Here is a 53,343-nt window from a genome sequence, read left to right as displayed (position 1 = left end):
TCGCCGGTGCTACGGGCGGCTATCTGCTGGGCAGGGCGTTCGGCGGCCGGGTGCGGCGTGGCGGGGCCGGTGTCTGGGTGGGGGAGCAGAGGTGGCGGCGAGCGGAGGAGTTCGTCGCGGGCACCGGCGGTGGCCTGTCCCTGGCGCTGGCCTACTTCATCCCCGGCGTGCACGCCCTGACGCCGGTGCTGGCCGGGATGCTGGGGATCCCGTACCGGCGGTTCATACGTTGCGCCATGGCCGGCGCAAGCGCGTGGGTGACGGCGTATGTGGTGGTCGGGTCGGTCACGGGTGAGGCAGCTCGCGAGCACCAGGGGTTGCTCATTCCGATGATGGCCGCGGTCGCGCTCCTGGTCGCGGCCGTGGCCGTGGGCGTGGAGCGCCTGGTCACGGGGCGGCGGAGGGGGGTCGTTCATGGGCGGGGGCCGCGGCTGCGTCGTGCCGATGCCGCCCTGCGTGAGGAGAACGGGCCGCGATCTTCACGAGGCCGTCACGAGTCGGCGGGCCGTCTCTGAGGCGGTCGTCTCGCCTTGCGCGCAACGCTTCCCGGCTGATGGCGGACAGCTTGCCGGCCAGGTCGGCGAGCGCGCGTGACACGGCCAGTTCGTCGCCGATCTCGGGGACGGACGGGGCGGCCGGATGGCGGCGTGCGCGTCCCAGGCCGTCCACTCGCCCTCCGCCTCTGGTGACCAGCACCGTTCGGGCGGACGTGTCGTCTCCGATCTCGGTGACGAAGATCTGCACGGTCCACTGCTTACCGTCCATCGCTGTCAACCTCCGGCAGGACCGATCCCCACATGACTGTCAGCGCCGTTCGTCCTCGGCGGGGCCTAGTTTGAAGACGGGGTGGCCAGGGGCCTCGGCGACGAAGTCCGCCACGGGCGCGTCCTTGTCCGCCTGGAAGTACGGCCGGGTCGCGGTCGCGACGGTGATGTAGCGCTTGAGGACCGGTCCTGCCTCGTCGGGCTGCAGCTCTCGAACGGTGTAGTCGCAGCGGGCACGCCCGCGGCGCAGCGTCACCCGCCCGGCGGCGCGCGCGTTGAGCACCCAGGGGACGGCACCGTAGGGGGCGACCAGCCATTGCCGCCCCTCGTGCCGTACCACGACGACCGGGTTGCTGCGCGGCAGACCGGTCTTGCGGCCCCGGGTGATCAGCAGGTCGGCCGGCCCCACACCGAGCCGGGCCAGCATCCTGAACATCGCGTCGCCGATGCTGTCGGCGCTGCTTCTGCGGTACTCCCGCACCGGCCTGGACATGGGACGTTCACCAGGAACGGCGTGAGGCCGGTGGGCCGGCGAGTTCGGTGATGTCGCGTTGCGTGACGGCGGCGAGTTCGCCGGCGAGGTCGGCCAGCGCGCGTGAGGCCGCCAGTTCGTCGCCGATCTCCGGCACCGCCAGGTCGGACGGGTTCCGCCGGGCGTGCCCGGTGCCCGCCAGCCGGTCCAGGCCGTCCCGGGTGGTCAGCACCGCGCGTGCGTGCGTGTCGTCGCCGTCCTCGGCCAGGTAGATCTGTACCGTCCAGTGCTTGGCGTCCATCGTCAACCCCTCCATCGCGATGAGTTCACGTGCTTCGAGCACACTTCTCGGATCTGTCCTGCGGCAGAGGCGAACGTCCCGACATGGTGTGACGAGAGCGGTGCTGCGGGAGGGGACATCAGCCGATCGGCGCCACGGGATCGGCGGGGGCGCTGGAGGTGAGGTAGTGGCTGTGCACGATGTCGGTGAGACGAGCTCTGGCGAGGTCGGCGTCGCCGTCCGCGGCGAGGACCTCCTCGATGGAGCGGACCTCGGCGGCAAGGTCGTGGGCGGCGTGCACGTCCCGGATCCAGCGGGAGAAGTCGCCCCCTGCGGCGTGGTGACGCAGCACGGCGGGCGGGCAGCGGCCGAGTTCTGCGGTGAACTGGCGCAGGTTGAGGGCGATCACGCCGGTCCTGCCGGCGTCGGTGCGGAAGTGGAAGCCGCGCTCGGCCGACAGGGTCGTCTCGGTGTACTTGCGCAGGTGCCGCTGGTGGAAGGTGCGGCGCGCGGCGGGGACGATCACGGGGACGTCGGTGTCCGGGCCGTGCACGGCGCAGCGGCCACCGGCGATGAGCCTGATCCGCCATTCCATGCGGGCGTGGGACTCGCGGGTGAGCAGGTGCGGCTGGTAGGTGGCCAGGCAGTATCCGTACTCGCCGTCGGCCGGGTGGATCGGGTTGGCCGGTGCGGCGGCGCTCTGGTGGGCTTCGTCGATGAGCACCCAGTGCGGCAGGCCGCGGGCCGCGCGCAGGGCGCGCAGCGGCGCGGCGAGTGCGCCGAGGTAGCGGTCACGCGCGGGCGGCGGCATGCGGGACAGGTCGAGGACGACGGCGCCGCGTGGCCGGACGGCCAGGTCGAGCAGCGTGGCCGGGTCGGGCAGGGCGTGGCCGTCCCCGGCGATCAGGGTGTCGGGCAGGTCGCCCAGCCCGGCGTGGTCGCCTTCGGGGTCGATGACCAGGACGGAATAGCCGTGCACCGTCAGTTGCTCGGCGAGCAGGCCGATCAGGTAGGACTTGCCCAGCCCGGAGCCACCGCTGATCAGGAGGTTGGTCTGGGCGGCGGGCAGGTGGACGGGCGTTCCGGCGGGCGTGGTGCCCAGCAGCAGGCGGCGGCGCGGGACTGGCAGGCGCAGCCCGCCGCTGAGGAGGGGGCCCTTCAGCAGGGCGGCGATCCCGGTGCCGTTGAACTCCTCGAGCACGAGATCGGCCCGCCGGGCGAGTCCGGGGACCGCGTTGGCCACGGCCACCCCGTACTCGCAGCATTCCAGCAGGCTGTGGTCGTTCTCCGCGTCGCCGGCACCGACGGCGTTGTGGGGTGACAGTCCGAACTCGTCCAGAACGTGGGTGAGGCCGGTGGCTTTGGTGACGCCGGGCGGAAGCAGCATGAGGTGGCCACGGTTGTGCACGATCTGCACGTCCAGGCCGAGCCGGGCGATCGCGTCGTAGGCGAGGCCGCCGGCCCAGTCGTCGCAGGCCAGCAGCACGCGGCCGCGCCGCAGCGGCACTTGCGAGCGGCGCAGCTCGTGTTCCAGCGCGGTGTCCACGGGGTCGGCGAGCTCACGGGTGACCGGACCGGCGTGCAGCACGCAGCCGTTCTCGGTCACCACGGCGTCGAAGCGGCCGGGCAGGCCGGGGAAGTCGGCTTCCAGTTCGGCCATGATCCGGCCGGTGACCAGGACGGCGCGCAGGCCGCGCCGCCGCTGCTCGTCGATGGCCCGCATGGCGGTCTCGCTGAGCACGCCGCCGGTGGTGAGCGTGCCGTCCAGGTCGACGGCCAGCGCCCGGATCAGGTTCATGCCCGTTCCCCTGCGGCGGTGATCAGGCCGTAGTCGCCGTCGTAGCGGTGGTAGAGCACCTGTCCGCGGCCGGTGCCGGCGTCGGCGAAGAACACGAACGGCAGCCCGGTGGCCTCCAGCCGGGCGGTCGCCTGCGCGACGGTGAGCCGGGGCGCGGAGGCCGGGCTGAAGGTGAGTGGCACCGACACCGGCCCCAGCCGGGCCGGCTGCGGAGTGACCTGCGCCAGGCGGCAGCCGCCGTCGGTCCGGTACAGCACGCTGTCCTGACCGGTGGCCGTCTCGGTGAACAGGTGGAAGTCGTAGTCCAGCCGTTCCAGGTCGAGCGCCGCCTCATCGCAGGTGAGCCGGTCCAGGTCGTACGTCTTGCGGCGCACGACCTGGCGCCGGCCGATAGGCCGGGGGAAGTACGGAAGTGGTTTACGCGGCGGGCCGGCGTGCCGCCACTCGTGGTCGGCATCGTCAGGCCGACGGCCCCGCAGGTTCTCCCAGTCCCGGGCGGTGCGGCGCAGCCGGGTGCGCAGCCGGTCGTGCAGCAGGTGGATCGCCGCGTGCGTGGACCGGGCGGCGGCCTGGGCGCGGACGAGCCGTCCGTTGACGTCGAGGTTGGCCTGCGCCGTGTACGGCTGCTCGACGGTGGGGCCGGGCGCGGCGGCCAGCTTTACTCGGACGTCCAGGACTGGCTCGTGGGCCAGCCTGGTCAGCGCGGCGACCGTCAGCCGGGCGTGTTCCACGTCGCCGGGACGGATCGGGCCGCGGGTCTGGATGCGCACATCGGCGGGGTCGACGGCGACGGGTGCGTGCCGGTGCGTCATGTGCTGCGCCTCCTTCGGGCATACCGCGCTCGGAGAGGGCGCGGGGGCCGGTTGGGCTGCGTCTCCAGTGCACGTCTGGCACCGACGCGCGGCCAGAGGCGAAAGTCCATACGAATGCCTCTCTTTTCCCGAAAGGGGACTTTCAGCCCTACCGCCTCCTGCAGTGCCGAGTCGATCGTGGGAGACGGCCTGATCATGCGAATCCGCCTCAGGGAGGCGAGATGGCAGACAACGACGCGGCGGCGGGATGCCGGGCGCGGTACATGGATGGCCGGGTCGTACTGGACGCGTGGGCACCCGGACGGGCGGAATGCGTGGCCCAGGCGGTGCGCGGGCTGGTGCACGACGCCGTCTGGCCGGCCGATGCGGTGCTGGGCGCGCAGGACGTCGAACGAATCCGGCCGCTGCCCGACCGGGACCTGCTCGCCCACGTGCTGCGGCGGACGATCGCCCATCTGGCCCGAGACGGTCTGGTGCCCGCCGATGTGACGGTGGCGGAGGATGATGACGGCAGGGTCACCCTGGCGCTGACCCTGGTCCCGAACACGCAGCTGCGCCGCATGCCCGATCTGGGCACCGGGCTGGGCGACGTGGTACTCGAACGGACGGACATGGGCTGGCGCTGTCACGCCATCATCGCGGCCCGGCCGCTCGCACCGCCTGACGAGGGATTCGTGACCGGCGGTAGTACCGGCCATGATCACGGTCTTCCGCCCGAGGCGCCTGCCCGCCCATGACCGGGCAGGGACGTTGTGCCCTGCCGGGTGAGGACCAGCGTCCCTGTCCGGAACGGGCGTGCGGGAAGCACGCTGGTGTCACGCGAACGCGATGTGGGTGAGGAGATGAGGGCCATGCGACGAGTCCAGGCGATCCTGCGGCCCCGGCCGGCGAAGAAGCCCTCTCCGCTCGACCTGCGAACGCCGGCGGGACGGAACCTGCCCTACTGACATTGCCCGCCTGCCCTGTCACGCATGGGTTCGGATGAGGAGGAAGCCGATGGCGGCAAGACGGACGATGGCCGCGTTCGGGGCGGGCGCGGCGGTCTACCTGCTACTCATTCGTCCCTGGCAGCTGCGCTGGGGCGCCACCCGGAAGGAGGCGCGCGCGCCGATGCTCGGTGATGACATCGTGCCGTCCGCCCACCTCCAGGCCACCCGGGCCGTCACCATCGACGCGCCGCCCAAGGAAGTCTGGCCGTGGCTGGTGCAGATGGGTGGCTACACCCGCGCCGGCTGGTACAGCTACGACCGCATCGACAACGCCGGACGGCCCAGCGCCGGCCGGATCGTCCCGGAGCTGCAGCACCTGCAGGTCGGTGACGTCATGCCGACCGCGCCGGACGGTACGGGGTTCACCGTGGAGCGGATCGATCCGCCGTCCACGCTGGTGCTGTCCATCCACGCCTACGAGGGCACGGTGAGCTGTTGCATCACGTTGCGGGAGAGCGGCGACGGCAGCCGGCTGATCGTCCGGCTGCGGGTGCGTGCCCGGCCCACGCTGCGCGCGCTGGCCTTCCTCGCGCTGATGGAGGTGGGCGACTTTGTGATGATGCGCAAGCAGTTGCTCACTATCAGGGCGCGGGCCGAGGGGCGGCGTCATGACGGTCAACCGGCGCATCGTCATCACGGAGTACGGCGGGCCGGAGGCGCTGCGGCTGGTCGAGGAGCCGATGCCGCGGCCGGGCTTCGGGCGGGGCCCGGGTCAGAGTGATCGAGACCGAGGTGAGCTTCACCGATGCCCTGCTGCGCGAAGGTGTCTACCCGGGCGGCCCGAAGCCGCCGTTCACTCCCGGCTCCGATCTGATCGGAACGGTTGAGGAGCTGGGCCCGGGTGCGCGGGGCGTGCAGGTGGGGGAGCGGGTGCTGGTCCAGGGCGCGGCGGGGCGCGGTCGGGCGGGCCGCGCTGCAACTGGGACGGCCGGCCGGCACATGTACGGAACGGGGCGCGGCCGGGCGCAAGCCCCGCCAGGTAGCTGAACACGTCGGGCTCCCACCGCGGGAGGTACGAGTGGTGGAACAGCAGGCGCTGACCCGGCTACGGCAGGACGGCGCCCGGCGCGGGCTGCGCGCCTGGACCCGCTGACGCCACTCGCTGCCGGCCGGTGTCCCGAAGTTAGCGACGTCGAATCCGCACCGAGCTTGCGGCCGTCGGTCAAGGGCACCCGGACCGGCGCGGAGGTGCCGCTCCGGGCCGAGGGGACGCACCGTGGCGTTGTATAGGGCCGGCGGGCGGCTCGTCGGCCGGCAACCGGACAGATCGACGGCGAGGCAGGCATGCTCGTCCACGACGTGGCCGAGCCGGGTACGGAGCGCCGGCATGTGACCGTCGTCGGCCGGGCCGGTGACGCGAATGATCATCCACCGGCCTCGTGATCGGATCGCGGCTGAACGAGCCATGGCACACCTCGTTCGGAACAGGTGATCGCTCGTGGCCGCACTTCGCCACCACCAAGGCAGTTCTGGCGCATCCTCCGGACCGTCCTGCTGCGACGGTACCCCGTTCGGCCTCATGTCAGTGACCGGCGAGCGTGTCCGCTGTCGAGGAGCCGGATCATGATCACGGCTGGCGTTCGACGGCGCCGGACCGAGTGCCGCGGGCGACACACCTGGAGCCCGCACGGATGCCTTCCCCCTCGTGGTTTCCGGGTGGTGGCGCCCATGCGGGCTCTGCTGAGGGTGCGGATCTATCTTTGAGCAGACGGCGAGCCGGCCCCTTCGACCCCTTGGGCCGAGACCCTCTCGTCCGTCTCGCGGACGAGAACATCCTTTCACCCGGCTCAGCGCCTCCCCCAGGGTCCAAGGACCCTTCTCACGATGCGCGCCAGAACAGGACGAAAGACGCCTCCATGAGGACCTTTTCCGCGGATCGCGTGGCAGGCGCCGCCCACACTTGTAAGAGAAGGAGGTGAAGGTCATGGCGCATCCCGTAGTGCACTGGGAGGTCGCAGGCCCGGACCGTGAGGCGCTGCGCACCTTCTACGAGGACCTGTTCGGCTGGAAGAGCGAGCCGGTCGACGAGAACTACGCTCTCCTCCAGCCGGGCGAGGGCCCGGGCGGCGGCGTCATGCGCACCCGCGCGGGCATGCCCCCGTACATCACCGTCTACGTGCAGGTCGAGGACCTGGAGCGGACGCTGGAGCGGGTTCGCATGCTGGGCGGGGAGCTGCGCGTGCCGCCCGCGAAGATCGGGGACGGCATGGCGTTCGCGCTGTTCACCGACCCGGCGGGCAACATGGTCGGCCTGCTGACCACGGCGGACGCCTGATCTCCCGTGCTCCGACGCTCGGAAGGAGGCCGGCGTGAACGGCGCATCGTCATCGGCGCAACGTGAGTGGGCCAGGCGTCAGCTGGAGAAGAAACGCAGGCTGCGCGCCGACATCACCGGGTACGTCGTGGTCAACGCGTTCCTGGTCGGCGTCTGGGCCCTCACCGGGTTCGGCTACTTCTGGCCGGGCTGGGTGATCGGTGGATGGGGAGTGCTTCTTGTGCTCGCCGCCTGGAACACCTACGCCGATCGGCCCATCAGCGAGGCGGACATCGACCGGGAACTGCAGCGGCACGGGTAGCCGGCAGATGCCCCGCCGCCGTCCGTCACCGGCGGCGGGGCACGCCCTGTTCAGATGATCGAGCGAAGGCCGGGGATCCGGGTGAGCCGTCATCGTGTTCATGATCATTCCTCCTCTCGTCCTGGTGCCGTGGTCCGGTGGGCCGTTCGTTGCGCACAGGGGATAAGGTCCCGCGCCCGCGAGGCCGAAGGACCAAAGCCCGTTCATCGATGACTCTCGCCTCCGGCGGCTGAGCGAGCGGGGAGCGAGGCTGGAGGGAGAGCGGAAAACGCGGGTGACGGCCGGAGGGGACGCTCCGCCACGATGCCCGTCGGGAAGGTGGCCCGATGAAATCACAGGTTCGGCGCGCGACGCGGTCGCTGCTCCGCGGTGAACTCGGAGACCGGCGCGCCGCCTCGGTACTGCATCGTTTCGCCCGCGAACGCGCGATGATCGACGTGCCGAGATTGCGTGCGCCGATGAGCCGTATGACGCTCGGGATCGCGGTCGACTCGCTCGCCCTGTTCCGGGCGCTGCCGGACGATCTGCCCCGGGACGCCCGGCTGGACCTGATCGAGCGGTTCGTCGCCTGCTGGATGCGCGGCCAGTTCGCCTCGCCCGTGGTGCGCTGGATCTACCGGCACCGGTGGGCGCATCTGCTGCTGCGCCGATGGTGGTTCTGGACCGCCAATCTGCTGGACGAGCCCGCCGGCTGGCGCTTCCGGTTCTTGCGCGGGGATGAGGACCTGTTCTACGGGGTCGATGTGACCCGCTGTGGCATCGTCCGGTTCCTGTCCCAGCAGGGCGCCCCCGAACTGGACCCGCTGATGTGCCGCGGCGACTTCCAGATCACCGCCTTCCTGCCGGCGGGCGTGACCTTCGCCCGCAGCCAGACCCTCGCCGAGCGAGCACCGCACTGCGACTTCCGTTACCTGACCGTGCCGACGCTCGTGGACAAGCGCACCGTCGACCTCGAGGTTCGGGACGATTCGGCCCGGAAGGCACCGTCATGAGAGGAGCCGGCGACGATGACAGTGATCTTACTGGCGTACGCCACCAGGAACGGTTCGACGCGGGAGGTGGTCGACGCGATCGCCGCCATGCTGCGTGAGACCGGGGTTGAGGTCAGAGTGCGCGCGGCGCGTACCGTACGGGCCCCGATCGAAGAGGCGGACCTGATCGTGCTGGGCGCGCCGCTGTACAACGGGCGCTGGCACCGCGACGCCCACCGGCTGCTCAAACGCCACCGGGACACCCTGCGCCGGCTGCCCGTCGCCGTCTTCGGCATGGGGCCGAGGAGGGACACGCCGGAGGCCTGGGCCCAGGCCCGTTCGCAACTGAACCGGGCACTGACCAGGCATTCCTGGCTCACCCCGCTCACGGTGGCGGTGTTCGGCGGCGCCGACTCACCGAAGCATCGGCTGCACCGAGATCTTCGCGACTGGAACGCGATCGAGGCGTGGGCGCTCGGCATCTGCCGCCTGAGCGAGCGGACGGCCGCCCACGGCGCGACCTGAGACGGCGGGCACCGCGTCCTGCGGAAGGAGGGCTGAGATGGGCGGTGACAGGCAGGCGGCGATCGAGGTGATCGGCCTGTCGAAGCGGTTCGGGGAGCGGGTGGCCGTGGAGGACCTGACGTTCGAGATCGGCCAGGGGGAGGTGTTCGGCCTGCTCGGGCCGAACGGAGCAGGCAAGACGACCACGGTCAGGATGCTCGCCACGTTGCTGCGGCCGACGGCGGGCCGGGCTCGGGTGGCGGGCGTCGAGGTCACTCCAGAGAACGGCGCGCGGGTCCGCGAGCGCGTCAGCGTCATGCCGGAGACGCCCGGCCTGTACGCGCGGCTGTCGGTGGAGGAGAACCTGCGCCTTTTTGCCTGCCTGTACGGCCGTGGGAGCCGCGAGGCCGACCGGCGCATCGGCGAGGTGCTGGACGAGGTACGGATGGCCGAGCGGCGGCGGGACCTGGTGAGCACGCTGTCGAAGGGGTTGCGGCAGCGGGTCGCGCTGGCGCGGGCGTTGCTGCCCGGCGCGCCGGTGCTGTTCCTGGACGAGCCCACCCAGGGCCTGGATCCCGCGGCGACCCACGAGGTGCGTGAGCTGATCGCGGGCCTGCGCACGCACGGGACGACGATCCTGCTCACCACGCACCGGCTGGAGGAGGCCGAGCGGCTGTGCGACCGGGTGGCGTTCCTGCGGTCCCGGCTCATCGCCGCAGGCCGGCCCGACGAGCTGCGCCGCAGGTTGTTCACCCCGTCGATCGACGTGGAGCTGGCGGGTCCGGTACAGGAGCCGGACAAGCTGTTCGGTCGCGTCGACGGGATCACCGGCTGGGTCGGCGACAGAGACCGTTACCAGGTGTCGGTGACCGACCCGCGGCGGGTGGCGCCGCTGCTGGCCGACGCCCTGGTCAGCGCGCACGCCGGCATCGTCCACCTGGCCGAGTCCGAGCACAGCCTGGAGGACGTCTACCTGGAGCTGGTGCGGGAGGAGGAACCGGGATGAACCTGCTGAACGCCCGGGTGCGGGCGGTGGCCGGCAAGGAGTTCGCCGAGTACCGGCGCAACCCGCTGGTCGTGGCGAGCATGAGCCTGCTGCCGGCGTTCCTGCTCGCGGTGGCGCTGGCCGGCCTGATCCCGCTGCCGGACGGGGCGGCCGATCAGGAACTCCGGATGGCCGGGGGAGCGGCGCTGGAGCTGTTCCTGATGGTACCGATGATCATCCCGACGGTCGTGGCGGTGTACTCGGTGCTGGGCGAGCGCGAGCAGGGCACGCTGGAGCCGCTGCTGACCACCCCGGCGACCGACGGCGAACTGCTGCGCGGCAAGGCGATCGCCGCCGGCCTGCCTGCCGTGCTGCTGTCCTGGCTGCTGTTCGGGCTCTTCGCCGCGGCCGGCGCGCTATGGATGCGGCCGTCCGTGCTGCGATGGGTGCTCACCGGGGAGTCGATCTTCGCCGCCCTGGTGTTCACGCCGTTCATGGCGGCGTTCGCGGTGATGTCCACGATGATCATCTCAGCGCGGTCGCGCGACCTGCGAGTGGCCCAGCAGCTGTCCGGCCTGGCCATCGTGCCGATGTTCCTGGTCGCCGTCGTGATCAGCTTCCGTTTCGTGCCGATGAGTTACCCGCTGTACGCACTGATCGCCGCCGGTCTCGGGCTCCTGGACGGGCTCGGCTGGCTGCTGCTGCGCCGGGTCTTCGACCGTGAGCGCCTCCTCGCCGGCTCCCACGTACCTGAAAAGCGCGCCGTACGTTGAAGCACGAAGGGGGACCAATGCGTCGGTGCGGGGACCTTCGGTCCCTACCGGCCACGTGAACGGCGCCGGACGCTGGAGGACCAAGGGCATATGTCGGGCCGGTGCGGTGTGCCGGCGTTTCGCTCGTGAGGGGGCGGTCGTGGTGCGAGATCAGGCGGGAGCCGGCGGGCCCATCATCGAGGTGGCCGGGCTGGTCAAACGTTTCGGTGAGCTGGTCGCGGTCGACGGATTGTCGTTCGATGTCGACGAGGGTGAGGTGTTCGGCTTCGTGGGGCCGAACGGGGCGGGCAAGACCACCACCGTCGAATGCGTGGCTGGGCTGCGCGCGCCGGACGAGGGCCTCGTACGCGTGTGCGGTCTCGACCCCCAGGCCGACCGCGACCGGATCAGACACCTGGTCGGCATGCAGTTGCAGAGCTCCACCCTGCCGGACCGGCTCAAGGTCCGGGAGGCGCTATGGCTGTACGCCTCCTTCTACCCCAACCCCGCCGATGAGCGGGCGCTGCTGACGGAGGTCGGCCTGGACGGCAGGCACGACCGCCGGTTCGGCAAGCTGTCCGGCGGCGAGAAGCAGCGCCTGTCGCTCGCGCTCGCCCTGATCGGAAACCCGCGGATCGCCATCCTGGACGAGCTGACCACCGGCCTGGACCCGCAGGCCCGCCGCGACACCTGGGCCCTGATCGAACGCATCCGCGACCGGGGCACCACGATCGTCCTGGTCACCCACTACATGGAGGAGGCCGAACGGCTGTGCGACCGGGTCGCGGTCGTCGCCGCCGGGCGCCTGGTCGCCCTCGACACTCCGGAGGGCCTCATCAAGCGCGCGGAAGACACCGAGCGCATCACGTTCCGGCCTTCGGCGGAGGTGGACGAGAGCCTGCTGACCGCCCTGCCCGGCGTGACCGGTGTCGCCCGCGAAGGCAGGCGGCTGATCGTGACCGGCACCGGCGACGTGGCCGCCCAGGTGATCGGTGCCCTGACCGCCCGCCAGGTCCAGGCCCTGGACCTGCGGATCGACCGCCCTACCCTGGACGACGCCTTCCTCGCCCTGACCGGTCACCCATCGGACCAACCCTGAAGGGGAGAAACGCGATGACGACCACTTCCTCCGCCGTGCCACCCCGCCACCGGTCCCCGCTGGCGGTCATGGCGGCGACGGAGACCAAGCTGCTGCTGCGCGATCCCGCCGCGGTCATCTTCCCGCTGCTACTGCCGCTGGCCCTGGTGCTCGTCCTCGGCCTGGGCATCCCCGGACTGCGGCAGCCGATGCCCGAACTGGGCGGGCAGCGCTGGCTGGACACCCAGCTGCCGGCCACGATGACGTTGCTGTCGGCGGCGCTCACCGCGCTGACCATCCTGCCGGTCGTGCTGACCACCTACCGCGACAGCGGGGTGCTGCGCCGCATGTCCACCACCCCCGCGCCGCCCGCGCGGCTGCTCGCCGTGCAACTCGTCCTCTACCTCGTGCTGGTCCTGGCCGCCACCGCGCTCATGATCGTCCTGGGCCGGGTGGTGGTCGGCATCGCCGTCCCCATGAGCTTCGCCTGGTTCGTCCTGGTCCTGCTGCTGGGCACGGCCGCACTCCTCGCCCTGGGCCTGCTGCTCGCGGTGCTGACGCCCAGTGCCAAGGCCGCTCCCGGGATGGGCACGCTGGTGATGTTCCCGCTGCTGTTCTTCGGCGGCATGTGGGTCCCGTACGAGACCATGCCCGCCGGGCTGCAGCGGTTCAGCGATCTCACCCCCACGGGCGCCTTCAGCCAGGCGCTGCGCGCCACCTGGTCCGGAACCGCGCCGCAGCCTCTGCAGCTGGCGGTCCTGGCCGGGTGGCTGCTGGTGGCCGGGATACTCGCGAACCGGCTGTTCCGCTGGGAATGACCGAATTGACCGTTGTCGGCTACCGGCAGTTTCGGGAGGAACTGCGGGCCGCGCGGGAGAGCCTTGAGGCGCGCAGCCGCGTGCCGGCGACCGCGTGCGGGCGGATCGAGATGGCGGAGGAGGGAGCGGGGCCTCCCGTGCTCGTCGTGCACGGCATCGGCGGCGGCTTCGACCAAGGGCTGTCGGTCGCGCGCGCTTTCGCCGGGGGAGGGACTCCGCCTGATTGCGATCTCCCGCTTCGGCTACCTGCGTACGCCACTGCCCGCGGACGCGTCACCGGCCGCGCAGGCTGACGCGCTCGCCGCTGCCCTCGACGCGCTGGAGATCTCCAGCGCGGCCGTCATGGGCGTCTCGGCAGGCGCGCCGTCGGCCGTGCAACTCGCCCTGCGTCATTCGCGCAAGGTGTCGGCGCTGGCGCTCGTGGTGCCGGGCCAGTACGCGCCGCCAGAGCCCGGCACTCCACCTCCCACACCGCCATCGCCATGGGCCACGTCAACCCCGTCTCGATCCGAGGTGACCCGGACCAGTTCGGCACGGCTGCGTCGACGAATCGTGCGATGTCGCGCTCGCCGTCGACGGCAAGATCGCGAGCCAGATCGTCCAGCGCGCGTGAGAGCGGTCAGGCATACGGCGCCGATCATCGATTGCACGTGAACCTCTGGCGCGGTCGCGGGGACGCGGTCGTTCAGCAGCAGGAACAACCCGATCAGGGTGAAGATCGCCACGGTCACCCGTTCGCACGACCTCCGGGACGAGTTCTGGGGCTGGACGGGGCGATCATGCCGGGCGAGAATCGCCGTTGTCGGGCAGCGCCGGGCGGCCCTGGTCCGCTTGATCGGGCCCGTTGAGTGAAGGAACCAGTGGATGGATTCCCTCTCCGAGCCACGAGCACCGCACCCCATGCCGTACGTCCTGGCCGAGGCGTCCCAGTCGCCCTTCGACCGTTCCGGGCTCGGGGCCAGAGCGGCTCCGTTCGCGCTGGTTGCGGTCGTGGCCGTGGCGACGGTCGTGTTCCCGCAGGGCGGTGTACAGTCCTGGCCGCAGGTGTGGGCGAGCTTGGCATTGCTGGCGGTGACAGCGGGGGCGTTCGGGTTGCCGTGGGCCCGGCTGCCCTCGTGGCTGCCGGTGATGGTGCCGCTCGCCTGCACCGGGTCGATCACGATGCTGATCCTGGCGGCTGGGCCTAGCTCAGGGGTCGGCATCGTGCTGCTGATGCCGCTGGTGTGGTCGATGCTGTTCCACCGCCGGTGGGAGTCGGCCTGCGTGGTGGCCGCGATCGTCGTGGCCGAACTCGTCATCTCGCTCTATCAGCTGGCGCCGGCATCGGTGACCGTACGCCGGGAGGTGCTGTGGGGAGCGCTGAGTGCGCTGCTCGCCGTGGCGGCCCACGGCCTGCGCGAGCGCATCCGCCGCTCGCAGGAACAAGCTCTGCGCCTGCAGGATCAGCTTCACCAGGTCACGATCGCGGCAGACCGGGAACGGATCGCCACCGGCTTGGCCGACGACGTCATTCAACGTGTCTTCGCCGCCGGCCTGTCCCTGCAGAGCGCGGCGTCCGTGCTGCCCGAAGGCCCTTCACGCCACCGCCTCCTGGAGGGCCTGGACGAACTTGACGAGGCGGTACGTCTGCTGGGCCGGACCGTTTTCGATCTGCGCGCAGCCGCCGGCCCGACACTGGCCGAGCAGATCCAGAGCCTGGGCCGGCACCTGTCACCTCCACCGCGATTCACTTGCACCGGCCCGATCGATGCCGCCGTGCCCGCCGGTGGAAGCGCCGCGCTCGTCACCATGCTGAGCCGGGCATTGGAGATCATCAGCCGATCCGCCGCCCCCACCGCCATTAGCCTGTCCGCCGACCAGGACCTGGCCATCACCGTGACAGCACCCCGGACGGACGCGGGAGCGACCGACGCCGACTGGCCCAGCCGGGACCTGACCCAGCTACGCACCGACGCGGAACGAGCCACCGCCACGTTCGACATCACCACAAGGCCAGACAACACCACCTTCACCTGGCACCTGTCTCTGGCCCGGAACGGAGACCCTCCTGCCGGCTCTTGACCGGAGCCGGACCAAGCCCCTCGTTGTGAACCTCGCGCCAGACCACGTGCCGCTCCCGGCAGGGGCGTCAGCCTGACAGCCAGTAGAGACGGCGGGGGTATCGGCGGCGCAGGACTTGTGCCGGTCGTCCCTGCTCAGCGCGGTGATGACGAAGGCCATGTCGTGATGACGCCGGTATCGGCGGTTCATTCGTTCAGAGGCATCCCGTACGCCGAGCCGCCCGTCGGTGAACTGCGCTGGAGGGCGCCGCGACCGGCCAGGCCGTGGCAGGGCGTGCGCGACGCCACGGCGTTCGCCGGCCAGTGCGCGCAAACCCTTGTTCGGCGGCGGCGAGACCGCCTACGGCGAGGACTGCCTCTATCTCACCGTCACCGCTCCACGACGCGGCGAACGCCTGCCGGTCATGGTGTGGGTGCACGGCGGCGAACCTCAACGGCGACAGCGCGCAGTATGACGGCGCCAGGCCGGCGGTGAAGGGCGGCGTCGTGGTCGTCACGGTCAACTATCGGCTGGGTGTGCTGGGCTGGCCGGCCCATCCCGCGCCGGAGGCCGGCGAGCGCTGTCAGAGCGGTAATTACGAGCTGCTCGACCAGCAGGCGGCGCCGCGCTGGGTACGCCGTAACATCGCGGCGTTCGGCGGCGACCCGGCAACGTGACCCTGTTCGGCGAATCCGCCGGTGCCGCAGATACCGTGCGCCGATCTGGCCTCACCCACGGCGGTAGGGCTGTTCCACCGCGCCATCGCGCAGAGCTACAGTTGCACCTGGCCCACCAGGACCGAGACCGAGGCCGGGACGAACGGCGCCGCCTTCGGGCAGGCGGTGGGCTGCGCCGACGCCGCCCGCCTGCGGGCACTGCCGGTCGGGACGCTGCTGGGGGCCTACCAGGAGCACAACCCCTACGCCGGCTGACCTGCGGATCGCGATCGTGACCCTGCCGACCGACTTCGCCACGCCGCTGGCCGCGTGCGGCCATCTGGACCGGCCAAGGCGAGCAGCTGCGCGTTCTGGGCGTCACTGGGCACCACGCCGCACCGACCCCGTGGCCGGGTGATCGCGCGGAGGCGGGCCGGGCGGCCGTCCGTAGCAGCTTGGTGATCGCGGCACCGGGCTCGCGGTCGACGGCGTCGCGATGGGGAGCCGGAGGAGGGCGAGAGGCACCCCGTACGGCCGGGTGTCCGCGATCGGCCTTCAGAGGATGAGGAGGACGAGGAGGATCATCACGGCCACGAGCGCGGTAGCCGCGATATGCCGGTCGAACCAGGTCAGCAGGCGGTCGATGGGCGGGGGCACCATGGTGGCGGGCGGTTCGGGCGCGAGCGTGCTGAGCGTCCTGACCCGGGCGACGAAAGCCGGGTCGTCGCGGGTGAGCCGTCCCTCGATCCGAAGCAGCCTGAGATGTTCCTGCCAGCTGAGCCGCATCTTCCTCATCGCCTTCGTCAGTCGTGTTCCGCCAGGTGCCGGGTGTGCGCCTTCTTGCCAGCATCGGTGGCCGACCGGCTGCTGAACGGGGGCCAAGGTCCCGTGGGTGAGGGCCGATGGTCCCCGTTACGCCGAAGACCGGCGACCAGAGGACGGGATCTGCGCGCTGCACGGGCTCGCGCCGGCCGGCGGGCTTGAGGAGAGTGGGCCGGTGCTGCCCGACGGCCCTGCTCATGGTCGCGGTGCAGGGTCCTCGCGACCTTTCGCGTGTGTGGGGTGTGCCGTGTGGTGCCATCGGATGCCCAGCACGGAGGCGGCCACGAGGACGCCACCGGCGATCATCACGATGGCCGAGCCACCGACCGCGCCGCCGGTCCAGTGCCAGATCGCCTCGAGTATGGCGAGCGTGCACCCGCCGACGCCGGCCGCGAGCAGCACCCAGATCCGTTCCCGCCGGTACAGCAGCAGGCAGGCCACGGCCACGGCGGCCGTCATCATGTACGCCCAGACCATTGTGGGCTCGTAGCCGACGCCCTGCTGGCCGCCGAACAGGGCGATGGCCGCGCCGAGCCCCAGGCCGAGCGCCCGTTGCTCGATCACGCCGGTCAGCACCAGCGCCGTCCACGCCACCCCCAGCCCGACGAGCGACAGCCCTGCGGACAGGACGAAGCCGCCGGTGAGCTCGCTAGCGAGCGAGCCGGTGGTCAACGCGGCGAAGAACGCGCACGCCGGTACGAGGGGTGCGGCGCGGGTCAGGGCGTAGCAGAGAGCGGTCACCAGCAGGCCCACGGCGCCCGCGACCGCCGGGGTGTGGCCGGCGGCGATCTCCGCGGTGGCAAGCGCGGCCGTGGCCGAGGCCAGTGTCATCGACACCGAGCCTGAGCGGCTCCGCGCGGTGGTCCCGCGCTCCCGCGGCCGGGCGCCGACGAGGGCCATCCCGGCGGCGAGCAGCGCGGCCGTGACCGCCAGCAGGATCACCACGTGCGCGATCCTCGACAGCTGCGCCCATGACGTGGCCGCCAGGGAGAGTGCGCCACCCAGGAGCAGGCCGCCGCCGACGTATCCGGCCACTTCCGCCCACCGCGCCCGGGCGGGTGGCGGGCCGTGCTGGAGCGCCTCGCTCACGGCCATCGCCTGCTTGGCGGAGATCACCCCTTGGCGGACGAGCCGAGCGAGCGCTTCGTCGCGTGACCCGGTCATCGGGCACTCCTCTCGCCTGCGGTACCTCGTGGGCTCTGCCCGGGCGGACAGGCCCGCCCGGCAAGGCGTGATCAGGCCGGGTTCTGCACGAGGGCGCCGAAGGCGACGATGTTGTCGCGGTAGGAGCCCGCGGTGCGGTCGAACGAGCCGCCGCAGGTGATCAGCCTGATTTCCGGCTGGTCGGTGTCGCCGTAGACGTGATCGGTGGGAAAGTCACTCTTGGGGAAACGCTTGACGGTGTAGACACGGAACGTGGCTGTCCAGCCGTCCTCGCGCGGCACCTGCACGAGCGCGCCCGGCCGGAGTTGGGCGACCCGGTAAAAGACGGCGGGGCCGCTGGCCTGGGAGTCGACGTGCCCGTAGAAGGCGGCGACGCCGATCTCGCCCGGGGCGGCGCCGTCGGCGTACCAGCTGACCAGGTACGGTTTGCTGAGCGGCGGCTCGCCTGCGGTGCCGTCGGCGTTCAGCCCCATGCCCGTGACCGGCGCGTCCACGCCGATGGAGGGGATGAGCAGCCGGGTGGGCGCCGAGCGGGGCAGTGGCGAAGCCGCGCCGGTGTCCGCGGGTGCGCTGGTGGTGGCCGAGGTCTGCTGTGCTCCCGGCGGCGGTCCCGGCTCCTGCCGGATCGACAGGAGCAGGAACGCCCCGGCGGCGATGAGTACGAGGCGCACGGCGGCCCAGGCCGCCGCCGCCGCGCGGCGGCGGGCGGGGCGGCGCGCCGCCGCCGGGGCCGGCGCTCAGACATCGTCCCGGCGGCGCAGGACCGCGGCGGTGGCGGCGAGGCCGCCCGCCGCGATCAGGCCGAGGCCGAGGGCGTAGGGCGCGGGGTCGGGCTGGGTGGCGCCGTCGCCGGTCTTGGCGGGGCCGATCGGCTTGGGGTAGCCGACCCGCAGCCAGGTCCGGGCGTCGAGGTCGGTGCCGTTGCCGAACAGCGACACCTGGTAGGCGCCTGCGGGCAGACCGGCGTAGGTGCGTACGGTCAGCGTGGTCTTGCCTTCCAGCGGGTGGCGGCCGAAGGCGCGCGAGTGAACGACGGCGGCGTCGGTGCCGCCCGGCAGGGTGACGGTGATCTTGACCCAGTCGCCCCGGGCGGAGATGACCTTCGGTGACACCGTGATCGCCGCCGTGGGCGCGGGCGTCGTGGGCTCGTCGGTCGGTTCGTCCGTGGGTGGCTCGGTGGTCGGCTCGTCCGTCGGCGGTTCGGTGGTGGGCTGGCTGGTGGTGGGTGTGGGACTGGCGGGTGACGTCGGGCTCGGCGTCGGGGTTGCGGCGAGGGCCGTGCTCGTGGCCAGTAGGCAGGCCGCGGCACCGGACATCAACGCCGTGACGATCCGGTACATGATTGCCTCCGAGGGCACCGTCAGGGGTGCCGGTGAACATGTCCTTTCTTCTCACTCAACCGCCGGGTGGAGGCCGGGGTCAGGGGCGAAGGTCGCGGCTTGCCCGCCGATCGGCCCGGCCTCGGCCTGAGGTGGGACGTTCGCCTCTGGTCCGTGACCGGAAAACGGGGGCGACGGTGAGAGGGAGTCGAACGAAGGAGGCGATGGTCGTGCCCAATCTCGGTATCGCCATCGTGCGACAGTACGAGCGCGGCGTGGTGTTCCGGCCCGGCAAGGTACGCGACACGCGCAGCGGCTACGCCGTGTCCCTCGTGCGGAGGCCCGCCAGTGCTGGTGAGCCTGCCATGCAGGATTCCTTTGTCCCCTGATGGGCGTCATCGGGCATGGACGCCCTGCCGGACAGGTCGAAAAGCATCAGAACCGAGGACCAATGGGTTGCCGATGAGGACCTCATGCCCGGGCGCGCGGGCTGAGCCGGCGCGAGGCTGGAGGGAAGAGCAGAAGAAGCGCGTGACCACCTGGCCCGCCCGGTCGCCATGGTACGGCCACGCGAGGTGACCGGCTGGAAGGGAGCCGGAACATGAGCGCCGATACGATCCCCGTTGCCGCGGTCATCCCGCTGATCGTCGTGGCTGGCTTGTTCGTCGGGTACTGCCTGGTGGACCTGGCCCGATCGAAGGTGCGTTTCCTGCCGAAATGGGCGTGGGTTCTCGTCTGCGTGGCGTCGGTGCCGTTCGGCGGCATCGTCTACCTGCTGATCGGCAGGCAGCCGCGATGATCGCCGAGACGCAGGGGCTGGAGAAACACTACGGCGCCCATCCGGCGCTGGCCGGCGTGGACCTCGCCGTTCCCGAGGGAACGGTCTACGGGCTGGTCGGTCCCAATGGCGCGGGCAAGACCACATTGCTGGCCATCCTGGCCGGGCTGCGCCGGCCGACCAGCGGCGAGGTACGCCTCGCACCACCCCGCGGCCGGATTGCGCTGCTGCCCGACACACCGCAGTTCGAGCCATGGCTGACCGGACGCGAGGTGGTCGCCCTGGCGCGGCGGCTGGTCGCTCCCGGCCTGCCGGCCGCACGCGTGGATCGGGTGCTCGCCGACGCGGAGCTGACCGGTGCGGCCGACCGGCGGGTCGGCGGCTACTCGCGCGGCATGCTGCAGCGGCTCGGCCTGGCCGCTACTGTCGTGGGCGAGCCGGAGCTGCTGCTGCTCGACGAGCCCGCCTCCGCGCTGGATCCTGCGGGGCGGCGGGAGGTGCTCGACCTGATCGCGAGCTTGCGCGGCAAGGCCACGGTGGTGCTGTCCAGCCACATCCTGGCGGACGTGCAGGAGGTGTGCGACACGGTGGGCATCCTGCGCGAGGGCCGGTTGCTGTTCCAGGGCGGGCTGCACGACCTGCTGGTCGGCCGGGCCGTGCCCGCCTATCTGGTGCGGTTGCGCTCGCCGGTCGGCCGCGTGGCCGACCGGCTGCGTGCCGAGGAGTGGGTGGCCGGCGTGGACGTCCTGGACGACCAGCGGCTGCGCGTGTCCGTGCACTCCCTGGCGGCGGCCGAAGGGCTGCTGCCCGGTGCCCTCGCGGCCTGCGAGGCCCGCGTGATCAGCCTGTATCCGCAGGCCGCCGACCTCGAAGACGTGTTCCTGGAGCTGACGTCATGAGCCTGTGGCAACTGGAATGGCTGCGCCTGGTCCGCACCCGGCGGCTGATCGCGATCCTGGGCGCGTACCTGTTCTTCGGCCTCACCGGGCCGCTCACCGCCCGCTACCTCGACCAGATCCTCGGCAGCATCGGCACCGAGGGCGTTCAGGTGCGATTCCCCCCGCCCACGCCCGCCGACGGGATCGCCCAGTTCACGGGCAACGCCGCCCAGATCGGGCTGCTCGTCGTGGTGCTGGCCGCGGCCTCCGCGCTGGCCTTCGACGCCCGCCGCGAGATGGCCGTCTTCCTGCGCACCCGCGTGCGCGGGATGGCCGCCATCATCCTGCCCGCCTACGCCGTCACCACCGGGGCCGCCGTGACTGGCCTGATCACCGGCACGGCCGCCGCCTGGTACGAGACCGCGGTGCTGCTCGGCGGCCCGCCGCCCGCCGGCATGCTGATCGGCCTGGCCTGCGGCGCGCTGTTCCTGGCCTTCGCCGTCGCGCTGACCGCCCTGGCCGCCGCTCTGACCCGGAGTGTGGCCGGCACGGCGGGGGCCGCGCTCGCAGCGCTTCTCACCCTGGCGGTCGCGGACGGGCTGACCGGAGCGCTCTGGCTGCCCACCCGGCTCGCCGGTGCCATGGAGGAACTCGTGCGCGGAGAGCCGGCCACCGGCCTGCCCCTCGCCGTGGCCGTCACGGCAACGCTCACCATGGTGGCCCTGGCCGCCGCGGTCGCCCTGACAGGCCGCAGAGAGCTCTGAAGCACACCGGAAAGTGAAAGCTGGTGATCTGCGGTGAACACGTGGGCGACCTTACTGATCGCGGCGGCCGCCGCCTTCGCCCTCGGCCGCTTCGGGCAGGCGGCGAGAGAAGCGCACGGCAAGTTCGTTACCTATCGGGCCGTATGGTCGCCGGTTCACGACCTGGATCAAGAACCTCGTCCTGTTCACGGGTCTGTGCGCGAGCGTGGTCCTGGCGATCGTGCTCCTGGTCCGCTGGTCATGATCCGGATCGAGCGGAGCTTCAGCCAGGACCCAGCGGTCTACGGGCAAGGAGAAGGGCTCGACGATGCGTCACATCTGTACCCGTATTGACATCGACGTTCCACCTCAACGGGTCTGGGAGGTCCTGACAGACTTCACTGCCTACGCCGAGTGGAATCCTTTCATCCGGGAGGCAGCGGGCAGGGCAGAGGCAGGAAGCAAGCTCACGCTTCGTGTTCATCCGCGTTCTGGCAGGCCGATCACCTTCCGCCCGACGGTCCTCGCCGCGGAGCCGTACCGGTTGCTGCGCTGGCTCGGTCATCTGGCGGTGCGGGGACTCTTCGACGGAGCCCACCAGCTCGAGCTGACCGCGACAGCGGCCGGTACCCACCTGGCGCACAGCGAGACGTTCACCGGCATTCTGGTGCCCGTGCTGAGGAGACAGATCGCCGACGCGGAGGAGGACTTCAGGGCCTTCGACCGCGCGCTGAAGGCACGCGCGGAAGAAGCCGTGGACACACCTGGATAGTTCTTCGCCCTTCACCATCGCGCCGACGGACCTCATGGCCGGTGCCGGTGGCGCCACTGCTCGTCAGTCCGTTCCCAGGCGAGCTCCCATTCCCTGTACCGGACCCGATCCATCCAGCGCCGCCAGACCACGAACGAGACGAGCGCCAGGAAGGCGGCGGCCAGCATGATCAGCAGGCCCGCGGCCATCCCTCTCATCCGCGGGACCGCGGGGTCGGTGGGCGGTGGGGCGGGTGCACCAGAGGCGTCGAGCCACACCGTGACAGGTGAGCCCGCCTTGGCCGCAGGAGGCACCGGCACCTGGGCGATCCGTTCCGTGCCCGTCGATGTCGCCCAGCGCGCCGCCGTCACCGGCCGCTCGGAGGGAATCTCGGTGAAGGAGACGCGAGAAGGAGGAGCGTCCTGCAGAAGTGTGGCGGTGACCTGGTAGCGCGTGCCGGAACGGGCGTGCTCGTCCTGCCAGGCGGTCTCGAAGACCAGCCGTCCGCCCAGTACCGCCGGCCAGACGCTGAGCAGTACCAGGGTCAGGGTGGCCAGCACGAGGACGGACTCCAGCCGGTCGGAGGGCCGCCGCAGGGGATTGCCGTCAGGGCGGTACAAGCGCAGTCGCAACATCACCGGATTGGTCGACTTGTTCATCGGGACCTCCTCGGTCTTCATCGTGCGGGGCGCCCGCGCGAGCAGGCAGGGCCGTACGGTTCCTGCGGAGCGGGACTTTCGTCCCGGCACATGAGAACTCCGCCGTGCGCCCGGTGATGGCGGGACGTTCGGCCCTGGCGTCGCCGCCCGTGGGCGAGCAGCGTTGTCGGTGGACGCCGGGCGCGGCCCTCGTGCCGGGTATGGGGGAGCCGGTCGGCGTCACGGTGGAAGGAGCCGGAGATGGATCTGAAAGCGCTGCTGGGAGACGAGGCCGGATACCTGCTGGAGCACCGGGCGACGGGTGTGGCGCGCAACCGGCTGCACCTGCCCGGCCCCGACTTCGTCGATCGGGTGGTGGCCTGCACCGACCGGAGTCCGGCGGTGCTGCGCAACTTGCAGCAGGTCTTCGGCACCGGCCGTCTGGCGGGGACGGGCTACCTGTCGATCCTGCCGGTCGACCAGGGTGTCGAGCACTCGGCCGCCGCGTCGTTCGCGCCGAACCCGGCCTACTTCGACCCCGCGCAGCTGTGCGAGCTGGCGGTGGAGGGTGGCTGTAACGCGATCGCCTCGACGCTCGGGGTGCTCGGAGCGGTGTCGCGCCGCTACGCGCACCGGATCCCGTTCATCGTCAAGATCAACCACAACGAGCTGCTCACCTACCCCAGCCGCTACGACCAGACGATGTTCGCCTCGGTCAAGCAGGCGTTCGACCTGGGCGCGGTCGCGGTGGGGGCCACCGTCTACTTCGGTTCCGGGCAGAGCATGCGGCAGCTGCGGGAGGTGCGGGAAGCCTTCCAGCAGGCGCACGAGCTGGGCCTGTTCACCGTGCTGTGGGCGTACCTGCGCAACGAGGCATTCTTCAAGGACGGGATGGACTACCAGCTCAGCGCTGATCTGACGGGTCAGGCCAACCATCTGGCCGCCACCGTAGAGGCCGACATCGTCAAGCAGAAGCAGCCCCAGTGCAACGGCGGCTTCCGGGCGCTGAAGTTCGGCAAGACCTCCGACAAGGTCTACAGCGCGCTGGCCGGCGATCACCCGATCGAGCTAACCCGCTGGCAGGTGGCCAACTGCTACATGGGGCGAGTCGGGCTGATCAACTCCGGCGGGACCTCGCGCGGGCAGGGCGACCTGGCGCAGGCGGTGCGGACCGCGGTGATCAACAAGCGGGCAGGCGGGATGGGGCTGATCGTGGGCCGCAAGTCCTTCCAGCGGCCGATGGCCGACGGGGTCGCGCTGCTGCATGCCGTACAGGATGTCTACCTCGATCCGGACGTCACGGTCGCGTGACGGCCACGAGCGCTCACGGCAGGACGTGCTCGTCCTGCCGCGGAACGATCGCGGGCCAGCCGAGCTCGGCGCCGATCCGGTCGCGCAATGCGGCGGCGGCGCCGGGTTCGCCGTGCACGACGTAGGTGGCCTCTGGCGCCCGGCCGGCCGTGCGCAGCCAGGCTTCCAGCTGAGCTTGTCGATGACGTCGACCACGCCGTCCACGCGGCCGGCCATCCGGGCGGCGATCCTGGCGTCGCTGCGGCGGTCCATCCAGCCGGTGAGCGTCACGATGCCGTGCTCGGTCCTCACCTTGATGCCGAGGGTCTCGGCCCAGAGCGCGCGTTCCAGCACGTCCTCGCGGATGGTTCGGGCGATGTCGGCGTCGGGGCGGACGAAGACCTTCAGCAGGTCGCGCCGGCTGACGATGCCGCGCAGGATGCCGTCGCCGGTGGTGACGATGAGGCGTTTGACACCGTGCTCGTCCATCGCGCGGGCGGCCTTCACGATTGCGGCGGTGGCGGTGGCGGTGGCGGTGGCGGTGGCGGGGACGGTGACGGTGACGGCGGGGGCGGTCATCAGGTCGGCGGCGGTGTCGCCGGCGGCCTTGCGGCGCCTGCCCGCGCTCTCCGGGGACAGGCGGTGGCGCAGCCGGGTCTTCAGCGGCGGCTTGTAGCCCTCCTGGTAGTAGAGCTCCTGGAACTCCTCCTTGCACAGCAGGTCGGCCTCGGAGACGACGCCGAGGACCCGGCCGGCGTCGTCGACCACCGGGACGGCGCTTACGCCGTGTTCGACGAGCGTTTCCGCGATGTCCTTGAACGGGGTGTCCGCGTGCACCGAGAGCACCTCGCGGGCCATGACCTCGTTGACAGTGACGTGCATCGTGCTCCTCCTTCCGGGGCCTGCCTTCATCGCAGCGCGTGCCCGCCGACGGTGGCAGAAGCGGAGGTCACCTGCTCGCATGCCGTTGGTCAGGCCGGCGGTCCGGCCAAGGAGGCACCATCCGGGCCCGGCGGCGCGTACGGGGCCAAGGTCCTCCAAGAGCGGACCTTCTGCCCTGGGCGGGTGCGGTAGCGGGTGGGAGCCTGCGGGTGACGGAGGTGATGACCATGGCACTCCAGGTCAAGGACGTGATGAGCAGGGAGGCGGTGGCGGTCCGGGAGGACACGCCGGTCTCCCGCGTCATCTGGACGTTGCGTTACTTCGGCGCCGGTGCCGTGCCGGTGCTGGATGCCGGCCGGCGGGTGGCTGGCGTGGTGTCGGAGGACGATGTGCTGATGCGCGAGTGGGCACCAGGGAGCCCTTCCGGATCCACGGCGGCTGCGATCATGACCCGTCCCGCGCTGACCGTGCACATGGACACCCCGCTGCGTGAGGCCGCCGGGCTGATGCATGACCACCGCATCAGGGAACTCCCCGTGGTGGACGCGGAGTCCGGTCAGATGCTCGGTACGCTGCGGCGCTCCGACCTGCTGAAGGTGTTCGCCCGGTCCAGGACGGCGATCACCACCGAGATCCGCGAGCAGGTGCTCCCGGCTCAGCTGGGTCCTGACGCCGCGCAGGTCGTCGCCACCGTGCGGCCCAGCAGGGTCGTCGCCCTGCACGGCAGGGTGCCGCCGCACGCCAGCATGGACGCGCTGGTACGTGCGGTGCGTGCGGTCGAAGGCGTCGTGGACGTCATGGTGGACGTCAAGCCCGGCCTCACCCAGGACCCGCAGCCCGCGCAGCCGTGACACCGGCCGGTACGGCATCGCGGTGCCCGGCCGGCGAGCCCGGACACCGCTGCCGGCCGGCTCAGGCCGTCGGCGCGATCAGGGGTCGGTGCTCATCGGGGTCCAGCGGCTGGCGAGTCGTTTGGTGAGGGCGGCCATGGTGGCGTATTCGAGGTCGTCCAGGGGCAGCCGGCGCGGCTCGGACGGGCCGTGCCGGCGATCAGCGACAGGCGCTGGGTGCTGGTTGGCCGCGACCTGCTCACCGAGCTTCTTGGAGGTGACGGCGTGCACGACGTAGCGCGCTCCTCGAACTCGACCTCGGCGCGGCCGGGCCCCATGCCCCGCAGGTTGCCGGAGAAGGCGTCCGACAGCAGGTCCTGCCCGGCGCCGTACAGGCCCAGATCCTCGGCGATGCGGGTGGTGGCCTGGAAGATGCCCCACGCGAAGGAGCGGACCAACCGCGCGTCCGGGCCGTAGGCGTGGGTCATGATGAGCGAGATGTCGTCACCGCAGGCGGCGACGTGACCGCCGATCAGGAGCCCCGGCTCGGCGGCCTTGCCGATCTCGCGGCGGGCTCCGACCACTGCGTGACGGGGCCTGGGCCTTCGGCTTCGTTCAGCCTGCCCACTCAGCGAGTACTGTGTGCCGTCGTGGGTCGCGCAGCCGGGCCAGTGCCTGCCTTTCCAGCAGGTGGATCCGCCGGGACGGCAGGCCAAGCCGATCGGCGATCTTCTGGATGCCGTGCGGGTGCCCGTCGTGCAGCCCGTACCGGAGGGTGATGACCATCGCCTCGTCCGGGGGCAGCGCGTCCACCAGGGAGCGCAGCTGCTCGGCCAGCCGGCGGTTCTCCGCCACGTCCGCCACGCTCATCCCGTTCGGATCCTCGATCAGATCCGCCAGCATCGTGTCCTGCTTCTCGCCCACCGGGGTGTCCAGGCTCACCACGCGCCTCGTTATTCTGCGCAGGTGGGCGGCCTTGAGCGGCGGCCAGCCCGCCTCGGCGGCCACCTCGTCGAGGGTGGGGTCACGGCCCAGGCGCGCGGCCAGCTCGTGTTCGACGCGCCCGTAGCGGGCAACCTGTTCCAGCACGTGTATGGGCAGGCGGACCGTTCTGCCGCGGTGCGCGATGCCGCGCTGGATGGCCTGGTGGATCCACCAGCTCGCGTAGGTGGAGAACTTGAAGCCCTTGGTGTAGTCGAACTTCTCCACCGCCCGGATCAGCCCCAGGTTGCCCTCCTGGATCAGGTCGAGCAGCGACAGGTCCCGCTGCGGGAACTGCCGGGCGAGCGAGACGACCAGGCGCAGGTTGGCGCGGATCATGTGGTCCTTGGCGAGCGCCCCTTCGCGGGCCATCGCCTCCAGCTCCGCGCGCCGCGCCGCCGCCGTCCCGTCCTGCTCCAGCAGGCGGGCCGCGTACACACCTGCTTCGATGCGCTTGGCGAGCTCGACCTCCTGCTCGGCGGTGAGCAGCGCGGTGGCGCCGATCTGTGTCAGGTACCGCCCGAGCAGGTCCCGGTCGTCCTCGGGCTCTCCCGGCTCGTACCGCATCAGATTGTCCTCGCGCACGATGCCACCCCCTGTCGGGTATGCGCCGTCTCCCGTCAGGGAAGCGGCCCTGCCCTGCTTTCTCAGCTCACCAGCGCGCCACTTCCCGCGCACAGAGGCGAAAGACCTCCGGCCTCCCGGCGAAATCCGGTAGCTGCCGATCAGCCGAACCGTCCGGTGATGTAGTCCTCGGTGCGCGGGTCGGCGGGGTTGGCGAAGACCTTGGTGGTCAGGTCGTACTCGATCAGGCGGCCGTGCCGTTCGCCGTGCTCGTCCGCCTCCACGGTGAAGAACGCCGTTCGGTCGGAGACCCGAGGGGCCTGCTGCATGTTGTGGGTGACGATGACGGTGGTGTAGTCCGCGGCCAGGTTTTGCATGAGGTCTTCGATGCGGGTGGTGGCGATCAGGTCGAGGGCCGAGCAGGGCTCGTCCATGAGGAGGGCCTCGGGCCGGACGGCGATGGCGCGGGCGATGCACAGGCGTTGCCGCCGGCCGCCGGACAGGGACAGCGCGTTCTGCTTGAGCTTGTCCTCGACCTCCTCCCACAGTGCGGCCCTTCGCAGGGCCTGCTCCACCACGTCAGGGAGGTCTTGCCGGCGGTGGCCGGTGATGCGGGGCCCGTAGGCGACGTTGTCGTAGACGGACTTGGGGAACGGGTTCGGCCGCCGGAACACCATGCCGATCCGGCGCCGCACCTCGATCGCGTCCACCTGCGGCGTGTACAGGTCCTCGCCGTGGTACAGGACGGTGCCCCCGACGCGGGCACCGGGGATGAGGTCGTTCATGCGGTTGAGGCAGCGCAGCACGGTGCTCTTGCCGCAGCCGGAGGGGCCGATCAGCGCGGTGATCCGGCGCGGTGGGACGCGCAGGCCGACCTGCCGCACGGCCTCGAAGCCGCCGTAGGACACCGGCAGGCCGGCCAGGGTGAAGGCGGGTCACGGAGGTCGCCGAGGTCCTGCCGCGGCAGATTCAGGGTTGTCGCGCCGGAGGTCAAGGGTACGGGTCACCACCGCTTCTGTGATCGGTTGCGGATGAGGACGGCGACGGAGTTCATCGCGATGATGAGGATCAGGAGCAGCACGATGACCAGCACCGCGAGGGTCTGCCGGATGGCCTGGACCACGGTGCTGCAGGCGGTCGCCGTCACCGACAGCAACTGCAGCCAGTTGCCTTCTCCATGCCTTTCACCGCGACCGGGCGCGTGGATGTTTTCGACTCCGACCCGGAGGGCGGGGCTCAGCGGGCGCCGCCCGTTCGTGTTCACCGACTCGGAGGCAGGGGTTCCGGACGTGCTGTCAGCCGACGACGAAGGCGGGTGTGGGTGGCGCGCAACCGGAGGCGGGCACCCTCTTCGGCCCGCTGGACCCGGCGTGCCGGGGCACGGCCTGCGCCCGGACAAGCGGCCGAGCCAGGTACGGAGAGAGAAGGGCTGACGAGGATCGATCAGCTCTCATGCGGAAGCGCTGGAGTCGCCGCACCCGGCGGCGGACGGGGTGGGCCGCCGGTGCGACCATCGCGCCAGCGCCAGCGCCGCGACCAGTATGAAGGCGCTCCCCGCATAGATGGCGAGCTCCGTGAGCTGCTGGCGGCTCTCTGCCGGATTCACCGAAATCGTCAGCCGGACGACCACCGACAGGAGGTGCCGAATGATCGCGATGATGCCGACGATGATGAACGGCTCCAACTGCAGGCGACCGCCCGCGAGGTGGGTCTGCACCGTCACGAAGATCTCCAGCACGATCAGCACGAGGAGCAGCTCTTCCAGGATGACGATGATCTTTTCAGCGCCAGAGGCCCCTCCTTGGACGATCGTGAGGGCCAACAGCGCGAGAATACCGACGCCCAAAGCCAGCAGCGCGAACGACACCAGGTAGAGGATTCCGTGCTCGGCAGCGACCAGGATGGCCAGCAGCCTGCTGTTCCCTGGCTTGTGCGCGACCTCGTGCGCCACGGCGTCGGCCGGAGACGAAGGTCCGGGCCCACCTGATCTGTCCGCTGAGTTGTTCATGAGCCGTATCTGCCCAGCTCAGCGCAGCTGATCGCCGACCGCCCCGCTGGCCGGCATCCCGCCTGGGGCTGGCAGATCGCCCTGACCAGGGGCTACTTGCCCAGGTCGACGACAAGGTTGATGGCCACGGCGAGGATGCCGGTGCTGAAGAAGTAGGACAGCAGGGCGTGAGCGAGGGCGACCTTGCGGATATGCGTGCTGACCACACTGTTGTCGGTGACACCGAAGGTCACGCCGATCGTGAACGCGAGGTAGGCGAAGTCGCTGTACGCCGGAGGATCCTCCTGCCTGAACTCGATGCCGCCGTCCTCGTCCACGTAGTAGAGCCTGGCGTACTTGAAGGCGAACACCGTGTTCACCAGGCCCCACGACACGATGACCGTCACCATGCTCAGGATGACCAGCGCCGTCGTCAGCGGGGTGTTACTGGCGGTGCGGACCAGCGCGAGCGCGACCGCCCCCAGGCTGGCCACCGCGCCGATCAGAACGCCGGTGTCGGTGGACCGGGCGTCACCCTCGTCCTTGGCCAGCCGCTTGGTGTCGTGGTGGTCCTTGGGCCAGCTGATCAGCCACACCCAGACCAGGCCCACCGTCGCGGCCACACCCCAGCCGACCAGTGGCGACAACTCCGGGACCCCCAGCCGCCAGGCAACCGCCGCCATGACGACCCCGGCCCCCAGTGACGTCAGCACCCGGCGCACCGACATGACGCGCTTCCCAGCGCGTGCCCTGTACCCAGACCTCACCGCTCCAGCATCCCAATGAGCCTCGGCGCCCACGGGACCCCCGGCCGGTGTGTCGTCAATCGGCGTTCGGGTGGGCGATCAGGGCAGGATAGGGGTCAGATCCTTCGGCATGGTGGACTTCACGTCCTCCCACTCGCCATCGGTGATGTGCTTCCTGAGCGCCTGCAAAACCTTCTTGACCAGTTCTTCCTCGCTTTCCTGGAGCTCGAAGGCCAGCTCGCAGGAGATACGGTCGAGGAACTCCTTGCGATGGGCCTTGACCGGCACGGTGCTCGGACGCCAGCCGTCGTAGTAGACCCCGCGGATCAGCAACGGCAACTGGGCGGCGAGCTGGGCGCTCTCGTCCACGGTCAGCCGGTCGCGCAGCGCGTGCAGCACGACGCGCAGAGCGGCGTAGGATTGGTTGCGGCGCTCAGGCGTCCAGCCGTGCGCCTCCTCGATCTCCCGCAGCACGCGGTTCGTCTTGTCCACCGTACGGTTGAACGGCGCATAACCGGTTTCCGCCATCTCCTTGACCCCTTCCTCGCCTCGGCGGGCAGGCCTTGCGTCAAGTTTCGGTTCGGCGGACATGGGTCACATCCCCCAGCCGGGTAGTCGTCCCGCCAGGAACGAAAGATCTTGTTGGGCATGGGATTCCCCGGTTCCTGTCGTGGCAGGCGCTCCGTGGGAGGAGTAATGCGGGGACGTGATCGGGAATGGCGTCACGTAGAAAGCCTGCTGCAGAGGTTGCGGCGAGGTGGGAGCGGGACGCTGCTGGTGGATGGAGAGCCGGGGTCGGGGAAGAGCCGGCTGCTGTCCGAAGCCGTCGCCGAGGCGTCCGAACGCGGGATCGGAGTCGTGCACGGCAGGGTGGAGGAGCTGGGCGAACTCGTTCCGTGCGGCATGTTGCTGGCTGCCCTCGACCTGCGGTCCGAGCCGGGTGGCGATGACGGTTCGGCCCGCTCCGGCTCGCTGGTCCTGGAGCGGCTGCGGGCGGGTTTTGAGCGGCTGGCCACGGGGCCGGTGCTGGCCGTGTTCGACGATCTGCAACGGGCGGACCCGGCGACGCTGAGGATGCTGCACACCCTGCACGACATGCTCGCCAACCTGCCCATCGGCTGGCTGATGTCCCGCTCGACCTCGCCGGACGCGTGCCAGGCCGTGGCGCTGTTCGACATCCTGGAGCGGGCGGGCACCGACAGGGTGACGCTCGCACCGCTGTCGTCAGAGGCGGTCGCGGCACTGACGGCGGACGCGGTCGGAGGGTTCCCCAATCCGGCGACGCGGGCGCTGGCGGCCTCGGCAGGGGGGAATCCGCTGCTGATCACCGAGCTGTTCGCGGGGCTGCGCGAGGAAGGGCTGCTCTCCGACGGGGAAGTGGCGGGGGCCCGCATGCCTGACCGGCTGCGGATGGTGGTGCGAAGCTGGATGGACACCCTGAGCGCGGAGGCCAGGAGCCTGGTGGAGATGATCGCCGTGCTCCGTCGCTCGTCGTCTCTGGAGCATGCCGCGTCGCTGCTCGACACCACACCGGCGGCACTGCTCACGGTCACGGAGGAGGCGACGGCCGCGGGCATCCTGCTCGTGACCGAGCACGGCCTGACCTTTCGTCATGATCTGGTCGGGGACATCGTCGCCGCGGGCATCCCCCCATCGGTGCGACGGACCCTGCTCGACCAATCCGGTGTTCTCATGGGCGCCGAGCGGGTAGGGCCGGCCCGGCTGCTCACCGGTCCAGCCTCCACCGAGATAGAGGCGGCGGTCGCCAGCGGCCGGTTGGACGAGGCCGAGCAGATGGCCCGGGACCGCCTCGCCGAGCACGGGTCCGTGTACGGCTCGGCCGAGCTGCGCTGCCTGCTCGCGGACACCATGTACTTGACGGGCCGGGGTAACGAGGCGATCTACGAGGCCGAGACTGTGCTGGCGGTGCCGGGCCTACCCCGCCATGTACGCGACCGGGCGACCCTCGTGCATCTGTACGCCACGGCGCGTCTGCGGGGCGCCGGCTGCTCGCGGTCGTTCGCGCAGGAGGTCATCGACGGGGAGGACCGATACGGTCCCGCGGCCAGGACCGCCGCGCTGGTCGCCCTGGCCATCGCCGAGCGTCGCGAGGGCCGGCTCTCCAGCGCGCTGGCTCTGGCGGAAAGTGCCGGACGGCTGGCCGGCGCCGACGCGACGAAGGAACGCCGCTTCGAAGCCTGTCTGACGGCCGCCGCCGTGCTCGTCGACGTCCACCGGCTGGACGAGGCGCAGGCTCTGCTGCGCCAGGCGCGCAAGGACATGTTCGGTCACGGTCAGATGGCCTGGGCGGCGGACGCCTCGGCGCTGGCAGCCCGGCTGGAGCTGCTCGCGGGACGTTTCGACGGCGCGGTCACCGAGGCGAGGAGGGCCCTGGACCTGGCCGGCGCGCTCCACACGCCGTTGTCGGCTGCGGCGGCCGGCGCAGTGCTGGCCGCTGTCGCGCTGCGGCGCGGCGAGCTGCAGGAGGCGGTTCATCACCTCGCGGAGCGGCCTGGGGGAACGGCCGAGGCACGCTTTCGGCACGCTCTGCTGTGCGCACAGGTCGCGGAGGCACGAGATGGGCCGCGCAGCGCGATGACCCTGCTCGCGGGGCTGCCCCATCCGCTGCCGCTCGGCATGGAGGCCGCGGCGGGCCCCTGGATGGTCCGTGTCGCCCTGGCCGCGGACGAGCGGGCGATGGCCGGGTCCGTGGTCGCCGCCGCAGAGGCCCTCGGCCGGGCCAACCATGCGTTTCCCACGCTGGCCGCCGCCGCGGCGCATGCCCGGGGCCTGCTCGACGGGGATCGCGACGCGCTGGCCCTGGCCGCCGGGTCGGCCGAGGACGTGTGGGCGCGGGCCTCTACCGAGGAGGACCTCGGCACGATGCTCGCCGCCGCCGGGCAGCGCGTGGCGGCGGCTCAGAGCCTGGACCGCGCCCTGTGCCTGTATCACGACATCGGTTCCGTGCGGGACTCCGCGCGTATCCGGCAGAGATTGCGCGGCGTGGGAGTACGCCATCGGCACTGGAGCTACGCCGAGCGCCCGGTCTCCGGATGGGAGAGCCTGACCGAAACCGAGCACGGCATCTCGTTGCTGGCGGCGGACGGATGGACCAACCGGCAGATCGCCGAACAGATGTCCATCAGCGTGCACACGGTCGCGTTCCATCTGAGGCACGTCTTCCGCAAGCTGAGCATCAGATCCCGGGTCGAGCTCGCGCGGCTGGCGGCGGAGCGGTCGGGGCCCGTCCCGGTCAGCCGCCCGGGCGCAGGGCGCTGCTGATCCCCCGCTGGCGCGGGGTTACGGCGAATGACTACATACCTGGGGGATGTGGCCGCGAGAAGCCTGGGTGACAGTGGAAAGCGTGGTCATTCAGATTTTCGCCTGAGGCGGGAGAGGAGGGGCCGTGTCCCTCGCGCCATCGGATCCCATCGCAACCAACCTGGAACCGATCGCAAGCTCGCACAGCTACAAGGAGGCGCAGAAGATCGTCGACTACCTGTCCGACCACGGATTCCCCGTGCGCGGAACGCTGATCGTCGGCGTGGGCCTGCGTTCAGTGGAGCAGGTCGTCGCACGCATGACCAATCTGCGAGCCGCCGCCTGGGGTGCGGCGGGCGGAGCCTGGTTCGGACTGCTCATCGGCCTGTTCCTGGCGATCTTCACGACTACGGTCGCAGCAGTGTTTCCCCTGGTGTTGTGGGGGCTGCTGTGGGGTGCGGTCGCGGGAGCGATCTTCGGCCTGATCTCACACATGACGCTGGGCGGTAAGCGGGACTTCGTCTCCGAGAGCGCCCTCGTCGCTGACAGATATGAGGTCCTCGTCGAGTCGGAGCACGCGACCAGAGCTCGTGAACTGCTGCGAGGAATGACCGAATAGAGCCCGAACGGGAGCACAAGGGGGAAGCGAGAAATGGCGAAAGCAGTTGGCATCGATCTCGGCACGACGAACTCGGTGATCGCCGCCACAGAGGACGGCCATCCCACTGTGCTGCCCAACGCGGAAGGCTCGCGGACGACTCCGTCCGTGGTCGCGTTCACTGACCAGGGCGAACGGTTGGTGGGCCAACTGGCCCGCCGCCAGGCCATACTCAACCCGAAAGGAACGATCTACTCCGCCAAACGATTCATCGGCCGTCGCTATGACGAGGTCGCGAGCGAAACCCACGCGGTGTCCTTCGACGTCGTCGAGGGCCCGGAGGGAGCCGTCCGCTTCCAGGTGGGCGACCGGCAGTACGCGCCGGAGGAGGTCTCGGCCCTCGTCCTGAGGAAGCTCGCCGCAGACGCGGCGAAGTACCTCGGTGAGAAGGTGACCGAAGCGGTTATCACCGTTCCGGCATACTTCAACGACGCCCAGCGCCAGGCGACCAAGGACGCGGGACGCATCGCGGGGCTCGAGGTCCTGCGGATCATCAACGAGCCGACGGCAGCGGCGCTCGCGTACGGGCTGGACAAGAAGTCCAACGAGACCGTGCTGGTCTTCGACCTGGGCGGCGGCACCTTCGACGTGAGCATCCTGGACATCGGTGAAGGAGTGGTCGAGGTCCGCGCCACCTCCGGGGACGGGCATCTCGGCGGCGACGACTTCGACCGCCGGATCGTCGACCACCTGGCCGACGAGTTCCACCGGGACCAGGGCATCGACCTGCGCAACGACCCTCAGGCTCTGCAACGCCTGTTCGAGGCGGCCGAGAAGGCCAAGGTCGAGCTGTCCGAGGTGACCCAGACCACGATCAGCCTGCCGTTCGTCACGGCGGACGCCTCGGGACCGAAGCATCTCAACACCACGCTCATGCGGTCCACCTTCGAGCAGATCACGGCCGACCTGGTCGAGCGGTGCGTCACTCCCGTCAAGCAGGCGATGGAGGACGCCAAGCTCAGGCCCGCGGACATCGACGAGGTGATTCTGGTCGGCGGGTCGACCCGGATGCCTGCCGTGCAGAATCTCGTGCGCCGACTGACTGACGGCAAGGAGCCCAACATGACGGTGAACCCGGACGAGGTCGTCGCCATCGGCGCGGCGGTCCAGGCCGGGATCATCAAGGGCGAGGTGCAGGACGTCGTCCTGCTCGACGTCACGCCTCTGTCACTCGGCGTCGAGACCCTCGGCGGGCTCATGACCAAGGTCATCGAGCGCAACACGACGATCCCGGCGCGACGGACCGAGGTCTTCAGCACGGCCGAGGATAATCAGAACGCCGTCGACATCGTCATCCTGCAGGGGGAACGGGAGCGCGCCGCCGACAACCGGGTACTCGGGCGCTTCCGGCTGGAGAACATCCGGCCCGCGCCACGGGGAGTGCCGCAGATCGAGGTCACCTTCGACATCGACGCCAACGGCATACTCAACGTCTCCGCCCGGGACAAGGACACCGGTGCCGAGCAGCGGATCACCATCAGTGAAAGCTCCAACCTGGACAAGCAGGAGATCGAGCGGATGGTCGCCGACGCCGAGCAGCACCGTACTGATGACCTCCGGCTCCGGGAGACCATCGACGCGCGCAACGAGCTGGACTCGGTCGCCTATCAGGTGGAGCGCCGGCTACAGGAGCTGGGTGACGCGGTGCCCGTGCACGAGAAGGCGCGGGGGGAGCAGCTCGTCCAAGACGCCAGGCAGGCGATCAAGGAAGAGGCGCCGGTGGACCGGCTGCGCGTGCTCAGCGGAGAGCTGCAACAGCTCTATCACGGACTCGGGGCCGCCGCGGGCGGCGGGCCGAGCGTGCCGCCGCAGGGCAGGACGGAACAAGCCCCGGCCAGTGACGAGGACGTGATCGACGCCGAATTCACGACCTCGGAGCCCGAGTGACATGAACGAGGACAGATCCGAGACCCAGGACCAGGCCGGCATGGCCACCCCGCGGGGCGAGCAGACGCCCGCGGAGGCAGCCGCGCCCGCGGATACCGAGGCGAAGCTGGCGGAGCTGGAGGACCGCTGGCTGCGGGCGGTCGCGGAGCTGGACAACCTGCGCAAGCGCATCGCACGCGACGCCGAGCGGATCAGGGCTGAAGAGCGGTCCAAGGTGACGGCCGAGTGGCTGCCCGTTCTGGACAACCTGGAGCTCGCGCTGAACCATGCGGTCCGTGACGACGGCGGCGCGGACGCCGTCCTTGAAGGGGTTCGAGCGGTACGGGACCAGGCGGTCACCCTGCTCAACAAGCTCGGCTACCCCCGTCACGACGAAACCGGTGTGCCCTTCGACCCCGCCCGCCATGAGGCGGTGACGACAGTCGAACGAGCGGACGCCGATCCGGGCACCGTGGTGGAGGTGCTCAGGCCCGGCTACGGCGACGACGAGCGGCAGCTCAGGCCGGCGATCGTGGCCGTCGCGAAGAAGGAGGAGTGATGGCCGAACGCCGGGACTTCTACGAGGTGCTCGGCGTCGACCGGAATGCCGACGCCGACGAGATCCAGCGGGCCTACCGCAAGCTCGTGCGCGCCTACCATCCCGACGTCAACAAGGATCCCGGTGCCGAGGACAGGTTCAAGGAGACCTCAGAGGCCTACAGCGTGCTCTCCGATCCCGAGACTCGTCGCCGCTACGACGCGTTCGGACACGATTTCCGCCAGGTGCCGCCCGACGTCGATCCCGCGGACTGGGCCCGCGCACGCAGCCGAGCGGGTGCGCGGGCCGGAGCGGGGGCCGGGGGTGGCCGATGGCGCTCGACCGGCGCCGAGGGCTTCGGCGCGGACGAGGGCATCGACCTGGAAGACCTCCTCGGCGGTATGTTCGGTGGCCGGGGCAGGCGGCAGTGGGGGCCGGTGCCCGGCGCCGACCAGGAGGCGGAGCTGACGCTGACCGTGGAGGAGGCGTATCACGGCGGGCGCCGCAGCATCACGCTTCCCGGAGGCAAGCGGCTGGATGTCACCATCCCGCCCGGGGTCACGAACGGGCAGCGGATCAGGCTCGCCGGCCAGGGCGGGCACGGCAGCGAGGGAGCCCAGCCAGGCGACCTCCACCTGATCGTGCGGATCGCCGACCATCCCCGCTACCGCCTGGAGGGCCGCGACATCTACGCCCCGCTGCCGCTGACTCCCTGGGAGGCGGCCCTCGGCGCCACGGTCACCGTCGACACGCCGGGCGGCGAAGCGAAGGTGAAGGTGCCGGCGGGCACATCCACGGGCCGCCGCCTGCGTCTGAAAGGACGCGGCATGCCTCGTCCGCGCGGAGCCGCAGGCGATTTCTACGCCGAGTCCCGGATCATGGTGCCGCCCAGGCTCACCGGCGAGGAGCGACGCCTGTTCGAACAGCTCGCCGCCGTCTCGCACTTCGACCCCAGGAGGCGCTCATGAGCTACGCGCTCGTCCGCACGGTCCGCCTCGACCTGGACGCCTACGCGCGGGCCACCGGCCTGCACCCCCAGGTGGTGCGCCGGCTGGTGACACTCGGCCTGCTGGAGCCGGTCAAGAACGCCAGGGGGGAGCTGTGCTTCACGCCCGCCCAGGTGACGGCGGCGGCACGCATCCAGCGGTTGCACGAAGGACTGTCCATCAACTACGCCGCGATCGGCGTGGTGATCGACCTCCTCGACCGGATCGGGGAGCTGGAGGCCGCCCTGCGCGACCTCCCACGACCACGCTAGGGGGCTGGAGTGGACCCGAACAGGATGACGCAGAAGTCACAGGAAGCCCTGCACGACGCCCAGACCAAGGCCTTGCGCTTCGGCCACACCGAGGTCGACGGCGAACACCTCCTGCTGGCCCTGCTCGACCAGCCCGAAGGGCTGACGCCCAGGCTGCTGGAGCAGGCCGGCGCCGATCCCGAGCGCCTGCACGCCGACCTGGAGGACGAGCTGTCGCGACGGCCCAAGGTCAGCGGCCCGGGCGCCGCACCCGGCCAGGTGTTCGTCACCCAGCGCCTGTCGCGGCTGCTCGACGCCGCGGACCGGGAGGCACGCCGGCTCAAGGACGAGTACGTCTCCGTCGAGCACCTGCTGCTGGCCCTCATCGAGGAGGGATCCACGACCGCGTCCGGACGTCTCATGCACGGTCAGGGCCTGAGCAGGGACCGGTTCCTGGAGGCGCTGACCGCCGTGCGGGGCAATCAGCGCGTCACCTCGGCCATGCCGGAGGTGGCCTACGAGGCGCTGGAGAAGTACGGGCGCGACCTGGTCGCCGACGCCCGGGCGGACAAGCTCGACCCGGTGATCGGCCGCGACACGGAGATCCGGCGGGTGATCCAGATCCTCTCTCGCAAGACCAAGAACAACCCGGTCCTGATCGGCGATCCCGGAGTCGGCAAGACGGCCGTCGTCGAAGGGCTCGCCCAGCGCATCGTCCGCGGCGATGTCCCCGAGGGACTGCGCGACAAGACGATCTTCAGCCTGGACATGGGTTCCCTCGTGGCCGGCGCCAAGTACCGCGGGGAGTTCGAGGAACGCCTCAAGGCCGTGCTGAACGAGGTGAAGGCGGCCGAGGGGCAGATCCTGCTGTTCGTGGACGAGCTCCACACGGTGGTCGGCGCCGGGGCGACCGAGGGCGCCATGGACGCCGGCAACATGCTCAAGCCCATGCTGGCCCGCGGCGAGCTGCACATGATCGGCGCGACCACGGTAGACGAGTACCGCAAGCACATCGAGAAGGACGCCGCCCTGGAGCGCAGGTTCCAGCCGGTGCTGATCGACGAGCCCACGATCGAGGACACCATCTCGATCCTGCGCGGCCTGCGTGAACGCCTGGAGGTCTTCCACGGCGTGAAAATCCAGGACAGCGCGCTCGTCGCCGCCGTGACGCTGAGCCACCGCTACATCTCCGACCGGTTCCTGCCGGACAAGGCGATCGACCTGGTGGACGAGGCGTGCGCGATGATCCGGACCGAGATCGACTCCATGCCTGCCGAGCTGGACGCGCTGACCAGGCGGGTGATGCGGCTGGAGATCGAGGAAGCCGCGCTGTCCAAGGAGAACGACCCGGCGAGCCGGCAGCGTCTGGACGAGCTGCGCAAGGAACTGGCCGCCACGCGGACCGAGGGCGAGGCGATGCGGGCACAGTGGGAGGCCGAGCGCTCGGCGCTGCGCAAGGTTCAGAGCCTGCGGCAGGAGATCGAGAGCGTACGCAGGGAGGCCGAGCAGGCCGAACGTGATTACAACCTCAACCGCGCCGCCGAGCTGCGCCACGGCAGGCTGCCCGAGCTGGAGCGCCGCCTGAACGCCGAGGAGGAACGGCTGGGTACCCGGCAGAACGGCCACCGGCTGCTGCGCGAGGTGGTGACCGAAGAGGAGATCGCGGACATCGTCTCCCGCTGGACCGGCATCCCGATGGCACGGCTGCAGGAAGCCGAGCGGGACAAGCTGCTCAAACTCGACCAGATCCTGCACGAGCGCGTCGTCGGCCAGGAGGAGGCCGTGCGGCTCGTGGCCGACGCCATCATCCGTGCCCGCTCGGGCATCAAGGACCCCAAGCGTCCCATTGGATCGTTCCTCTTCCTCGGGCCGACCGGCGTCGGCAAGACCGAGCTGGCGAGGTCTCTCGCGGAGGCTTTGTTCGACACCGAGGACAACATGGTCCGTATCGACATGAGCGAGTACCAGGAGCGCCACACGGTCAGCCGCCTGGTCGGGGCGCCTCCCGGCTACGTCGGCTACGAAGAGGGCGGACAGCTCACGGAGGCGGTGCGGCGCAAGCCGTACTCGGTGGTGCTGTTCGACGAGATCGAGAAGGCGCACGCGGACGTCTTCAACACGCTGTTGCAGGTCCTGGACGACGGCCGGCTGACGGACGCGCAGGGCCGCACGGTCGACTTCCGCAACACCGTGATCATCATGACCTCGAACATCGGCTCCCAGCATCTTCTCGACGGGATCACCTCCGACGGTGAGATCAAGCCCGAGGCCCGCGACGGCGTGATGGCAGAGCTGCGCCGGCACTTCCGGCCCGAGTTCCTCAACAGGATCGACGACATCGTGCTGTTCAAGCCGCTGACCGAGGCGGAGATCGAGCAGATCGTCGACCTGATGTTCACCGACATCAGGCAGCGGCTGGCCGACCGGCGGCTCACCTTGGAGGTCTCCGAGGAGGCCCGCAAGCTCATCGCCAATCAGGGGTACGACCCCGTCTACGGCGCCCGGCCGCTGCGCCGGTTCATCGCCCGCGAGGTCGAGACCAGAATCGGACGGGCTCTGCTCGCGGGAGACGTCCCCGACGGCTCGACCATCGTGGTCGGCGCTGACAAGGGCGAGCTGAACGTCACTTTCTACGCCCCGGAGGGCTGACATGTACACTGCGCGCTGCGCGAACTGCGGGAGGCCGAACCGGGTTCCAGACGCCGCCTCGGGAACGCCCCGCTGCGGCAACTGTCACCAACCGTTGCCGTGGATCGCCGAGGCGGGCGACGACACTTTCGCGGAAGTCGCCCAACGAGCCGATCTGCCGGTCCTCGTCGACTTTTGGGCGGAATGGTGCGGGCCGTGCCGGATGGTCACGCCCGCGCTCGAACAAGTCGCCCAAGAGCTGGCGGGACGCGTGAAGCTCGTCAAGGTCGATGTGGACCGGTCCCCGGCCCTCTCGCAACGCTTCACCATCACGGGTGTCCCGGCGCTCATGATGCTCAACGAGGGCCGCGTCGTGGCGCAGCGCGTCGGCGCGGCCCCGGCGCCCCAACTGCGCGAATGGGTTGAGGACACACTGAGGGCGCCGTCATGACGCGGTCGCCGGCCACCCTGCCCGAGACACCGGACCTGTGCGGCGCCTATCCCCGGCTCGATGAGCAGCGGATCGCGAACCTGTCGCAGTGCGGCGAGCGCAGGCCCGTGCCGCCCGGCGAGGTCCTCTACCGGGAAGGCGAGCCGATCGGCGAGTTCATCGTGATCCTGCGCGGCACGGTGGCCATGGTGGAGGGGTATCGCGGCGAGGAGGAACGCACGATCGCCGTCCACGGCCCCGGGCGTTTCCTCGGCGAGCTGGGCCTGCTCACCGGCCAGGCCGGGTTCCTCACCGCAGTCGTGCGGGAGGCAGGCGAGATCCTGGCCGTCGGCGCCGACCAGGTGCGCGAGCTGGTGGCCGGTGACCCGGCGTTCGGGGACCTCATCCTGCGGGCCTACCTGACCCGCCGTAGTCTGCTGATCGGCATGGACGCCGGGTTCCGCATCATCGGCTCGCGCTACTCGCCCGACGCCCGCCGGCTGCGTGAGTTCGCCGCCCGCAACAGGCTTCCGCACCGATGGATCGATGTGGAGGAGGATGAGGAGGCGGAGGCGCTGCTGCGCCAGCTCGGCATCTCCCCGCAGGAGACGCCGGTCGTGATCTGGCGCGGAGACCAGGTGCTGCGCAACCCGACCGTGGCCATGCTGGCCAAGGCCATCGGCCTGCCCGTACCACGGCCCGGCGACGGCGTGTGCGATCTGATCATCGTGGGCGCGGGCCCCGCGGGCCTGGCAGCGAGCGTATACGGGGCTTCGGAGGGCCTGGCCACCATCGTGCTCGACGCGGTCGCCGCGGGCGGCCAGGCGAGCACCTCCTCCCGCATCGACAACTACCTCGGCTTCCCGTCGGGCATCTCGGGCGCCGAGCTCGCTGAACGCGCCGTTCTTCAGGCGATCAAGTTCGGGGCCCGGCTGACCGTACCGGCCGAGGCGTGCGGACTGGAGGCCGAGGATGGCCACTACAGCGTGCTCGTCGAAGACGGGCCTGCCGTGCAGGGTCACGCGGTGCTCATCGCCACCGGCGCTCGCTACCGCAAACTCGACGTTCCCGACCTGGAGAAGTACGAAAGCTGCGGCGTCTACTACGCGGCGACGCCGTTCGAGCTGCGCATGTGCCGGCAGGCGCAGGTGGTCATCGTCGGCGGTGGCAACTCCGCAGGCCAGGCGGCACTTTACCTGTCCAGGAACGCCTCGTCAGTGCGCATGCTCGTCCGCGGCGGGGATCTCAGCGAGAGCATGTCCCGCTACCTCATCGACGCGATCAACCGGACGCCCGGCATCGAGATCATGTTCCACACCGAGGTACGCGAACTGCTCGGGGACGGCTCCCTGCGGGCCGTCCGCGCCCAGAACAACCAGACGGGGCACCCCGTCGAGATCGAGACCAACGCGCTGTTCGTGTTCATCGGCGCGGATCCGCACACTGGCTGGCTGGCGGGCGCCGTCGAGCTGGACGACCGGGGCTTCGTCACCACGGGTAGCGGCTCGTCTCACTGGGAGGCCCTTCCCCTTGAGACCGGGCGGCCGGGCGTGTTCGCCGCCGGGGACGCTCGTAGCGGGTCGGTCAAACGGGTCGCGTCCGCGGTCGGGGAGGGCGCCATGGCCGTACGCCTGCTGCACGAAAGATTCTCCATGACAGGGCATCGACAGCAAGGACGGTGATCCAGATGTCAGTGATCGCGGTTTCCAGGTTCGAGCACTTCTTCCGCGCCGCTGCGGGGCTGGACGTGGACAAGTCCGACCTCAAGCGATACAGCGACTTCATCAACCGGAAGCTGTACGACATGCTCGTCGTCGCCGAGGCCTGCGCGAAGTCGAACCGGCGCGACATCATCCAGCCCTGGGACCTGCCCATCACCAAAGGACTGCAGGAGAGCATGCACGACTTCCGGGATCTGGACGAGGAACTGGATCTGGCATCGATCCTGGCGGACCTCGCGGCGCTGCCTCCGCTGGATCTGTCGCTCAGCGAAGAAGCCGAGGCCCGGCTTCCGGCCGTGGCGGGTGGACTCTCCGTGGCGCTCGCCAGGGCGATCAGAGCCATCGAGCCTGACCGCAAGAATCCGGCGAGCAGGGAGTGGACACGCACAATCCGGGTCTTCGACCTGCTGCTGTGACGAGATTCGGCGTGTTGCTGGTGCCTCTGCTCGCCACGCGGTCGGATGGTGGCTGCTCGGGCACGGGCAGGCCTGGCCCACTCCACGGGGAGGATGGGCCCCGGCGCCATGGGCAGTAGGTGCGTTCGAGAAGGGAGGACGCCATGCGTCACAACGGTTTGCGTACCGCGGTGCTGCTCGGCGCTCTGTCCGCTCTGATCATCCTGGTGGGGTGGTGGCTCGGCGGCAGCACCGGAATCCAGATCGCCGTCCTGGTCGCGCTCGTCAGCAACGGCGTCGCCTACTTCTTCTCCGACAAGATCGCGCTGTCGGCGATGCATGCACGGCCTGTCGGCCCCGGTGACCGGCCCGCGCTGCATCAGATGGTCCGCGAACTGGCGGAGGAGGCGCGCCAGCCCATGCCCCGGCTGTACGTCTCGCCGGTCCTGCAGCCGAACGCGTTCGCCACCGGGCGCAATCCCCGTCATGCCGCGGTGTGCGTGACCCACGGGATCACCCAGTTGCTGAACGAACGCGAGCTGCGCGCGGTCCTCGGGCACGAACTGTCGCACGTCTACAACCGCGACATTCTGATCTCCTCCGTGGCGGGCGCCCTGGCCACGATGGTCACCTACCTGGCCTACATGGCCGGCTTCTTCGGAGGGGGAGACGATGACGAGGGCCCAGGCTTCCTCGGGGCCCTCCTGATGATGGTCCTCGGGCCGGTGGCGGCCGCGGTGATCCAGATGGCCATCTCCCGGGCGCGGGAGTATCAGGCTGACGAGTCCGGCGCCCGGCTGACCCGTGACCCGATCGGGCTGGCCAGTGCGCTACGGAAGATCGATGCGGGCACTCGGCGACTGCCGTTGCCGGAAACCGGCCGGCTCGCCTCGGCCTCGCACCTCATGATCGCCAACCCGTTCCGCGGCGGAGGCATCGGGAGGCTCTTCTCCACCCACCCACCGATCGCCGACCGGATCGCACGGCTGGAGGCCATGGCGGGACATCGCCGCTGATCTGGGCTCGCGGCCGGCGGGCAGGGTGAGGGCAAGGTCAGCGACATCGATCGTGCGATGGACATGTACGTCGAGGTGCGGTGCCCGTCCGAGCGGTGCGGACGGGCCCTGGCCCAGGGCGGAAGCTACGTGTCCTGCTCGTCCCGCCAGCCGCCGGGTTCGGGATGGTAGCCGTAAGCGGCGGCCCGCACCGTGTCCTCATCCTCCAGCCCGGAGCCGATCGTGCCGCCGACGGTGGCCAGCGAGCTGATGATCCAGGCCAGGTTCAGATAGTCGATGAGATCGACCGGCCGCTGCAGGTTCCGTTCCAGCACGGATGTGTCGATCAGCAGCGCCGCGGCAAGTGTCGTTCCGGCGAACAGCACCAGATAAGACACCGCGGCGGCCAGGGTGAGGGTAAGGATTGTGCCCAGGTTGAACAGCCGGGCCAGCTCAGCCGGTGTCTCCCGGCCCGGTTTCTCCCACAGGTCGTGCGCGACGATCAGCCAGGTCACCAGCGCGGTCAGTCCGAGAAACATGACCACGGTGAGGCGGAGTCCGCCGAGCGCGTCACCCATTTCCCAGATGGTGTTGGTGGTGAGCGCGAACGCGGCCGTGGCGAAGGCGCCGGCCAGGAGTTTGGACAGGCCCAGCAGGGCGCGCCCCGGGCGGTTGGCCCGGATCATTCCGGTCAGCAGTCGCACCCGGCCGGCCAGCCGCGAGGCGACGTAGCTCAGTTCTCCGGCATCGGCCTCGCCGACCACCCGGTGAATGGCGGCGACCTGGCCGGCCAGGTCGGCCGGTGCCCGGCCGGCCGACGGCACCCGCTCCTCGGAAGCGTCAGCGAGCAGCCGGCCCACGAGATCCGGGACGGCAGCGCGGAGCGCTCGAAGCTGGCGCAGCCCCAGCGCGGGCAAGGACACCGCCGCGACTCGGCGCCGGGCGGACGTCTGCGCCACCAGCGGCACCCGCTCGGTGTGTAGCGGCAGGTCGGTCAGGCAGATCGCGACATCCCACCGGGCCTCGGCCCGTCGCCGGGCGAGATCGTCGAGCAGCGCCTCGACGCCGCCGTCGCGGCGCGGAGCCACTTCACCCCAGCCCACCCGGACGGTCCACCGCACCCGCGGGTCCACCCGCTCGGCGAGCCGATCGGCCAGCTCGGCGCCGAGCCGCGCGACCACCTGCGCCGGATAGTCCGGCGGTGTCGCCACGAGTCCGACGACGATCTCCGGCCGATGCGGCTCACTGACGGCCATAGGCGCTCCTCGCGGTAGCCGAGCGAAATCCCGCCAGCGACTACCCAACGTGAGGTGACACATGCGAGCCGTATCGGTCCATGCTTGAGCACCCTGGTCCCGTCGGGGTCGCCTGTGGGACCGTTGAGCCGGCGACGCGGCCGGGAAGGGCGCCGTCGCATGTGCCGCCCCCTAGGTGGCGCCGTCCCCATGGCCCTCGCGCTATCAGATCATCGTTGCGAACCCTCTGTCGTGTAACGGTGCGTGCCCGTCTGGCCGCTGAAGGCGTCCGGCTGTGGGTTGAGGGGGTTTCCAGGGGTATCGGCCTGGGGGCCGCCCGTGGGGAGGGGCATCTGCGACGGGGAGACGTCATGAAGGCAGCGGTGTACGAGGGGCCACGGCAGGTCAGGGTCAGGGAGGTGCCGGACGCGCGGATCGAGCGGCCGACCGACGTCCTGGTGCGGATCACGTCCGCGAACGTCTGCGGCTCTGGCCTGCACATGCACGAGGGCCGGACCGACTTCGAGCCCGGCCGCGGGTTCGGGCGCGAGAACCTGGGTCAGGTGGTCGAGGTCGGCGCCGGGGCCGACAAGGTCCAGGTGGGCGACTGGGTCGCCCTGCTGGCCGGCGTGCAGCCCGGCGACCAGACGGTCACCTACGCCGCGGGCCCGGTCGTGCTGATGGCCGCCCGCTCGGCGACCATCAGAGGGGCGAGCAAGGTGATGGTCGCCGACCGGCGCCCGCACCGTCGTGGTCTCCATTGCCAGCGGCGAGATCCAGGCGCGCGACCACGACCTCGAAGACGCCGGCACCTTCACGGTGGACCGGCTGGTCGGCGAGGTGTCGGTCGACGGCTACGACGCGCTGCTCCTGCCGGGCGGGACGGTGAACCCGTTCCCTCGGATTCCAGGGCATAGGTTCCGTATCTGGTCAGATATCTCCATTGATACGCCCAGGTCGAGGCGCGCCGATCCGGAGGAGCTCGATGTGAAGACAGGCCGAGAACGAGGAAACGGCAGAGGAAGCGCCGGTGACAGACCTCACGCGGGGCGTGGCGTTCAGCCGCGTGCTCTTCGCGATCGTCATCACGCAGCTGGTGCCTGACTGAAGGCGCCGCGCTCCCTGCCTGTCGAGCGATTCGCGCACTTCGCGAAGCATTTAGGCATATGCGAGTCCGGGCTGGCTCTCCTCGATGTCTGTTTCGTGAGACGAGCCGCTCTCGATTCCGCCTGGCGTGCTTGTATCTGAACCGGGGACTTGCTGACGAAGCCCTGGACGCCGAGCTTGAGCGCCTCGTGGAGCACCCCGGGTCTGGCATGGCGGGTCAGCATGAGGATTGTTTGGTCCGGCCGCGCCCGATGGATCTTCGCGACGGCGCCGAGCCCGTCCATACCGGGCACCTCCAGATCGATGACGAGCACGTCGGGCCGGTGCAGCAGTGCTGTCCGCACGGCCGCCTCGCCGTCTCCCGCTTCGGCGAGTACGGTGATCTCGCCCTCGAGCGGGAGCAGTGCCGCCAGCGCCTTGCGGAGGAGGGGGTGGGCCCCGCCTTCTGGAATCCCGTGCCGAGATCCAGCTTGAGCGGGGCGACGAAGCGTCGCTCGTCCTCAAGACGCAGGCAGGTGACCACGGCGAAGACAGCGTCCTTGATCCTCCTGTTTCCGCCGATGGCGCTTTGCAGGATCTCGGCGAGCCGGGGCGACGTCTCGACCAGTTCGGCCTCGCCACGGGTGAGCGCGTCGCCAAGCGCGACCGCCGTGTCCGGGCCGGTGTCGCGCACCTCGGCCGAGCGAAGCCGCGGGTCGTCCAGCATTTGGGCGATGTCGGTGTTGAGGTAGTCGCGGAAGCCCGCGACGTCGTTCGTCCAGGTCATGGGGCGTCTGGACAGGCGGAACTGCGAGCCGAAGAGATGCAGGATCACGTCCCACACCAGGATGCCCGCTTCTCTGGGCGGCTCGGGCCCGCGCATCCGCGGGATGCCACGAGAGATGGTCATTGTCATGACCCCACGCTGAGTGCCCTGCCGCCGACCGTCCACGGGCCTTGTCCTCTGATCTCCCTGCCTTCAGTCCTGGTCACTCGGGAGCGCGGCGGTGGCGTAGGCGTGGCGAGGCACGTCACCGGACGAGGTCCGCCCCTGACCGACACCTCGGCAACGGACGTGAACGAGTGACGACCGGAAGGTGGTGCGGGACCTTCGCCCCTGTCGTCATGGGGAGAGGAGGAGACACGGTGGAGGGTGGCCCGCCTGGTGGCCGCCTTCGTCTCCAGCCTCTTGGGAGGGGCTGTCATGTCCGAACGTTCGGAAGTGTCCTTCGACTCCAGCGGCGTGAACTGCGCCGCCGACCTCTACCTGCCCGCCGAGGCCGCTACGGGGCCGGTGCCGTGCGTGGTGATGGGCCACGGCGGCAGCGGCACCAAGCGGCTCGGCCTGCCCGCCTACGCCGCCAAGTTCGCCGGCGGCGGGATCGCGGCGCTGGTTTTCGACTACCGCGGTTTCGGTGCCAGCGACGGCGAGCCGCGGCAGGTCATCGATGTGGCCGCGCAACGCGACGACTACCGGGCGGCCATCGCCTGCGCCCGCGGCCTGCCCCAGATCGATCCCCAGCGGGTGGCGATCTGGGGCACCTCACTCAGTGGCGGGCACGTGCTCGCCGTCGCCGCCTCCGACCCGGCCGTCGCGGCGGTGGTGTCGCAGGTACCGATGATCGACGGTATGCACCGCGGACGTACCCTGCGCCAGCGGCTGAACTGGCAGGTCACCGCGCGCACGCTGGGATTCACCCTCGCGGCGCTGCGCGACCTGCGGCGAGCCCGGCGCGGCGAGCCACCACTGTACGTGCCGGTCGTCGCCCCGCCCGGGCAGGTGGCCGTCTTCACCGAACCCGACGCCGAGGCGACCTTCGAGGCGCTCGGCGGCGAGGCGTGCGGCTGGCGCAACCGGCTCGCCCCCCGCTTCGTCTTCGCACTGCCCGCCTACGTCAGGGGCACCGCCGAACGCCTGGCCATGCCGCTGCTCATGATCGTGGCCGACCACGACCTGCAGGCCTCGCCCCGCTTCGCCGCCGCCATCGCCTCCCGGGCCCCGTACGCCGACATCCGGCACCATCCCCTCGGCCACTTCGACGTCTACACCGGGCGCCCGTTCGAGGAGATCAGTGACCTGCAACTGGCCTTCCTGCGCACCCACCTGCTCGCCGCCGCCCCGAGTGCGGCGGGCGCGGCTGCCAGAGCCTGAGGAGGAACGATGCGCGTCGTACGCACGACGACCATTCATCGCCGGCCGCAGGACGTCTTCACCTGGATCGAGGACCCGCGGCTGGCCACCCGCTGGCAACCTGAGGTGGCCGAGTACGAGATCACCGAGCAGCGGCCGGAGGTCCTGGGCACCGAGTTCCGCGAGGTCCTGCGCGGCCGGGGCGGCCGGGGCGGCAGCGTGGAGCTGCGCGGCCGGGTCACCGCCTACACCCCGGACCACCGGATGGACTTCGACCTGGACGGCCCTCGGCCCCACGTCCACACCTCCTTCACGCTGACGCCGGTGCCCGAAGGGACCGAGCTCCGGGTGGAACTCGATCTGACGGTCAGTGCGTGGCTGGCTCCCGCGGTGCGTGGCCGGGTGTCCCGGCGGCTGGAGGCCGAGTTGCGGCTTCTGCGCACCTTGTGCGAGCAGGACGGCGAAGATCAGCGCGCGAACCCTCACCAGCCGGACTCCTTCCGAACCGGACCGCCGACGAGCTCAAGGAAGCAGGTGCGAGGATGAAGTTCCTGTTCAACGACGAGTCGTTCTCCTACGAGGCGCTGCGCACCGCCGGTCATGCCTCTTACGGCGGCGCGGAACTCGGCGAGGTGCTGGCCACCTGCCGCGACATCCCCGACGGCGACGAGGAGGCGTGGTGCCGGTCGTGGACGGCCACGGCCGAGCGGGTGCACCGGATCGGGCGGCGAGCCCTGGCGGACGGCCATCGCCTCAGCGCGCGGGAGGCGTTCCTGCGCGCGTCCAACTACTACCGCGCGGCCGACTTCTACCGGCGGCTGGACCCGGACGGCGACGCCGAGTCGGCCCGCCTGGCCAGGCTGTCCAAGGAGGCGTTCGCGGCGGCGGCCGGGCTGTTCGACACCCCGGTCATCCCGCAGGACATCCCGTACGAGGGCACCGCCCTGCCGGGCTACCTCTACCTGACCGACGACTCCGGCCGCCCCCGGCCGGCCATCATCTACCACGGCGGGTTCGACTCCACCCTGGAGGAGACGTACTTCTTCCTCGTCGCCGGCGCGCTGCGGCGCGGATACAACGTGCTCGCCTTCGAGGGGCCCGGCCAGGGCTCCGCCCGCCGTGACCGGGGCCTGGTGTTCCGGCCCGACTGGGAGAAGGTGGTGACCCCGGTGATCGACCACGCCCTCGCCGTCCCCCAGTTCGACCCCACGCGCCTGGTCCTGGCCGGGACGAGCCTGGGCGGCTACCTGGCCGCCCGCGCCGCCGCCTTCGAACCCCGCCTGACCGCCCTCGTGCTGCACGACGGTGTCCACAGCTTCCACGCGCCGTACCGGGACGCGCTGCCGCCGTTCCTGTACCGGTGGGTGATGGACGGCCGCGACGACGTGGCCGAACCCGCGCTGGAGCTGCTGGCGGCGCTCAGCACCCTGGCCCGCTGGGGCCTGCGCAACGGCATGTGGACCTTCGGCGCCCGCTCCGCCGCCGAGTACATCCGGATGACCGCCGCGTACACGCTGGACGACGTCGCCGGCCGGATCACCTGCCCGACCCTGGTGATCGAGGCCGAGAACGACCTGTTCTTCCCCGGGCAGCCGCGACGCGTCCACGACGCCCTGCGCTGCGAGAGGGAACTGATGGTCTTCGCTGGGAAGGACGGCGGCGGCGAGCACTGCCAGCAGGGCGCCTCGACGCTGTTCCACCAGCGGCTCTTCGACTGGCTCGATCCCCGGCTCGGAGCCGGGAGGTCAGTCTCCTGAAGATCCCGTTGATCGCGCGAGGTGAGAGGGCCGCAGGGCCTGCTGGAGGAAGCGGGCCTGCGCGTCGCTGATCGGCCCGAAGTGCGGGGCGAGGTAGACGTCGAAATGCCCGAGCGGGTAACGCAGCACGGTGGCGTCGGCCATCCTGGCCGCCAGGCGATCGGCGAACTCGCTGGACCCTTCCGTGTCGTGCTCGGCCAGGCACATCAGGACGGGCATCGTGAGGCGGTCCGCGGTGCCGGCGCGGTAGCGGGGCAGGGTGAACATCGCCCTAGGCGCGATCGCGTTGCGCCAGCCGGTCGCCTCGCCGCCCGAGCCCAGGAGCGCGGCTCTGGCCGCCGCGTCGGTGAACACGGCGAGCCGCCACGGGTCAGCGACGACCGGGACGAGCAGCGGCGGGCGGCCGCGGCGGGCGCGCCCGGTGTCACGGATGGCGGCGATGGTGAACCGTAGGAGCCGGACGACCTTCTCCGGCGTCAGCGCCCGGCGCAACCGGCCGCGCTGCCGGGCGTCGATGAAGGGGACCTGGCTGACCACGGCGGCCACCCGGGGGTCGTCGGCCGCGACGTCCAGCACGTGCCCGCCGCTGTAGGAGGTGCCCCACAGGGCGACGCGGTCCGGGTCGATGCCGGGCTGGGCACGCGCGTACCGGATGGCGGCTCGGTAGTCCTCGCGCTGTGCTCCGGTGTCGATCACCTGACGGGGCCGGCCTTCGCTGGCGCCCCAGCCTCGGTAGTCGAAGGCGAGTACGGCCATCCCGCAGGCGGTGAACTTCGCGGCGTAGGCGGGCAGGGCCAGACGCTTGGTCCCGCTGGCCCCGTGCCCCATGACCACGCAGGGCACCGGTCCCTGGGCGTGGTCCGGCCAGTACAGGTCTGCCGCGCAGCGCACGCCGCCGGAGTCGAAGAAGACTTCTTTCCGGGGGGACATGGCAACCTCCTCAGGTTCCCGCCGCTGTCCCCACCTGTCTAGATGGTCACGCGGGCGAGGGGCAGGGCCGGACGTCATCAGAGCAGAGCCGGAGGTCACATGACCGCGCGCGCCCCACAGGCCGGCACCCGGCAGGTTGGAGAGGCGTAGGTCACCGGACGCGGAAGAACAGGTCATCAGGGGAGTTCCGCAGGACCTTCGACACCTACCCGGACGGCTGTGGTCAGCGAGGTCGGGAGGAGATCGAAGGAGCACGACCGGTCATCCTGCCGCACTGGCTCCCTCTGGAGTCGAAGCCTGCCTACAAGACAAGCCCTGCAAGGCCGTGACCTGGAGGGAGGAAAGTATCGGCGGGCGCAGCCGTTCGCAGAACGTCGCGACGCGGCCAGGGAAGGCGTCCCCCTCGGCTTCGACGGCGATCGGGACGCCTTCTCCGGCCGCGCCCGTCACCAGCGCGCCAGCGCTGTCAGCAGCGGTGAGGAAGAACGGGTGCGGCCCAGCCCCACCGAGACGTTCGCCGAGGGCTGGGCCGATATCCGGTCGCGAGGTTACGCGCTGGTGCAGGTGTATCCGGATGGCAGGGCCGTGTTGCCGCCGGGGCGGCTGGCCTGGAAGCCGAAGCTGGTGGTGGCTCCGGGGGCCAACGTGCCGTTGAAGCTCACGCTCTTGGCCGTGACGGTCTGCCCGCTGGTGGTGACGGTGGCGTTCCACGAGCCGGTCAGCGTGTGCCCGGCCGGGAGCGTGAACGTGACCGTCCAATTGGTGATCGTCGAGGTACTGGTATTGGTGATGGTCAGCGGCTGGATCACATAGCCGGTGCCCCACTGGGTCTGCACGGTCGGCGTCGCCGAGCAGGTTCCGGTGGTGGTGCCGCTGGTGGTGACCTGGACGGTGTCGGACACCGGCGAGAGGTTGCCGGCGGCGTCCCGCGCGCGGACCTGGTAACGGTAGGTGGTGCTCGGGGTCAGGCCCGTGTCGCTGTACGAGGTCGTGGCCGAGGTGCCGACCTGGGCGAAGGTGCCGCCGGTGGCCCCGGGTGCGCGCAGGATGTCATAGCCGGCGACCCCCACGTCGTCAGTGGAGGCGGCCCAGGACAGATTGGTGCCGCCGGCGGTGGTGCCGGAGGCCGCCAGCCCGCCCGGGGCGGTGGGTGGCGTGGTGTCGCCGCCGGTGGAGGTCGTGGTGAACGTGACGAACGCGGAGTTGGCCGACAGGTTGCCCGCGCCGTCGCGTGCTCGTACGTAGACCTGGTATTCGGTGTCGGCGGTCAGCCCGGTCAGGGTGATCGAGTTGGTGGTGGACTGGCCGAGCAGCGGGTCGGTGGTGCCCGTTACCCGGTAGACGTTGTACCCCGCCAGGCCGGAGCCGCCCTGGTCGGTGGATGCCGTCCAGGTCAGGGTGGCGCTGGTGGCGGTCACGTTGGAGACGGCGGGAGTGCCCGGAGAGGTCGGCGGAGTGGTGTCGTTCGTGCTCTGGAACTGGCTGAAGAAGTTCCACACCACTGCCTTGGTCCACGTACGTGCGCCGTCGTCAGCGGTGGACCCGTCCACTGGACCAGGGGTGTGACCCCCGTCGAACGCCGCCCACACGACCGGGTATCCGGATCGGCATCCCGAGTAGGCGGTGACGACGTGCGTCAGGCTGCCCTGTGCCGGCTCGGGCGGATTTTGGGGAGTGCACCCGTTGTTCCTGACGAACGTGTCGCGCAGCGACCGGCCCAGCGAGATGTTGAGTACGTTGTCCCTGAGGCCGTGGAGCCCGATGTAGGCGATGGGCTGGGTGCCGCCGCTGCATCCGCTGAGCTGTGCGCCGGAGTAGACCGCGACCGCGCGGAAGACCGTCGCCCGGGCGCAGGCCAGGGCGTAACTCATGCCGCCGCCGTAGCTGAAGCCTCCGGCGAACCGCTGCGTGGTGTCGACGCACAGGTCTGCTTCGATCAGCCTGAGCATGTCGTCGACGAAGGTCAGGTCTTCGCCACCGGAGTTGGCCCAGCCGTTGTTCAGGCCCTGGGGGGCGACGAAGATCGCGGTGTTGTTCGCCAGTTGCCTGAGCCCGTAGTAAGACCAGGTGAATCCGCTGCTCCCGCCCGTGTCGACGTCGTTGGCGGTGCCGTTGAGCCAGTGGAAGCCGAAGATCAACCGGTAGGGGTTGTTGTTGTTGTAGTTGTCGGGAATTCTCAAGATGAAGGAACGAGTCCGGCCGCTGCTCTGAATCGACTGCGCACCACTTCTGAGCGTTGGGGTCTTGCCGCATCCTGCCGTCGCCGCGGCGGCACTCGCCGCGCGTGACGTGGTTTCGCTGCTGCTCAGCGCCGTACCACCGGTGGCCGTCACGAGAAGCGCCGCGACCGTGACAGCGGCGAAGATGGATCTACCCCGTAACATCACTCACCTGCCTGTGGCTCCGCCGAGAAGGGCGGTGCCAGGGCCTCGGATAGCGTCGACATGAGGTTGATCAGTCCTCTCATCCGTGCGGAGCTGGTGGTGGTCGGAAGGCGTGACGGACCATCGTGTTATCGCTAACATCGCTCTCGCGCCGGTCCTCCGCCGAAGGGTGGTGGTGCGACGGAGCAAATCCGAGGCGGCCAGGTGCCGTCAAGGCGCGGCC

60 protein-coding genes and 4 pseudogenes (1 of these 64 only partly in view) are annotated in these 53,343 nt (G+C 70.6%); 41 read left to right on the top strand and 23 right to left on the bottom strand.

The genetic code is table 11. The annotated features are described in order from the left end of the window. On the top strand, nucleotides 1-515 hold the 3' portion of the coding sequence (locus ABFX54_RS29705; RefSeq protein ID WP_346109862.1) for a DedA family protein. The gene continues 202 nt to the left of window position 1, outside the view; 515 of the gene's 717 nt are visible here — the last part of the coding sequence; its start codon lies off the left edge, out of view; the stop codon is at nucleotides 513-515. 94 nt (nucleotides 516-609) lie between these two features. Here the strand turns inward: ABFX54_RS29705 and ABFX54_RS29700 are convergent. From ABFX54_RS29700 to ABFX54_RS29680, 5 genes and pseudogenes are all read right to left on the bottom strand, one after another. Further along, nucleotides 610-765, bottom strand: a pseudogene (locus tag ABFX54_RS29700) (dsRBD fold-containing protein); the annotation flags it as partial. Between the two features lie 39 nt (nucleotides 766-804). Continuing rightward, on the bottom strand, nucleotides 805-1,257 hold the full coding sequence (locus ABFX54_RS29695) for a nitroreductase family deazaflavin-dependent oxidoreductase (protein ID WP_346109861.1): 453 nt from the start codon (nucleotides 1,255-1,257) through the stop codon (nucleotides 805-807). Nucleotides 1,258-1,264: 7 nt separating this feature from the next. Next, complete coding sequence (locus ABFX54_RS29690) at nucleotides 1,265-1,537, bottom strand: DUF1876 domain-containing protein (protein ID WP_346109860.1); 273 nt, start codon at nucleotides 1,535-1,537, stop codon at nucleotides 1,265-1,267. A 118-nt stretch (nucleotides 1,538-1,655) separates the two neighbouring features. Beyond that, a complete protein-coding gene (locus ABFX54_RS29685; protein WP_346109859.1) occupies nucleotides 1,656-3,314 on the bottom strand; it encodes an HAD family hydrolase in 1,659 nt (552 codons plus the stop codon). Beyond that, nucleotides 3,311-4,126: a sigma 54 modulation/S30EA ribosomal C-terminal domain-containing protein gene (locus ABFX54_RS29680; protein WP_346109858.1), complete on the bottom strand. Its 816-nt coding sequence runs from the start codon at nucleotides 4,124-4,126 to the stop codon at nucleotides 3,311-3,313. The genes ABFX54_RS29685 and ABFX54_RS29680 overlap by 4 nt, the downstream gene beginning before the upstream one ends. Nucleotides 4,127-4,347: 221 nt before the next feature. Between ABFX54_RS29680 and ABFX54_RS29675 the strand changes: the two genes are divergently transcribed. The 17 genes and pseudogenes from ABFX54_RS29675 to ABFX54_RS29600 all read left to right on the top strand — a co-directional run bounded on the left by ABFX54_RS29675 (nucleotide 4,348) and on the right by ABFX54_RS29600 (nucleotide 15,771). After that, nucleotides 4,348-4,863 (top strand): hypothetical protein, encoded by a 516-nt coding sequence (locus tag ABFX54_RS29675; protein WP_346109857.1) that lies wholly within the window; start codon nucleotides 4,348-4,350, stop codon nucleotides 4,861-4,863. 259 nt (nucleotides 4,864-5,122) lie between these two features. After that, nucleotides 5,123-5,836, top strand: a complete 714-nt coding sequence (locus ABFX54_RS29670; protein ID WP_346109856.1) for a hypothetical protein — start codon at nucleotides 5,123-5,125, stop codon at nucleotides 5,834-5,836. A gap of 11 nt (nucleotides 5,837-5,847) precedes the next feature. Beyond that, on the top strand, nucleotides 5,848-6,102 hold the full coding sequence (locus ABFX54_RS29665) for an alcohol dehydrogenase catalytic domain-containing protein (RefSeq protein WP_346109855.1): 255 nt from the start codon (nucleotides 5,848-5,850) through the stop codon (nucleotides 6,100-6,102). A gap of 937 nt (nucleotides 6,103-7,039) precedes the next feature. Next, nucleotides 7,040-7,390: a VOC family protein gene (locus ABFX54_RS29660; RefSeq protein ID WP_346109854.1), complete on the top strand. Its 351-nt coding sequence runs from the start codon at nucleotides 7,040-7,042 to the stop codon at nucleotides 7,388-7,390. Between the two features lie 34 nt (nucleotides 7,391-7,424). After that, nucleotides 7,425-7,691 (top strand): 2TM domain-containing protein, encoded by a 267-nt coding sequence (locus tag ABFX54_RS29655; RefSeq protein ID WP_346109853.1) that lies wholly within the window; start codon nucleotides 7,425-7,427, stop codon nucleotides 7,689-7,691. A 428-nt stretch (nucleotides 7,692-8,119) separates the two neighbouring features. Continuing rightward, on the top strand, nucleotides 8,120-8,683 hold the full coding sequence (locus ABFX54_RS29650; RefSeq protein ID WP_346109852.1) for an L-2-amino-thiazoline-4-carboxylic acid hydrolase: 564 nt from the start codon (nucleotides 8,120-8,122) through the stop codon (nucleotides 8,681-8,683). A 15-nt stretch (nucleotides 8,684-8,698) separates the two neighbouring features. After that, nucleotides 8,699-9,187, top strand: coding sequence for a flavodoxin domain-containing protein (locus ABFX54_RS29645; RefSeq protein ID WP_346109851.1), 489 nt, complete (start codon nucleotides 8,699-8,701; stop codon nucleotides 9,185-9,187). 37 nt (nucleotides 9,188-9,224) lie between these two features. Continuing rightward, a complete protein-coding gene (locus ABFX54_RS29640) occupies nucleotides 9,225-10,172 on the top strand; it encodes an ABC transporter ATP-binding protein (RefSeq protein ID WP_346109850.1) in 948 nt (315 codons plus the stop codon). Beyond that, nucleotides 10,169-10,924 (top strand): ABC transporter permease, encoded by a 756-nt coding sequence (locus tag ABFX54_RS29635; protein ID WP_346109849.1) that lies wholly within the window; start codon nucleotides 10,169-10,171, stop codon nucleotides 10,922-10,924. Before ABFX54_RS29640 ends, ABFX54_RS29635 begins: the two co-directional genes overlap by 4 nt. Before the next feature lie 139 nt (nucleotides 10,925-11,063). Beyond that, a complete protein-coding gene (locus ABFX54_RS29630) occupies nucleotides 11,064-12,002 on the top strand; it encodes an ABC transporter ATP-binding protein (RefSeq protein ID WP_346109848.1) in 939 nt (312 codons plus the stop codon). Between the two features lie 14 nt (nucleotides 12,003-12,016). Continuing rightward, the gene (locus ABFX54_RS29625) at nucleotides 12,017-12,799 is read left to right on the top strand and encodes an ABC transporter permease (RefSeq protein ID WP_346109847.1); all 783 of its coding nucleotides are present in this window, start codon (nucleotides 12,017-12,019) and stop codon (nucleotides 12,797-12,799) included. Next, nucleotides 12,796-13,092, top strand: a complete 297-nt coding sequence (locus ABFX54_RS29620) for a hypothetical protein (RefSeq protein ID WP_346109846.1) — start codon at nucleotides 12,796-12,798, stop codon at nucleotides 13,090-13,092. Before ABFX54_RS29625 ends, ABFX54_RS29620 begins: the two co-directional genes overlap by 4 nt. Continuing rightward, nucleotides 13,019-13,453: an alpha/beta fold hydrolase gene (locus ABFX54_RS57100; RefSeq protein ID WP_428834589.1), complete on the top strand. Its 435-nt coding sequence runs from the start codon at nucleotides 13,019-13,021 to the stop codon at nucleotides 13,451-13,453. Before ABFX54_RS29620 ends, ABFX54_RS57100 begins: the two co-directional genes overlap by 74 nt. 210 nt (nucleotides 13,454-13,663) lie before the next feature. Further along, entirely contained in the window at nucleotides 13,664-14,860 is a 1,197-nt protein-coding gene (locus tag ABFX54_RS29610; RefSeq protein ID WP_346109844.1) for a sensor histidine kinase, read from the top strand. Between the two features lie 117 nt (nucleotides 14,861-14,977). Then, a pseudogene (locus tag ABFX54_RS57095) lies at nucleotides 14,978-15,314 on the top strand (carboxylesterase family protein). After that, entirely contained in the window at nucleotides 15,220-15,516 is a 297-nt protein-coding gene (locus ABFX54_RS29605) for a carboxylesterase family protein (protein WP_428834588.1), read from the top strand. The pseudogene ABFX54_RS57095 and the gene ABFX54_RS29605 overlap by 95 nt, the downstream one beginning before the upstream one ends. A gap of 21 nt (nucleotides 15,517-15,537) precedes the next feature. Next, a complete protein-coding gene (locus ABFX54_RS29600; RefSeq protein ID WP_346109842.1) occupies nucleotides 15,538-15,771 on the top strand; it encodes a hypothetical protein in 234 nt (77 codons plus the stop codon). 279 nt (nucleotides 15,772-16,050) lie between these two features. On the opposite strand, the gene ABFX54_RS29595 is transcribed toward ABFX54_RS29600, so the two are convergent. The 4 genes from ABFX54_RS29595 to ABFX54_RS29580 form a co-directional block, all read right to left on the bottom strand. After that, complete coding sequence (locus ABFX54_RS29595; protein WP_346109841.1) at nucleotides 16,051-16,290, bottom strand: hypothetical protein; 240 nt, start codon at nucleotides 16,288-16,290, stop codon at nucleotides 16,051-16,053. Between the two features lie 222 nt (nucleotides 16,291-16,512). Further along, a complete protein-coding gene (locus ABFX54_RS29590) occupies nucleotides 16,513-17,481 on the bottom strand; it encodes a DUF2157 domain-containing protein (RefSeq protein ID WP_346109840.1) in 969 nt (322 codons plus the stop codon). Nucleotides 17,482-17,552: 71 nt separating this feature from the next. Next, the gene (locus ABFX54_RS29585; RefSeq protein ID WP_346109839.1) at nucleotides 17,553-18,152 is read right to left on the bottom strand and encodes a class F sortase; all 600 of its coding nucleotides are present in this window, start codon (nucleotides 18,150-18,152) and stop codon (nucleotides 17,553-17,555) included. Between the two features lie 66 nt (nucleotides 18,153-18,218). After that, complete coding sequence (locus ABFX54_RS29580) at nucleotides 18,219-18,821, bottom strand: hypothetical protein (RefSeq protein ID WP_346109838.1); 603 nt, start codon at nucleotides 18,819-18,821, stop codon at nucleotides 18,219-18,221. A gap of 203 nt (nucleotides 18,822-19,024) precedes the next feature. Between ABFX54_RS29580 and ABFX54_RS29575 the strand changes: the two genes are divergently transcribed. The 6 genes from ABFX54_RS29575 (at nucleotide 19,025) to ABFX54_RS29550 (ending at nucleotide 21,971) form a co-directional block, all read left to right on the top strand. Then, on the top strand, nucleotides 19,025-19,189 hold the full coding sequence (locus ABFX54_RS29575) for a hypothetical protein (protein ID WP_346109837.1): 165 nt from the start codon (nucleotides 19,025-19,027) through the stop codon (nucleotides 19,187-19,189). Nucleotides 19,190-19,401: 212 nt separating this feature from the next. Then, nucleotides 19,402-19,599 (top strand): PLD nuclease N-terminal domain-containing protein, encoded by a 198-nt coding sequence (locus ABFX54_RS29570; RefSeq protein ID WP_346109836.1) that lies wholly within the window; start codon nucleotides 19,402-19,404, stop codon nucleotides 19,597-19,599. Next, nucleotides 19,596-20,477: an ABC transporter ATP-binding protein gene (locus ABFX54_RS29565; protein ID WP_346109835.1), complete on the top strand. Its 882-nt coding sequence runs from the start codon at nucleotides 19,596-19,598 to the stop codon at nucleotides 20,475-20,477. Before ABFX54_RS29570 ends, ABFX54_RS29565 begins: the two co-directional genes overlap by 4 nt. After that, nucleotides 20,474-21,220: a hypothetical protein gene (locus ABFX54_RS29560; protein WP_346109834.1), complete on the top strand. Its 747-nt coding sequence runs from the start codon at nucleotides 20,474-20,476 to the stop codon at nucleotides 21,218-21,220. The genes ABFX54_RS29565 and ABFX54_RS29560 overlap by 4 nt, the downstream gene beginning before the upstream one ends. Nucleotides 21,221-21,253: 33 nt before the next feature. Continuing rightward, nucleotides 21,254-21,553 carry a hypothetical protein gene (locus tag ABFX54_RS29555; RefSeq protein ID WP_346109833.1) on the top strand — a complete coding sequence of 100 codons (300 nt, stop codon included), beginning with the start codon at nucleotides 21,254-21,256 and terminating at the stop codon, nucleotides 21,551-21,553. Continuing rightward, nucleotides 21,528-21,971, top strand: coding sequence for an SRPBCC family protein (locus ABFX54_RS29550; protein ID WP_346109832.1), 444 nt, complete (start codon nucleotides 21,528-21,530; stop codon nucleotides 21,969-21,971). Before ABFX54_RS29555 ends, ABFX54_RS29550 begins: the two co-directional genes overlap by 26 nt. 32 nt (nucleotides 21,972-22,003) lie before the next feature. Here the strand turns inward: ABFX54_RS29550 and ABFX54_RS29545 are convergent, their stop codons facing one another. Next, entirely contained in the window at nucleotides 22,004-22,609 is a 606-nt protein-coding gene (locus tag ABFX54_RS29545) for an Rv1733c family protein (RefSeq protein ID WP_346109831.1), read from the bottom strand. A gap of 240 nt (nucleotides 22,610-22,849) precedes the next feature. Between ABFX54_RS29545 and ABFX54_RS29540 the strand changes: the two genes are divergently transcribed. Continuing rightward, complete coding sequence (locus tag ABFX54_RS29540) at nucleotides 22,850-23,899, top strand: class I fructose-bisphosphate aldolase (protein WP_346109830.1); 1,050 nt, start codon at nucleotides 22,850-22,852, stop codon at nucleotides 23,897-23,899. A gap of 13 nt (nucleotides 23,900-23,912) precedes the next feature. Here ABFX54_RS29540 and ABFX54_RS57090 read toward each other — a convergent pair whose 3' ends face one another. Together ABFX54_RS57090 and ABFX54_RS29535 are read right to left on the bottom strand one after the other, a co-directional pair. After that, nucleotides 23,913-24,017 (bottom strand): hypothetical protein, encoded by a 105-nt coding sequence (locus ABFX54_RS57090; protein ID WP_428834587.1) that lies wholly within the window; start codon nucleotides 24,015-24,017, stop codon nucleotides 23,913-23,915. A 101-nt stretch (nucleotides 24,018-24,118) separates the two neighbouring features. Beyond that, nucleotides 24,119-24,736, bottom strand: a pseudogene (locus ABFX54_RS29535) (CBS domain-containing protein); the annotation flags it as partial. A gap of 233 nt (nucleotides 24,737-24,969) precedes the next feature. Here ABFX54_RS29535 and ABFX54_RS29530 point away from each other — a divergent pair. Next, nucleotides 24,970-25,611, top strand: a complete 642-nt coding sequence (locus ABFX54_RS29530) for a CBS domain-containing protein (protein ID WP_346109829.1) — start codon at nucleotides 24,970-24,972, stop codon at nucleotides 25,609-25,611. A gap of 92 nt (nucleotides 25,612-25,703) precedes the next feature. Here the strand turns inward: ABFX54_RS29530 and ABFX54_RS29525 are convergent, their stop codons facing one another. The 7 genes from ABFX54_RS29525 to ABFX54_RS29495 form a co-directional block, all read right to left on the bottom strand. Beyond that, on the bottom strand, nucleotides 25,704-26,174 hold the full coding sequence (locus ABFX54_RS29525; RefSeq protein WP_346109828.1) for a fructose 1,6-bisphosphatase: 471 nt from the start codon (nucleotides 26,172-26,174) through the stop codon (nucleotides 25,704-25,706). A 31-nt stretch (nucleotides 26,175-26,205) separates the two neighbouring features. Continuing rightward, on the bottom strand, nucleotides 26,206-27,156 hold the full coding sequence (locus tag ABFX54_RS29520) for a sigma-70 family RNA polymerase sigma factor (protein ID WP_346109827.1): 951 nt from the start codon (nucleotides 27,154-27,156) through the stop codon (nucleotides 26,206-26,208). Between the two features lie 140 nt (nucleotides 27,157-27,296). After that, nucleotides 27,297-28,058: a phosphate ABC transporter ATP-binding protein PstB gene (gene pstB / locus ABFX54_RS29515; protein WP_428834586.1), complete on the bottom strand. Its 762-nt coding sequence runs from the start codon at nucleotides 28,056-28,058 to the stop codon at nucleotides 27,297-27,299. An 80-nt stretch (nucleotides 28,059-28,138) separates the two neighbouring features. After that, nucleotides 28,139-28,282 carry a hypothetical protein gene (locus ABFX54_RS29510; RefSeq protein WP_346109825.1) on the bottom strand — a complete coding sequence of 48 codons (144 nt, stop codon included), beginning with the start codon at nucleotides 28,280-28,282 and terminating at the stop codon, nucleotides 28,139-28,141. A gap of 303 nt (nucleotides 28,283-28,585) precedes the next feature. After that, on the bottom strand, nucleotides 28,586-29,086 hold the full coding sequence (locus ABFX54_RS29505; RefSeq protein ID WP_346109824.1) for a phosphate-starvation-inducible PsiE family protein: 501 nt from the start codon (nucleotides 29,084-29,086) through the stop codon (nucleotides 28,586-28,588). Between the two features lie 149 nt (nucleotides 29,087-29,235). Continuing rightward, nucleotides 29,236-29,850, bottom strand: coding sequence for a DUF1345 domain-containing protein (locus ABFX54_RS29500; protein ID WP_346109823.1), 615 nt, complete (start codon nucleotides 29,848-29,850; stop codon nucleotides 29,236-29,238). 117 nt (nucleotides 29,851-29,967) lie between these two features. Beyond that, a complete protein-coding gene (locus ABFX54_RS29495; protein WP_346109822.1) occupies nucleotides 29,968-30,459 on the bottom strand; it encodes a DUF2267 domain-containing protein in 492 nt (163 codons plus the stop codon). Between the two features lie 57 nt (nucleotides 30,460-30,516). On the opposite strand from ABFX54_RS29495, the gene ABFX54_RS29490 reads away from it, so the two are divergent. The 11 genes from ABFX54_RS29490 to htpX all read left to right on the top strand — a co-directional run bounded on the left by ABFX54_RS29490 (nucleotide 30,517) and on the right by htpX (nucleotide 43,618). Next, nucleotides 30,517-33,150 (top strand): AAA family ATPase, encoded by a 2,634-nt coding sequence (locus ABFX54_RS29490; protein ID WP_346109821.1) that lies wholly within the window; start codon nucleotides 30,517-30,519, stop codon nucleotides 33,148-33,150. Between the two features lie 124 nt (nucleotides 33,151-33,274). Beyond that, the gene (locus ABFX54_RS29485; protein WP_346109820.1) at nucleotides 33,275-33,748 is read left to right on the top strand and encodes a general stress protein; all 474 of its coding nucleotides are present in this window, start codon (nucleotides 33,275-33,277) and stop codon (nucleotides 33,746-33,748) included. Nucleotides 33,749-33,781: 33 nt separating this feature from the next. Beyond that, the gene (gene dnaK, locus ABFX54_RS29480; protein WP_346109819.1) at nucleotides 33,782-35,674 is read left to right on the top strand and encodes a molecular chaperone DnaK; all 1,893 of its coding nucleotides are present in this window, start codon (nucleotides 33,782-33,784) and stop codon (nucleotides 35,672-35,674) included. 1 nt (nucleotide 35,675) lies between these two features. Further along, nucleotides 35,676-36,212 (top strand): nucleotide exchange factor GrpE, encoded by a 537-nt coding sequence (locus ABFX54_RS29475; RefSeq protein WP_346109818.1) that lies wholly within the window; start codon nucleotides 35,676-35,678, stop codon nucleotides 36,210-36,212. After that, entirely contained in the window at nucleotides 36,212-37,159 is a 948-nt protein-coding gene (locus tag ABFX54_RS29470) for a DnaJ C-terminal domain-containing protein (RefSeq protein ID WP_346109817.1), read from the top strand. Before ABFX54_RS29475 ends, ABFX54_RS29470 begins: the two co-directional genes overlap by 1 nt. Beyond that, entirely contained in the window at nucleotides 37,156-37,449 is a 294-nt protein-coding gene (locus ABFX54_RS29465) for a chaperone modulator CbpM (RefSeq protein WP_346109816.1), read from the top strand. The genes ABFX54_RS29470 and ABFX54_RS29465 overlap by 4 nt, the downstream gene beginning before the upstream one ends. A gap of 24 nt (nucleotides 37,450-37,473) precedes the next feature. Continuing rightward, nucleotides 37,474-40,077, top strand: coding sequence for an ATP-dependent chaperone ClpB (clpB, locus tag ABFX54_RS29460; RefSeq protein ID WP_346109815.1), 2,604 nt, complete (start codon nucleotides 37,474-37,476; stop codon nucleotides 40,075-40,077). Nucleotides 40,078-40,171: 94 nt separating this feature from the next. Next, nucleotides 40,172-40,507, top strand: coding sequence for a thioredoxin (trxA, locus tag ABFX54_RS29455; RefSeq protein WP_346109814.1), 336 nt, complete (start codon nucleotides 40,172-40,174; stop codon nucleotides 40,505-40,507). Next, entirely contained in the window at nucleotides 40,504-42,168 is a 1,665-nt protein-coding gene (locus tag ABFX54_RS29450; RefSeq protein WP_346109813.1) for an FAD-dependent oxidoreductase, read from the top strand. Before trxA ends, ABFX54_RS29450 begins: the two co-directional genes overlap by 4 nt. A gap of 5 nt (nucleotides 42,169-42,173) precedes the next feature. After that, on the top strand, nucleotides 42,174-42,623 hold the full coding sequence (locus tag ABFX54_RS29445) for a DUF1931 family protein (RefSeq protein WP_346109812.1): 450 nt from the start codon (nucleotides 42,174-42,176) through the stop codon (nucleotides 42,621-42,623). Between the two features lie 143 nt (nucleotides 42,624-42,766). Next, nucleotides 42,767-43,618 (top strand): zinc metalloprotease HtpX, encoded by an 852-nt coding sequence (gene htpX, locus ABFX54_RS29440; RefSeq protein ID WP_346109811.1) that lies wholly within the window; start codon nucleotides 42,767-42,769, stop codon nucleotides 43,616-43,618. 125 nt (nucleotides 43,619-43,743) lie between these two features. Here htpX and ABFX54_RS29435 read toward each other — a convergent pair whose 3' ends face one another. After that, nucleotides 43,744-44,853 carry a hypothetical protein gene (locus ABFX54_RS29435; RefSeq protein WP_346109810.1) on the bottom strand — a complete coding sequence of 370 codons (1,110 nt, stop codon included), beginning with the start codon at nucleotides 44,851-44,853 and terminating at the stop codon, nucleotides 43,744-43,746. A 350-nt stretch (nucleotides 44,854-45,203) separates the two neighbouring features. On the opposite strand from ABFX54_RS29435, the gene ABFX54_RS29430 reads away from it, so the two are divergent. Continuing rightward, a complete protein-coding gene (locus ABFX54_RS29430) occupies nucleotides 45,204-45,749 on the top strand; it encodes an alcohol dehydrogenase catalytic domain-containing protein (protein WP_346109809.1) in 546 nt (181 codons plus the stop codon). Between the two features lie 336 nt (nucleotides 45,750-46,085). Here ABFX54_RS29430 and ABFX54_RS29425 read toward each other — a convergent pair. Further along, a pseudogene (locus tag ABFX54_RS29425) lies at nucleotides 46,086-46,391 on the bottom strand (response regulator); the annotation flags it as partial. Between the two features lie 731 nt (nucleotides 46,392-47,122). Between ABFX54_RS29425 and ABFX54_RS29420 the strand changes: the two are divergent. Genes ABFX54_RS29420 through ABFX54_RS29410 form a run of 3 tightly spaced genes read left to right on the top strand, consistent with a single transcriptional unit; the run spans nucleotide 47,123 to nucleotide 49,806 of the window. Next, nucleotides 47,123-48,070 carry an alpha/beta hydrolase gene (locus ABFX54_RS29420; protein WP_346109808.1) on the top strand — a complete coding sequence of 316 codons (948 nt, stop codon included), beginning with the start codon at nucleotides 47,123-47,125 and terminating at the stop codon, nucleotides 48,068-48,070. Between the two features lie 9 nt (nucleotides 48,071-48,079). After that, on the top strand, nucleotides 48,080-48,595 hold the full coding sequence (locus ABFX54_RS29415; RefSeq protein ID WP_346109807.1) for an SRPBCC family protein: 516 nt from the start codon (nucleotides 48,080-48,082) through the stop codon (nucleotides 48,593-48,595). Further along, entirely contained in the window at nucleotides 48,592-49,806 is a 1,215-nt protein-coding gene (locus ABFX54_RS29410; RefSeq protein WP_346109806.1) for an alpha/beta hydrolase family protein, read from the top strand. Before ABFX54_RS29415 ends, ABFX54_RS29410 begins: the two co-directional genes overlap by 4 nt. Here the strand turns inward: ABFX54_RS29410 and ABFX54_RS29405 are convergent. After that, a complete protein-coding gene (locus tag ABFX54_RS29405; RefSeq protein WP_346109805.1) occupies nucleotides 49,795-50,736 on the bottom strand; it encodes an alpha/beta hydrolase in 942 nt (313 codons plus the stop codon). The genes ABFX54_RS29410 and ABFX54_RS29405 overlap by 12 nt on opposite strands. 548 nt (nucleotides 50,737-51,284) lie before the next feature. Beyond that, complete coding sequence (locus ABFX54_RS29400; RefSeq protein ID WP_346109804.1) at nucleotides 51,285-52,916, bottom strand: cellulose binding domain-containing protein; 1,632 nt, start codon at nucleotides 52,914-52,916, stop codon at nucleotides 51,285-51,287. Between the last annotated feature and the right edge of the window lie 427 nt (nucleotides 52,917-53,343).

The sequence above is a fragment of the Nonomuraea maheshkhaliensis genome (genome assembly GCF_039529435.1).
GTDB classification, from domain to species: Bacteria; Actinomycetota; Actinomycetes; order Streptosporangiales; family Streptosporangiaceae; genus Nonomuraea; species Nonomuraea maheshkhaliensis.
The sequence above is the reverse complement of the archived record's forward strand: the minus strand, read 5'-3'. Positions and strand labels throughout refer to the sequence as shown.

What these genes read in the sequence shown, in the direction of transcription:
- ABFX54_RS29660 (WP_346109854.1), top strand. Translation starts at nt 7,040, where the DNA reads ATGGCGCATCCCGTAGTGCACTGGGAGGTCGCAGGCCCGGACCGTGAG.
- ABFX54_RS29405 (WP_346109805.1), bottom strand. Translation starts at nt 50,736, where the DNA reads ATGTCCCCCCGGAAAGAAGTCTTCTTCGACTCCGGCGGCGTGCGCTGC.
- ABFX54_RS29465 (WP_346109816.1), top strand. Translation starts at nt 37,156, where the DNA reads ATGAGCTACGCGCTCGTCCGCACGGTCCGCCTCGACCTGGACGCCTAC.
- clpB (WP_346109815.1), top strand. Translation starts at nt 37,474, where the DNA reads ATGACGCAGAAGTCACAGGAAGCCCTGCACGACGCCCAGACCAAGGCC.
- ABFX54_RS29590 (WP_346109840.1), bottom strand. Translation starts at nt 17,481, where the DNA reads ATGACCGGGTCACGCGACGAAGCGCTCGCTCGGCTCGTCCGCCAAGGG.
- ABFX54_RS29415 (WP_346109807.1), top strand. Translation starts at nt 48,080, where the DNA reads ATGCGCGTCGTACGCACGACGACCATTCATCGCCGGCCGCAGGACGTC.
- ABFX54_RS29550 (WP_346109832.1), top strand. Translation starts at nt 21,528, where the DNA reads ATGCGTCACATCTGTACCCGTATTGACATCGACGTTCCACCTCAACGG.
- ABFX54_RS29620 (WP_346109846.1), top strand. Translation starts at nt 12,796, where the DNA reads ATGACCGAATTGACCGTTGTCGGCTACCGGCAGTTTCGGGAGGAACTG.
- ABFX54_RS29645 (WP_346109851.1), top strand. Translation starts at nt 8,699, where the DNA reads ATGACAGTGATCTTACTGGCGTACGCCACCAGGAACGGTTCGACGCGG.
- ABFX54_RS29430 (WP_346109809.1), top strand. Translation starts at nt 45,204, where the DNA reads ATGAAGGCAGCGGTGTACGAGGGGCCACGGCAGGTCAGGGTCAGGGAG.
- ABFX54_RS29410 (WP_346109806.1), top strand. Translation starts at nt 48,592, where the DNA reads ATGAAGTTCCTGTTCAACGACGAGTCGTTCTCCTACGAGGCGCTGCGC.
- ABFX54_RS29445 (WP_346109812.1), top strand. Translation starts at nt 42,174, where the DNA reads ATGTCAGTGATCGCGGTTTCCAGGTTCGAGCACTTCTTCCGCGCCGCT.
- ABFX54_RS29420 (WP_346109808.1), top strand. Translation starts at nt 47,123, where the DNA reads ATGTCCGAACGTTCGGAAGTGTCCTTCGACTCCAGCGGCGTGAACTGC.
- ABFX54_RS29595 (WP_346109841.1), bottom strand. Translation starts at nt 16,290, where the DNA reads ATGAGGAAGATGCGGCTCAGCTGGCAGGAACATCTCAGGCTGCTTCGG.
- ABFX54_RS29545 (WP_346109831.1), bottom strand. Translation starts at nt 22,609, where the DNA reads ATGAACAAGTCGACCAATCCGGTGATGTTGCGACTGCGCTTGTACCGC.
- ABFX54_RS29490 (WP_346109821.1), top strand. Translation starts at nt 30,517, where the DNA reads ATGGGATTCCCCGGTTCCTGTCGTGGCAGGCGCTCCGTGGGAGGAGTA.
- ABFX54_RS29575 (WP_346109837.1), top strand. Translation starts at nt 19,025, where the DNA reads ATGGTCGTGCCCAATCTCGGTATCGCCATCGTGCGACAGTACGAGCGC.
- ABFX54_RS29635 (WP_346109849.1), top strand. Translation starts at nt 10,169, where the DNA reads ATGAACCTGCTGAACGCCCGGGTGCGGGCGGTGGCCGGCAAGGAGTTC.
- ABFX54_RS29695 (WP_346109861.1), bottom strand. Translation starts at nt 1,257, where the DNA reads ATGTCCAGGCCGGTGCGGGAGTACCGCAGAAGCAGCGCCGACAGCATC.
- ABFX54_RS29500 (WP_346109823.1), bottom strand. Translation starts at nt 29,850, where the DNA reads ATGTCGGTGCGCCGGGTGCTGACGTCACTGGGGGCCGGGGTCGTCATG.
- htpX (WP_346109811.1), top strand. Translation starts at nt 42,767, where the DNA reads ATGCGTCACAACGGTTTGCGTACCGCGGTGCTGCTCGGCGCTCTGTCC.
- ABFX54_RS29650 (WP_346109852.1), top strand. Translation starts at nt 8,120, where the DNA reads ATGATCGACGTGCCGAGATTGCGTGCGCCGATGAGCCGTATGACGCTC.
- ABFX54_RS29625 (WP_346109847.1), top strand. Translation starts at nt 12,017, where the DNA reads ATGACGACCACTTCCTCCGCCGTGCCACCCCGCCACCGGTCCCCGCTG.
- ABFX54_RS29610 (WP_346109844.1), top strand. Translation starts at nt 13,664, where the DNA reads ATGGATTCCCTCTCCGAGCCACGAGCACCGCACCCCATGCCGTACGTC.
- ABFX54_RS29580 (WP_346109838.1), bottom strand. Translation starts at nt 18,821, where the DNA reads ATGTACCGGATCGTCACGGCGTTGATGTCCGGTGCCGCGGCCTGCCTA.
- ABFX54_RS29680 (WP_346109858.1), bottom strand. Translation starts at nt 4,126, where the DNA reads ATGACGCACCGGCACGCACCCGTCGCCGTCGACCCCGCCGATGTGCGC.
- ABFX54_RS29470 (WP_346109817.1), top strand. Translation starts at nt 36,212, where the DNA reads ATGGCCGAACGCCGGGACTTCTACGAGGTGCTCGGCGTCGACCGGAAT.
- ABFX54_RS29435 (WP_346109810.1), bottom strand. Translation starts at nt 44,853, where the DNA reads ATGGCCGTCAGTGAGCCGCATCGGCCGGAGATCGTCGTCGGACTCGTG.
- ABFX54_RS29475 (WP_346109818.1), top strand. Translation starts at nt 35,676, where the DNA reads ATGAACGAGGACAGATCCGAGACCCAGGACCAGGCCGGCATGGCCACC.
- ABFX54_RS29540 (WP_346109830.1), top strand. Translation starts at nt 22,850, where the DNA reads ATGGATCTGAAAGCGCTGCTGGGAGACGAGGCCGGATACCTGCTGGAG.
- ABFX54_RS29690 (WP_346109860.1), bottom strand. Translation starts at nt 1,537, where the DNA reads ATGGACGCCAAGCACTGGACGGTACAGATCTACCTGGCCGAGGACGGC.
- ABFX54_RS29565 (WP_346109835.1), top strand. Translation starts at nt 19,596, where the DNA reads ATGATCGCCGAGACGCAGGGGCTGGAGAAACACTACGGCGCCCATCCG.
- ABFX54_RS29685 (WP_346109859.1), bottom strand. Translation starts at nt 3,314, where the DNA reads ATGAACCTGATCCGGGCGCTGGCCGTCGACCTGGACGGCACGCTCACC.
- ABFX54_RS29495 (WP_346109822.1), bottom strand. Translation starts at nt 30,459, where the DNA reads ATGTCCGCCGAACCGAAACTTGACGCAAGGCCTGCCCGCCGAGGCGAG.
- ABFX54_RS29560 (WP_346109834.1), top strand. Translation starts at nt 20,474, where the DNA reads ATGAGCCTGTGGCAACTGGAATGGCTGCGCCTGGTCCGCACCCGGCGG.
- ABFX54_RS29675 (WP_346109857.1), top strand. Translation starts at nt 4,348, where the DNA reads ATGGCAGACAACGACGCGGCGGCGGGATGCCGGGCGCGGTACATGGAT.
- ABFX54_RS29640 (WP_346109850.1), top strand. Translation starts at nt 9,225, where the DNA reads ATGGGCGGTGACAGGCAGGCGGCGATCGAGGTGATCGGCCTGTCGAAG.
- ABFX54_RS29570 (WP_346109836.1), top strand. Translation starts at nt 19,402, where the DNA reads ATGAGCGCCGATACGATCCCCGTTGCCGCGGTCATCCCGCTGATCGTC.
- dnaK (WP_346109819.1), top strand. Translation starts at nt 33,782, where the DNA reads ATGGCGAAAGCAGTTGGCATCGATCTCGGCACGACGAACTCGGTGATC.
- ABFX54_RS29450 (WP_346109813.1), top strand. Translation starts at nt 40,504, where the DNA reads ATGACGCGGTCGCCGGCCACCCTGCCCGAGACACCGGACCTGTGCGGC.
- ABFX54_RS29670 (WP_346109856.1), top strand. Translation starts at nt 5,123, where the DNA reads ATGGCGGCAAGACGGACGATGGCCGCGTTCGGGGCGGGCGCGGCGGTC.